The 57671-nt window shown below is 69.4% G+C and carries 51 protein-coding genes, 1 tRNA gene and 1 pseudogene; 17 read left to right on the forward strand and 36 right to left on the reverse strand.

Features of this window, described 5'->3' with window-relative positions:
• Positions 1-29 precede the first annotated feature (29 nt).
• The 4 genes from U5K29_13385 to U5K29_13400 form a co-directional block, all read right to left on the reverse strand.
• Positions 30-106: transfer RNA gene (locus U5K29_13385), tRNA-Met, on the reverse strand.
• Between the two features lie 110 nt (positions 107-216).
• Positions 217-3234, reverse strand: coding sequence for a UPF0182 family protein (locus U5K29_13390; protein MDZ7679529.1), 3018 nt, complete (start codon positions 3232-3234; stop codon positions 217-219).
• 29 nt (positions 3235-3263) lie between these two features.
• Positions 3264-5441 carry a DivIVA domain-containing protein gene (locus tag U5K29_13395; protein MDZ7679530.1) on the reverse strand — a complete coding sequence of 726 codons (2178 nt, stop codon included), beginning with the start codon at positions 5439-5441 and terminating at the stop codon, positions 3264-3266.
• A gap of 85 nt (positions 5442-5526) precedes the next feature.
• Positions 5527-6528 carry a PDZ domain-containing protein gene (locus U5K29_13400; GenBank protein MDZ7679531.1) on the reverse strand — a complete coding sequence of 334 codons (1002 nt, stop codon included), beginning with the start codon at positions 6526-6528 and terminating at the stop codon, positions 5527-5529.
• A gap of 283 nt (positions 6529-6811) precedes the next feature.
• Here U5K29_13400 and U5K29_13405 point away from each other — a divergent pair, with 283 nt between their 5' ends.
• Positions 6812-7036, forward strand: a complete 225-nt coding sequence (locus U5K29_13405; GenBank protein ID MDZ7679532.1) for a hypothetical protein — start codon at positions 6812-6814, stop codon at positions 7034-7036.
• 11 nt (positions 7037-7047) lie between these two features.
• Here U5K29_13405 and U5K29_13410 read toward each other — a convergent pair whose 3' ends face one another.
• The gene (locus tag U5K29_13410) at positions 7048-7596 is read right to left on the reverse strand and encodes a hypothetical protein (GenBank protein MDZ7679533.1); all 549 of its coding nucleotides are present in this window, start codon (positions 7594-7596) and stop codon (positions 7048-7050) included.
• Positions 7597-7701: 105 nt separating this feature from the next.
• Here U5K29_13410 and U5K29_13415 point away from each other — a divergent pair, with 105 nt between their 5' ends.
• On the forward strand, positions 7702-8352 hold the full coding sequence (locus U5K29_13415; protein ID MDZ7679534.1) for a HEAT repeat domain-containing protein: 651 nt from the start codon (positions 7702-7704) through the stop codon (positions 8350-8352).
• A 7-nt stretch (positions 8353-8359) separates the two neighbouring features.
• On the opposite strand, the gene U5K29_13420 is transcribed toward U5K29_13415, so the two are convergent.
• The 3 genes from U5K29_13420 to U5K29_13430 are packed head-to-tail and all read right to left on the reverse strand — an operon-like array spanning position 8360 to position 10125.
• A complete protein-coding gene (locus U5K29_13420) occupies positions 8360-9367 on the reverse strand; it encodes a rod shape-determining protein (protein ID MDZ7679535.1) in 1008 nt (335 codons plus the stop codon).
• 9 nt (positions 9368-9376) lie between these two features.
• Entirely contained in the window at positions 9377-9616 is a 240-nt protein-coding gene (locus U5K29_13425) for a hypothetical protein (protein MDZ7679536.1), read from the reverse strand.
• Positions 9613-10125, reverse strand: coding sequence for a molybdenum cofactor biosynthesis protein MoaE (locus U5K29_13430; GenBank protein MDZ7679537.1), 513 nt, complete (start codon positions 10123-10125; stop codon positions 9613-9615). Before U5K29_13430 ends, U5K29_13425 begins: the two co-directional genes overlap by 4 nt.
• 80 nt (positions 10126-10205) lie before the next feature.
• Here U5K29_13430 and U5K29_13435 point away from each other — a divergent pair, with 80 nt between their 5' ends.
• Positions 10206-11438, forward strand: a complete 1233-nt coding sequence (locus U5K29_13435) for a PDZ domain-containing protein (GenBank protein MDZ7679538.1) — start codon at positions 10206-10208, stop codon at positions 11436-11438.
• 3 nt (positions 11439-11441) lie between these two features.
• On the opposite strand, the gene U5K29_13440 is transcribed toward U5K29_13435, so the two are convergent.
• Entirely contained in the window at positions 11442-12497 is a 1056-nt protein-coding gene (locus tag U5K29_13440) for an NAD-dependent epimerase/dehydratase family protein (protein MDZ7679539.1), read from the reverse strand.
• A 17-nt stretch (positions 12498-12514) separates the two neighbouring features.
• On the opposite strand from U5K29_13440, the gene U5K29_13445 reads away from it, so the two are divergent.
• Entirely contained in the window at positions 12515-13747 is a 1233-nt protein-coding gene (locus tag U5K29_13445) for a zinc-dependent metalloprotease (GenBank protein MDZ7679540.1), read from the forward strand.
• Between the two features lie 21 nt (positions 13748-13768).
• Here U5K29_13445 and U5K29_13450 read toward each other — a convergent pair whose 3' ends face one another.
• The 10 genes from U5K29_13450 to U5K29_13495 all read right to left on the reverse strand — a co-directional run bounded on the left by U5K29_13450 (position 13769) and on the right by U5K29_13495 (position 23695).
• On the reverse strand, positions 13769-15265 hold the full coding sequence (locus U5K29_13450) for an MFS transporter (protein MDZ7679541.1): 1497 nt from the start codon (positions 15263-15265) through the stop codon (positions 13769-13771).
• A gap of 78 nt (positions 15266-15343) precedes the next feature.
• Entirely contained in the window at positions 15344-16051 is a 708-nt protein-coding gene (locus tag U5K29_13455) for a response regulator transcription factor (GenBank protein ID MDZ7679542.1), read from the reverse strand.
• A gap of 1 nt (position 16052) precedes the next feature.
• Positions 16053-17300, reverse strand: a complete 1248-nt coding sequence (locus tag U5K29_13460; GenBank protein MDZ7679543.1) for an ATP-binding protein — start codon at positions 17298-17300, stop codon at positions 16053-16055.
• Between the two features lie 28 nt (positions 17301-17328).
• The gene (gene phoU / locus U5K29_13465) at positions 17329-18039 is read right to left on the reverse strand and encodes a phosphate signaling complex protein PhoU (protein ID MDZ7679544.1); all 711 of its coding nucleotides are present in this window, start codon (positions 18037-18039) and stop codon (positions 17329-17331) included.
• A gap of 28 nt (positions 18040-18067) precedes the next feature.
• Complete coding sequence (pstB, locus tag U5K29_13470) at positions 18068-18970, reverse strand: phosphate ABC transporter ATP-binding protein PstB (GenBank protein MDZ7679545.1); 903 nt, start codon at positions 18968-18970, stop codon at positions 18068-18070.
• Positions 18971-18976: 6 nt separating this feature from the next.
• Positions 18977-19900, reverse strand: a complete 924-nt coding sequence (gene pstA / locus U5K29_13475; protein ID MDZ7679546.1) for a phosphate ABC transporter permease PstA — start codon at positions 19898-19900, stop codon at positions 18977-18979.
• Entirely contained in the window at positions 19897-20859 is a 963-nt protein-coding gene (gene pstC / locus U5K29_13480; GenBank protein MDZ7679547.1) for a phosphate ABC transporter permease subunit PstC, read from the reverse strand. Before pstC ends, pstA begins: the two co-directional genes overlap by 4 nt.
• Before the next feature lie 37 nt (positions 20860-20896).
• Positions 20897-21877: a PstS family phosphate ABC transporter substrate-binding protein gene (locus tag U5K29_13485; GenBank protein ID MDZ7679548.1), complete on the reverse strand. Its 981-nt coding sequence runs from the start codon at positions 21875-21877 to the stop codon at positions 20897-20899.
• A 299-nt stretch (positions 21878-22176) separates the two neighbouring features.
• Positions 22177-23340 carry a M48 family metallopeptidase gene (locus tag U5K29_13490; protein ID MDZ7679549.1) on the reverse strand — a complete coding sequence of 388 codons (1164 nt, stop codon included), beginning with the start codon at positions 23338-23340 and terminating at the stop codon, positions 22177-22179.
• A gap of 13 nt (positions 23341-23353) precedes the next feature.
• On the reverse strand, positions 23354-23695 hold the full coding sequence (locus tag U5K29_13495; protein MDZ7679550.1) for a metalloregulator ArsR/SmtB family transcription factor: 342 nt from the start codon (positions 23693-23695) through the stop codon (positions 23354-23356).
• Between the two features lie 111 nt (positions 23696-23806).
• Between U5K29_13495 and U5K29_13500 the strand changes: the two genes are divergently transcribed.
• Positions 23807-24217, forward strand: a complete 411-nt coding sequence (locus tag U5K29_13500; GenBank protein MDZ7679551.1) for an ArsI/CadI family heavy metal resistance metalloenzyme — start codon at positions 23807-23809, stop codon at positions 24215-24217.
• Here the strand turns inward: U5K29_13500 and U5K29_13505 are convergent.
• The 6 genes and pseudogenes from U5K29_13505 to U5K29_13530 all read right to left on the reverse strand — a co-directional run bounded on the left by U5K29_13505 (position 24151) and on the right by U5K29_13530 (position 33189).
• Entirely contained in the window at positions 24151-24606 is a 456-nt protein-coding gene (locus tag U5K29_13505) for an NUDIX hydrolase (GenBank protein MDZ7679552.1), read from the reverse strand. The two genes, U5K29_13500 and U5K29_13505, sit on opposite strands and share 67 nt — an antisense overlap.
• Positions 24603-26684 carry an RNA degradosome polyphosphate kinase gene (locus U5K29_13510; protein MDZ7679553.1) on the reverse strand — a complete coding sequence of 694 codons (2082 nt, stop codon included), beginning with the start codon at positions 26682-26684 and terminating at the stop codon, positions 24603-24605. Before U5K29_13510 ends, U5K29_13505 begins: the two co-directional genes overlap by 4 nt.
• A gap of 26 nt (positions 26685-26710) precedes the next feature.
• Positions 26711-27034 (reverse strand): carboxymuconolactone decarboxylase family protein, encoded by a 324-nt coding sequence (locus U5K29_13515; protein ID MDZ7679554.1) that lies wholly within the window; start codon positions 27032-27034, stop codon positions 26711-26713.
• Positions 27035-27103: 69 nt separating this feature from the next.
• Positions 27104-31327, reverse strand: coding sequence for an NrfD/PsrC family molybdoenzyme membrane anchor subunit (gene nrfD, locus U5K29_13520; GenBank protein ID MDZ7679555.1), 4224 nt, complete (start codon positions 31325-31327; stop codon positions 27104-27106).
• A complete protein-coding gene (locus U5K29_13525) occupies positions 31327-32238 on the reverse strand; it encodes a 4Fe-4S dicluster domain-containing protein (GenBank protein ID MDZ7679556.1) in 912 nt (303 codons plus the stop codon). The genes nrfD and U5K29_13525 overlap by 1 nt, the downstream gene beginning before the upstream one ends.
• A gap of 69 nt (positions 32239-32307) precedes the next feature.
• A pseudogene (locus U5K29_13530) lies at positions 32308-33189 on the reverse strand (4Fe-4S dicluster domain-containing protein).
• 157 nt (positions 33190-33346) lie between these two features.
• On the opposite strand from U5K29_13530, the gene arsA reads away from it, so the two are divergent.
• A complete protein-coding gene (arsA, locus tag U5K29_13535; protein ID MDZ7679557.1) occupies positions 33347-35131 on the forward strand; it encodes an arsenical pump-driving ATPase in 1785 nt (594 codons plus the stop codon).
• Positions 35132-35150: 19 nt separating this feature from the next.
• Here arsA and U5K29_13540 read toward each other — a convergent pair whose 3' ends face one another.
• Complete coding sequence (locus U5K29_13540) at positions 35151-35432, reverse strand: hypothetical protein (protein MDZ7679558.1); 282 nt, start codon at positions 35430-35432, stop codon at positions 35151-35153.
• A 147-nt stretch (positions 35433-35579) separates the two neighbouring features.
• Here U5K29_13540 and U5K29_13545 point away from each other — a divergent pair, with 147 nt between their 5' ends.
• Positions 35580-35831, forward strand: a complete 252-nt coding sequence (locus U5K29_13545) for a WhiB family transcriptional regulator (GenBank protein ID MDZ7679559.1) — start codon at positions 35580-35582, stop codon at positions 35829-35831.
• Positions 35832-35885: 54 nt separating this feature from the next.
• Here U5K29_13545 and U5K29_13550 read toward each other — a convergent pair whose 3' ends face one another.
• Positions 35886-36104 (reverse strand): twin-arginine translocase TatA/TatE family subunit, encoded by a 219-nt coding sequence (locus U5K29_13550; protein MDZ7679560.1) that lies wholly within the window; start codon positions 36102-36104, stop codon positions 35886-35888.
• Between the two features lie 60 nt (positions 36105-36164).
• Between U5K29_13550 and U5K29_13555 the strand changes: the two genes are divergently transcribed.
• A complete protein-coding gene (locus U5K29_13555; GenBank protein MDZ7679561.1) occupies positions 36165-36962 on the forward strand; it encodes a hypothetical protein in 798 nt (265 codons plus the stop codon).
• On the opposite strand, the gene U5K29_13560 is transcribed toward U5K29_13555, so the two are convergent.
• From U5K29_13560 to U5K29_13575, 4 genes are all read right to left on the reverse strand, one after another.
• Complete coding sequence (locus U5K29_13560) at positions 36963-37253, reverse strand: WhiB family transcriptional regulator (GenBank protein ID MDZ7679562.1); 291 nt, start codon at positions 37251-37253, stop codon at positions 36963-36965.
• Between the two features lie 184 nt (positions 37254-37437).
• Positions 37438-38313 (reverse strand): hypothetical protein, encoded by an 876-nt coding sequence (locus U5K29_13565; GenBank protein MDZ7679563.1) that lies wholly within the window; start codon positions 38311-38313, stop codon positions 37438-37440.
• Positions 38314-38385: 72 nt separating this feature from the next.
• Complete coding sequence (locus tag U5K29_13570; protein MDZ7679564.1) at positions 38386-40404, reverse strand: hypothetical protein; 2019 nt, start codon at positions 40402-40404, stop codon at positions 38386-38388.
• 3 nt (positions 40405-40407) lie between these two features.
• Positions 40408-41811, reverse strand: coding sequence for a magnesium chelatase (locus tag U5K29_13575; protein MDZ7679565.1), 1404 nt, complete (start codon positions 41809-41811; stop codon positions 40408-40410).
• Positions 41812-41912: 101 nt separating this feature from the next.
• On the opposite strand from U5K29_13575, the gene U5K29_13580 reads away from it, so the two are divergent.
• The 6 genes from U5K29_13580 (at position 41913) to U5K29_13605 (ending at position 49342) form a co-directional block, all read left to right on the forward strand.
• The gene (locus U5K29_13580) at positions 41913-44129 is read left to right on the forward strand and encodes a hypothetical protein (GenBank protein MDZ7679566.1); all 2217 of its coding nucleotides are present in this window, start codon (positions 41913-41915) and stop codon (positions 44127-44129) included.
• Positions 44130-44295: 166 nt separating this feature from the next.
• Complete coding sequence (locus U5K29_13585) at positions 44296-45156, forward strand: succinate dehydrogenase cytochrome b subunit (protein ID MDZ7679567.1); 861 nt, start codon at positions 44296-44298, stop codon at positions 45154-45156.
• The gene (locus tag U5K29_13590; GenBank protein MDZ7679568.1) at positions 45153-47081 is read left to right on the forward strand and encodes a fumarate reductase/succinate dehydrogenase flavoprotein subunit; all 1929 of its coding nucleotides are present in this window, start codon (positions 45153-45155) and stop codon (positions 47079-47081) included. Before U5K29_13585 ends, U5K29_13590 begins: the two co-directional genes overlap by 4 nt.
• A complete protein-coding gene (locus U5K29_13595) occupies positions 47082-47855 on the forward strand; it encodes a succinate dehydrogenase/fumarate reductase iron-sulfur subunit (GenBank protein MDZ7679569.1) in 774 nt (257 codons plus the stop codon).
• A 28-nt stretch (positions 47856-47883) separates the two neighbouring features.
• On the forward strand, positions 47884-48840 hold the full coding sequence (locus U5K29_13600) for a DUF368 domain-containing protein (GenBank protein ID MDZ7679570.1): 957 nt from the start codon (positions 47884-47886) through the stop codon (positions 48838-48840).
• Positions 48841-48883: 43 nt separating this feature from the next.
• Positions 48884-49342 carry a hypothetical protein gene (locus U5K29_13605; protein ID MDZ7679571.1) on the forward strand — a complete coding sequence of 153 codons (459 nt, stop codon included), beginning with the start codon at positions 48884-48886 and terminating at the stop codon, positions 49340-49342.
• A 46-nt stretch (positions 49343-49388) separates the two neighbouring features.
• Here the strand turns inward: U5K29_13605 and U5K29_13610 are convergent, their stop codons facing one another.
• Positions 49389-50129: a hypothetical protein gene (locus U5K29_13610; GenBank protein ID MDZ7679572.1), complete on the reverse strand. Its 741-nt coding sequence runs from the start codon at positions 50127-50129 to the stop codon at positions 49389-49391.
• Positions 50126-51004 carry an oxygenase MpaB family protein gene (locus U5K29_13615; protein ID MDZ7679573.1) on the reverse strand — a complete coding sequence of 293 codons (879 nt, stop codon included), beginning with the start codon at positions 51002-51004 and terminating at the stop codon, positions 50126-50128. The genes U5K29_13610 and U5K29_13615 overlap by 4 nt, the downstream gene beginning before the upstream one ends.
• A 100-nt stretch (positions 51005-51104) precedes the next feature.
• Between U5K29_13615 and U5K29_13620 the strand changes: the two genes are divergently transcribed.
• From U5K29_13620 to U5K29_13630, 3 genes are all read left to right on the forward strand, one after another.
• A complete protein-coding gene (locus U5K29_13620; protein MDZ7679574.1) occupies positions 51105-51494 on the forward strand; it encodes an SCP2 sterol-binding domain-containing protein in 390 nt (129 codons plus the stop codon).
• Positions 51495-51497: 3 nt separating this feature from the next.
• On the forward strand, positions 51498-52334 hold the full coding sequence (locus tag U5K29_13625; protein MDZ7679575.1) for a DNA-formamidopyrimidine glycosylase family protein: 837 nt from the start codon (positions 51498-51500) through the stop codon (positions 52332-52334).
• A gap of 106 nt (positions 52335-52440) precedes the next feature.
• Positions 52441-52806 (forward strand): CD225/dispanin family protein, encoded by a 366-nt coding sequence (locus tag U5K29_13630; GenBank protein MDZ7679576.1) that lies wholly within the window; start codon positions 52441-52443, stop codon positions 52804-52806.
• Between the two features lie 16 nt (positions 52807-52822).
• Here the strand turns inward: U5K29_13630 and U5K29_13635 are convergent, their stop codons facing one another.
• The 3 genes from U5K29_13635 to U5K29_13645 form a co-directional block, all read right to left on the reverse strand.
• Positions 52823-53809, reverse strand: coding sequence for a malate dehydrogenase (locus U5K29_13635; GenBank protein MDZ7679577.1), 987 nt, complete (start codon positions 53807-53809; stop codon positions 52823-52825).
• An 87-nt stretch (positions 53810-53896) separates the two neighbouring features.
• A complete protein-coding gene (locus tag U5K29_13640; protein MDZ7679578.1) occupies positions 53897-55786 on the reverse strand; it encodes an ABC transporter ATP-binding protein in 1890 nt (629 codons plus the stop codon).
• Positions 55783-57561, reverse strand: a complete 1779-nt coding sequence (locus U5K29_13645) for an ABC transporter ATP-binding protein (GenBank protein MDZ7679579.1) — start codon at positions 57559-57561, stop codon at positions 55783-55785. The genes U5K29_13640 and U5K29_13645 overlap by 4 nt, the downstream gene beginning before the upstream one ends.
• Between the last annotated feature and the right edge of the window lie 110 nt (positions 57562-57671).

A 57671-nucleotide genomic window follows, 5' to 3' on the forward strand; every position in this document is an offset into this window, starting at 1 on the left:
GAAAGGGCCTCTGACCTGGGCATTCAAGTTGGTGGCGGGGGTAGGATTTGAACCTACGACCTTCGGGTTATGAGCCCGACGAGCTACCAGACTGCTCCACCCCGCGGCGGACTGGTGACGATAGCGGCGACCCGCCCCCGACGCCAACTCGGATGCCGATTGCCACTTCGCTCCCGCCGCGCGGGGACGACGTTGGCACGGGCCCGAGGGTGACGGCTAGGTCGAATCGGTCGGCACGACATCGGAGTCGCCGTCGTCGGCGCCCCCGTTGCCGTTGGCGACCAGCTCCAGTGCTCGGGCGATCAGGTCGCGGGCCTCGCCGACCAGCCGTTGGTACTCGCCCAGGTCGCCGTCGCGCAGCGCCTGCTCGGCCTCCTCGAACAGCTCATCTGCCTCGGTGAGCAGCTCGGCAGCCGTGCCATCCTCGAACGACGGAGGCTCGGTCGTGGTGGTGGTGGAAGGCGGATCCTCGTCGTCAGGTCCGTCGTCGTCGCCCGGGTCGAGCGGGTCGGGATCAGGCGCGTCGGGATCGAGCGGGTCGGGGGGCTCCTCGATGAAACCGGGATCCTCGCCGGTCTCGGGCTGGATGCCGAACAGCTCCTCGAGTGCCAGCGCCAGCGACGGCTGCATCACGATGTCGTTGCCGAAGGCCACGATCACGTTGCGCAGCTCGGGCACCTGGGTGGCTCCCGACGCCTGCACGTACAGGGGACGTACGTAGAGGATCGACTCCTCGACCGGCACCAGGATGAGGTTGCCGAGTCGCACCCGCGAACCCTCGCGGTTCAACAGTGCGATGCGCGACGCGATGTCCTCCTCGGACAAGATGTTGGCGTTGACGATGGCCGGACCGTCGATCTGAGATCCCTGCGGCATCTCGTAGACCACGAGCCTCCCGTACTCTTCGATCTCGCTCTTGGCCACCATGAACGAGGTCAGCTCCTTGCGCTCGTCGGCCTGGGAGATCGGCACGAACGACCGCAACATCACGAACGACTCGTCCTCCTCCTCGGGAAGGCGCATCAACAGGTAGTACGGGTCGATCCGGCGTTCGCGGGTGCCGGTCTGCTCTCCTTCGACGTTGGTGACCGGAGTGACCTGACCGGAGCCGTCGACGGTGACGCCTGGATCCTGGGCCACCTGCCAGGCCTGGTCCTGGGCGTAGAACTCCTGGGGATCGTCCAGGAAGTAGCGGCCCCACATGTTGGTCTGGACGGTGAAGAGGTCCTCCGGGTAGCGCAGGTTGTTGATCAACCCTTCGGGCATCTCGTCGAGGGGAGCGAACAGCTCGGGGAACGCCTGGGCGTAGGCCCGCACCAGAGGATCGCCGGGGTCGATGACATAGAGCGTCACCGTGCCGTCGTAGGCGTCGACCACCGCCTTGACCGAGTTGCGGACGTAGTTGAAGTTGCTGTCGAGCCCGCTGCGAGGATCGACCTGCTCGGTGTTGGCCTGCTGGGAGTATGGGAAGCGGTCGGTGGTGGTGTAGCCGTCGACCACGTAGTGGATCCCGCCGTCGGCCGCCACCGGGTAGGGGTCGGCGTCGAACTCGATGAACGGCGCCACCGTGTGCACCCGGTCGCGGATGTCGCGGATGTAGAGGATCTGAGACTCGTCGGTGACGAACCCCGAGATCACCGGCTCGATGTCGCCGAAGCGCAGGGCGAAGGCCAGCCGCCGCACGAGCGAACCGACCGGCACCCCGCCCTTGCCCTGATAGGCGGTGGTGATGGTTTCGCCGTCGGCGCCGGCCTCCTCGATCGACACCTCGGCCCGCTCGGTGCCGACGATGGCATAGCCCGGCAGGTTCTCGCCGAAGTACAGCTCGGGCCGCTCGAGCTCGAGATCGAGCCCCGGATCGGTCCGCACCGGGAGATCGCCGACGATGAAGTTCGGGCGACCCGACGGGTCGATGGCGCTGGCAGGGGCCACGGCCAGACCGTAGCCGTGGGTGTAGATGAGCGATCGGGACTCCCAGGACGGGTTGGGCACGCCGTCAGGGTTCAGCTCGCGGGTGGCGATCACGACCTGGGTGATGTTGCCGTCGACCATGTAGCGGTCGACGTCGAGGTCGTTGAACTGGTAGTAGCCCCGGTCGGCCTGCAACCGCTGATAGGTGTCGTTGACGATGCCGGGGTCGAGCAGCCGGATGTTGCGGATGGTCTCCTGGTTGGCCATGACGTCGTCGGCATCGAGGTCGGTGTTGTAGTCGAACGGCTGGGTCTCGACCTCGTCGAGCCCCATGGCGAAACGGGTGGACTCGATGTTGCGTTCGATGTACTCGGCCTCTCGGCTGGACTCGGCCGGTTCGACCTGGAACCGCTGGATGAACGCCGGGTAGATGCCCGACACCACCACCGACACGAAGGCCCACAGGCCGACCGCGACCACCGGCAGCACCCACCCCCGGCGCCAGATGTTGACCAGGAACAACCCGGCGGCGAAGAGCGAGATGAGCAGCAGGAGGTGAAGGGCGGGGAGCTGGGCGTTGACGTCGGTGTAGAGCGCGCCGTCGACGTGGCCCCGGCTCGAGACCGTGAGCTCGTAGCGATCGAGCCAGTAGCCCGCCGTGCGCACCAGGGCCATGACCGCGAGCAGCACCGACAGGTGGGCCTTGACCTGGGGTGTTGCGCGCTCGCCGGCGGTGTTGACCCGGATGCCGCCGTTGACGTAGTGCGCAGCGGCGGTGATGAGAAAGACCGTGACCAGCGAGCCGAACAGCCAGCCGGTGACGAAGGACAGGAACGGGAGCTGGAAGACGTAGAACCCGATGTCGGTGCTGAACAGCGGGTCGGTCATCCCGAACTCCTGCTGGTTCGTGAACAGGATCCACGACTCCCACTGCCCGGACGTGCCGACCCCGGCGATGAGGGCGAACACCGCCGAGACACCGAGACGCACCCAGCCCTGACGGTTGCCGACGACCTCGTAGTACCGCTCGATGACCTCTTCTTCGGGTCCGCTCGGCCGGAATCTGGGGGCCACCCGATCGGCGAACCAGAGGTTCACATACATCAGCACGAAGAACAGGCCGACGAAGATCAGCGCGAGCGCGACCTGGGCGCCGAGGATTCCTGTCCAGACTCCGGTCAGGTCGAGTGCCTGGAACCACAAGAAGTCGGTGTAGAAGCCAGCGATCCCGCGCAGCGACGTGAAGAACACGAACAGCGCGACCACGGCGACGATGAGGATGATGCGCCCCCGGTTCGGCGAACGCGAGGGACGGCTGGGCATTTGTGTAGGCGGCCGCATGATGGACGAGCCTACAGATCCCCCGGAACCAACAGGCACCGGCACCCAGGATGGGCCGGTGGATGGAGGTGGCCGGTGGGGAACGGCGTGCCCTTGGCGATGGGACCCTCGAGGGCGTCGTCCTCGCCGTCGGGGCAGGGCCCGGCACCCGGATCGACGACCCAACGCACCATGGTGCCGTCGGGCAACGCCGCATAGATGCCCCGGTTGAACGCGGTGTGCACGTACTGCGCCGCAAGGTCGCCGATGGTGGCCTTCCACCGGCGGTAGCACGCACGGACACCGTCGAGCGCATCGTCGGGATCGGTGCCGCCGGCGAGGTCCTTCACCCGCTCACGGATGGGCACCAGTAGGGCGTCGACCATCTCGACCGCCAGATCGTCGACCTCGACGTCGAGGTCGATCACGGTCTCGGCCGCCGGATCGTCGTCGGCGACCAGGGTGGTGGCCAGCTCGCTCCCCGATGCCGCGGCCAGCAGCAGCGTGTCGGTGGCGGCCTCGACAACGGTGGCCCGGTGCTGGTCGAGCGCGGGCAGCACCTCGGTGGCCACCGCCTTGGCCGGGCGACGCCGGATGAGGTCGAGCTTGTCGTTCTCGTCGTCGGCGAGCTGACGTTTCAGGATCCGGGCCAGCTCACGTTCGAGGTCGAGCACGTAGCGGTCGCGCCGTTCGAGCGCCACCTCGTCGGGATCATCGGGCTCCGCGGGTTCGGCCGGCTCGTCACCATCGGCGGACTGGGAGTCCTCGACCGGCACCGCATCCTCGGCGCCCTCGCCAGGTTCGGCGCTCGCATGCGACACCACCGTGTCATCGCCGGCGGGTTCGGCATCGATGTCGGGGACCTCGGAGCGGAGGCGGGCGAACAGCTCGTCGACCCGTGGCCCCTCGTCCCCCGTCTGGTCGGTGGCCACATCTGCCTCGGCGGCCACATCCGCCTCGGCGGGACCCTCGGGCTCGGCGATCGGTGCCGCATCGTCGAGCTCGGGCACCAACGCCAGGAGCCGGCCCGGCTCCTCGCCAGCAGCAGCGCTGCCGTCGTCGTCCTCGTGACCGTCACCATCCGCACTGGCCAGAACCGGCGCCGGCGGTGGCTCTGGTCGTGGTTCGGCATCGGACAGTGGCTCGCGCTCGGCCTCGATGGCAGGCGCCGCGTCCGGTGCAGGCTCGACCTCGGCAGCAGGCTCGGCCTCGGTTGCAGGCTCGGCCTCGGCAGCAGGCTCGGCCTCGGTTGCAGGCTCAGACTCGGGCTCGGATGGCGGGGAGGGGCGGGCCGCTGGCACCTCGCCGGTGTCGAGCAGCGGCACCCCTGCCACCCGGCCGGCATCGAGCTCGGCCTCGATCGCCTCGACCGACAGCTCGCCGTCGTCGGACTCGACGCGACGACCGGCGGACTCGGCCGCCAGCTTCGCCTCGGGCACCGCGACGCTGAGCTCGGTGGTGGCCTCCTCGAGGGTCCGACGCACCAAGGCGTAGGCATCGAGGAGACGCTCACGAGCAGCGCGGAGCTGTTCGAGCTGGGCCTTGCCCGTGCGACGACGACGGGCCAGATCCTTCAGGATCCGTTCACGCACCACCTGGGCTTCCGACACCATCTCGCGACCCTGCTGGCGGGCCTCCTCGAGCGCCGCCGCGGCATCGGTCTCGGCTTGGTCGAGCACCCGCTGGGCGTCGGTGCGGATCTGTTCGACCTCGGCATCGACCTGGACCCGCAGGGCATCGGCCTCGGCCCGGGCGTCGGCCAGGATCCGGTCGCGCTCGGACTCGGCATCGGAGCGGATCGACGCTGCGGCCGTCTCGGCCTCGGCGGTGCGGAGGCGCATCACCTCGGCGGCTTCGCTGGTCATCCGGTTGGCATCGGCCTGGGCTTCGCGGACCAACTGGGCGGTCTTGGCCTCGGCCTTGGCCCGGATCTCGGTCGCTGCCTCGCGGGCCGCTTCGAAGATCCTGGCGGTCTCCTCGCCCAGCAGCTCGGTCAGGCGGTGCTCGTCGATCTGGTCGAGATCGACGGGGTGAGGCTGGGACTCGTCGATCCTGGTCAGCAGGTCACGTTCGCGGTCGAGCACCTCGCGGAGACGCAGCGAGACCGACGAGAGGAACGCCCTGACCTCGACCTGGTCGAAGCCGCGAAAGGTGGTGGTGAACTCGCGCCGGGCGATCCGTTCGGGTTCGAGCTCGCTGGGATCGACCATCCACCCGATGGTACCGACATGGACGTCCCCGGGGTGGGAACCCCGCGCGGACGCACACGCGACCCCCTTGACAAGCCGTTCCACATCAGTCCTCCGGCAGCGGGGCCCCACCCAACTCGACCAGGGCCTCGAGCGCCTCGTCGAGGGTGGCCACCTCGATGAGCTCGACCGCGTCGCCCGCCCGGCGGTGGGCGGCCCCCAACTCGTCCGGTGGGGTGGCCGCCGGCACCAGGAACACCTCGAACCCGTCGCGGCGAGCCCCGACCGCCTTGTACTCGAGCCCGCCGATGGGACCCACGTTGCCGTCCCGGTCGATGGTCCCCGTCGCCGCGACCCTGACGCCGCCGGTGAGATCACCCGGGGCCAACAGGTCGAGCAGGGCGAGGGTGTAGGCCAGGCCGGCCGACGGTCCGCCCACTCCCCCGGTGTCGAAGCGGACGTCGACCGGGAAGTCGAAGGCGAGGTCCCGTGTGGCCGGCGCCACCCCCAGGAAGGCCTGGGACGGGTCGTCCTCCCGTTCGGTGAGGGTGACTGTGCGTTCGTCGCGGTCGGATGCGTCGAGCTCCTCGACGGTGAGGGCGACGGTGGTGCCGGGAGCCTTGTTGCTGATCGCGTCGACGAGGTCCTCGGCCTGTTGAACCGGCTCGCCGTCGACGGCGACGATGGTGTCGCCCACCTCGAGCACGTCCTCGGCCGGCATGCCCTCCTCGACGTTCATGATCATGGCCCCGGTACCGATGGTGTTGACCTCGTAGCCGAGACGCCGGAGCGCGACGTAGCTGGCGTTCTGAGTGGAGAGGTCCATCAGCTGCAGGTTGATCTGACGGTTCTCCTCACGGTCGCTGCCGATCAGCACCTCTTCCTCGGCCACGATGTCGGAGTCGGGGTCGAGAAAGGCCAGCGCGAAGCCGAGCACCGACAAGCGGCCGTCGATCGAGACGGTGGTGAAGGCGATGGTGCCGTCGTAGGGGTGGACGTCGGTCCCCTGGACCGTGATGACGTCGGCGGTGTCGCGGATCGCTCCCGGGGAGAACGACCAGTAGGGCACCTCGACGACCGCGGCGGCGATCAGCGCCGAGGTGAGCATCGCCACTGCAGCTATGGAGATCCACAGGGTGCGCCGAGCGCGCCGCGACATCCGTCGGTAGGGACCGAGGGCCGAGGTCGGAGCAGGTGGAGATTCGTCGAGGAGTTCGGTGGGTGGCGGTATCATCAGGTTCCATCGAGTCGAGAACGGACGTGCCCCGACAACGATCATCGGCCCCGGCGGTGACCCGGAGCGCCAAGAGAGTCCCACTAGCCTGCCACTCCTGCCCAGCGACCACGACGCGGGGCAGGAACCGAGCCGGGACGGCGAGGAGCGACCACCGGTGAACCTGCTACGACGTCAGCCCCGACCGCTGCCCCCGTCCGAGCCGCTCTATGGCGACGTGCCGTGGGTCAGCCCGGCCGAGACCGCACCACCGGTGTGGCGCCGGGCGTTGTCGGGTGTTGGCCTGGTGGTCCTGACCGTCGTGCTCGGGGTGGCGCTCGCCATCGCCATCGGCGTGCTGCTGCTCAGCGGCTTCTTCCTGGTCGACTACATGCTCAGTTGAGCGCCGCCGGCTCAGCGGCCGAACAGACCCCGCCGCTGGCCACCGGCACCGCTGAACTCGTCGTCGTAGTCCTCGGCCGGGGCATCGCCGGCCTCGTCGCCGAAGCCGCCGACCTCGGCCGCGGGCGGTTCGACGACCGGTGCCGGGGGAGGTGGTGGCGGTGCGGCCCACGGGGGCGTCTCCGATTCGGGAGCGAACGTCTCGTCCGCGGGGGTCGATGCCTCGTCGTCACCGCCGGCGTCGACGGGCCCGCCGTCGTCCTCGGCTCCCGCCTCGTCGCCGGCCGCGCCGGCCTCGTCCACGTCGGTCGGACTCGACCTTCCGAGGATGGCGGTGGGCGCCGACCGCCCCCGGGATTCGTCGCCGCCACCGTCGGCCAGTTCGACCTTGTAGTAGGGCTTGTACTCGAACGCCACCTCTTCCAGACGGAAGATGCGGACGTTCTCGACACCATCTTCGTTCCGGAGGCGCTCGACCACAGCGACGGCCTCCTCCACGGTGTCGGCTGGCTGATACCCGGGCTTGCCCTCGGGCGTACGGAAGATGACCATGTGGGACACGGGCGACTCCTTTCGGCCTTAACCAATCGGAGCGGAGGGTGCAGAACTTGAGGATCCGCCGGGCTCGATGACCGGATCGACCCCACCCACAGTGCCGAGAACCCGATGACCGAGCACCCAGCAGGCCCCGGCGACGCCGCGACACGGAAGCGGACGGTCGTGTTGGCCGGGCATCGTGGGGACTCCGAGGTGGCCCGCGGCCATCTCGACGATCACGACCCGGGAGTGCGGGCCAGCGCGGTGGCGGCACTGGCCCGGACCGGATCGCTGACCCCGGCAGAGCTGGCGCGCACGCTGCACGACCCCGACCCCGATGTGCGGCGCCGCGGGGTCGAGGTCGCCGCCACCGCAGCGGTGGGGAGCCACGAGATCGACCTGGTGCGGCTCCTCGACGACAGCGACGACCGAGTGGTCGAGGTCGCCGCGTGGGGACTCGGCGAGCTCCAACCCGCCGACGCGGTCGAGCCGCTGTGCGCCCTGGTGTCGAGCCACCCGGACTCGCTGGTGCGCGAAGCGGCGGTAGCCGCCCTCGGTGCCATCGGCGACCCTGGCGGCCTGCAGACGATCCTGGCGGCCACGACCGACATCGCCACCGTTCGACGCCGGGCGGTGATCGCGCTGGCGCCCTTCGAGGGCCCCGAGGTCGACGCCGCGCTCGAACGTGCCCGCACCGACCGCGACTGGCAGGTCCGTCAGGCCGCCGAAGACCTGCTCGCTCCCCCACCGGCGAACAGCGAGGAACGCCCGGACCGTTGAGGCGGGGTCAGCGTCCCGGGGCCCCCATGAACATCGACTTGAGGGCGTCGTAGGCCTCGATGCAACGTCCCGCGCCGATGACGACACACTCGAGCGGAGCGTCGACGAGGTGCACCTTCACCTCGGTCTCGGCGGCCAGGCGCACGTCGAGCCCGGCCAGCATCCCACCACCGCCGACCAGGTGGATCCCCTGTTCGATGAGGTCCTGTGCCAGCTCGGGCGGCGCGGTGCCGAGACAGGAGACGACCGAGTCGACGATGGTTCCGATCGGTTCGCTGATGGCCTCGCGCACCTCGCCGGGGGTCAACAGCACCGTCTTGGGTAGACCCGAGACCAGGTCGCGTCCCCGGACCTCGGCGTTCACGTCCTCGCGGACCGGCCACGCGGAACCGATCGTGACCTTGATCTGTTCCGCCGTCTGCTCACCGATGGCGATGCCGTACTCGCGGCGGATGTAGACCTGGATCGCCGCGTCGACGTCGAAGCCGCCGAGACGGACCGCCTGGATGGACACGATCCCCCCGAGCGAGATCAGCGCCGTCTCCGAGGTGCCACCACCGATGTCGACGACCATCGACCCCATGGCCTCGTTGATGGGAAGGCCCGCACCAATGGCGGCGGCCATGGGCTGGGCGATCAACTGGGCGTCGGCGGCACCGGCGCGCCGCGCTGCCTCGGTGACCGCCCGCCGCTCGACGGCGGTGATGGCCGACGGCACGCAGATCACCACGCGTGGGCGGTTGAACCGACTGACACCCACCCGCTGCAGGACCAAGCGAATCATCCGCTGGGTCACGTCGAAGTCGGTGATGGCCCCCTGTCGCAACGGCCTGACGGCCACGATGTTCGACGGAGTGCGCCCGATCATCTGCCAGGCCTCGTGGCCGATGGCGAGCACATCGCCGGTCTGGTTGTTCAGCGCGATCACGGTGGGCTCGTTCAACACGATGCCCTCGCCGCGGGAGTACACCAGGGTGTTGGCGGTTCCCAGGTCGATCGCCAGATCTCGTGCCAGTGGGCGCTCCTAGTCCTCGTCCTCGGCCGGATCGGTCTGCACCCCGGTGCCGGAACGGCTCTGAGACACCCCCGTCGATGGCGTCGAACGCCCGCCGGGCTGATCGCGAGGAGCCAGTGCCCGCATCTCGCGACGGAACTCCTCCATGGCCGACTCGGGCCGAGCCGGCTTGCTGTGCCTGCCGACCGCGATGACGATGCCGAGCGCGGCCACGAGCAAGGCGATCAGCAGGAAGCCGACCGGGTTCACTGGTTTCCTCCTGTGCCCGCGGGGGGGATGGTTCCATCGGTTGGGGTCGAGGCGACGTCGACCAGGTGCTGGGCCTCGAGGCCCCAGCTCTGACCGCCGTCCCAGTGCTCACGCTTCCAGATCGGCACCGTGGACTTCAACGTGTCGATCCCGAAGCGTGCCGCGGCGAACGCCGCGTCGCGATGCGGTGCCGAGGCCACGACCACCACCGCCGACTCGCCCACCGGCACTGGTCCGACCCGGTGCAGCAAGGCCACGCGGCCGAGGTCGGGCCACTGGTCGCGGGCGCGTTCGACGATGGCCGCCAACCGGGGCTCGACCTGCTCGGTGTAGGCCTCGTACTCGAGCAGCAAGACACCGGGCCGCCCCTCGGCGTGGTCGCGGGCGGTCCCCGAGAACAGCACGACCGCGCCGCACCGAGGCATGACCGCCCAGTTGGCGGCGGCCTCGACCGGCAAGGGATCGGCGCTCAGACCGACCCAGGTGTCGCTGTCGCGTGGCGCGTGCACTCGGCCATGGTAGGAGATCGAACACGTGACGTTGCAGGGCCGCGGACAATCGGGCCGCATCGGTCGATAATCTCCGCTGCGTGCCCGATGACGACTCCTTCGACGACGAAGCAGCCAGATTCGGTGATCCGGTGCATCCCGACGACCGCCTGTGGCGTCACCCGTCGGAGATCCACAAGGTCCCCCCTCCCGGCGCTCGCTCGATTCCCGACACCGTGGACTTCGCCCCGGCCCCGCGGCGAAGGACGGTCGCGGCCGCGGTCGCGGTGTCGAGTCTGGTCGGGGCCGCGGTCGCCGTGTCGGTCATCATGATCACCGGCGTCGGCGAACGCGTGGTCGAACGCTGGGTCGAGGCGCCAGGGCCCGTCCAGCTCGCTGCACCGTCCACCACCGTCGTCACCAGCACCACAACCACCACCGAAGCCTCACCCCCACCGCCCACCATGAGCGAGCTCGCCGAAGCGACATCGCCCTCGCTGGCGTGGATCACCGTGGTCAACGGTGAGGACTCGACCGACTGCGCCGGGGTCGTCATCACCACCGACGGGCACCTGCTCACCGAGGCCCAGCCGTTCGAGGACTTCTCGTCGATCACAGTCCGTCTCCACGACGGTTCCACCGAGGAGGGTGCGCTGGTCGGTGTCGATCCGCTGACCGATCTGGCGGTGGTGAAGGTGGGGCGAGACGACCTCGCGCCCGCCGCGCTGGGCGATCCTCGCGATCTCACCCCCGGTGGGGTGGTGCTGGTGCTCGAGCCCGACGAGACCGGCAAGGTGGCAGCCAGCGCGGCGATGGTCAATGCCGTCGGAACGCCTGCCCGTCTCGAGAGCGAGCTCACGCTCTACGACATGATCCGGTTCGACGCCCAGGTGCCGGTCGAGCTCTCCGGTGGCCCCCTGCTCAACGCCGACGGTGAGGTCATCGGGGTGACGGTGCGCGCCGGAAACGGGGCGCCCTTCGGCCTGGCCACCCCGATCGACGCAGCACGCGTCGTCGCCACCGACATCATCGAGGTGGGTCGCGCGCGGCACCCGTGGTTGGGGATCGAGGGTCGCCAGGAACAGGCGCAACCGGTCGTGCTGCGGGTGGTCGAGGGCAGCCCCGCACACGATGCCGGCTTGCTCCCCCAAGACGTGATCGTCGCGGTCAACGACGAGCCGATCCCGTCGATGGCCGCGTTCGTCACCGCCGTGCGGGGGCACCGACCAGGCCAGACGATCACCATCACCTATCAGCGCGACGGGGTCGAGGAGCAGATCGCCGCCGAGCTCGAGGTCCGCGAGGAACCGGCTCCGACTCCCGTCGAGGGGTAGCGATCAGCGCCCGCGACGCACCCGGCGGAGGATCCCCACCCCGGCCGCGCACGAGGCCACGACCCCTGCCGCAGCTGCACCGATGGCCAGCTCCTGGCGCCGCTTCGGACTGAGGGTGTCGAGCGGGCCGGGTGATGTGCCTGCCACATAGGCCTCCTCGTTGGTGTGGGTGGGCACCCACCCCAGCGAACGGAGACGGTCGTTGGCCACCACCCACGGGTGCATGATCCACGGCAGGATCTGGGGAGGCGTGGACGACAGACCAAGGCGCCAGCGGGTCGCCACGAATCGGCCCGCGATCGCCACCGGGACCCGCGGCCGGGGAATACCCGCCAGCGCCCGCATCGCATCAGGTGGGATCCACCCGTCGGGGGCCACGTTGAACGCACCGTCGCACCCCTGCTCGGCCACGAGGACCGCGGCCGAAGCCAGATCGTCGAAGTGCAGGAACTGCACCGGGGGATCGAACTCCCCGGCTCGGAGTCCCGCGGCCGACAGCAGAGCCGACGCCACCCAGCTGGCCGACTCCTCGGCAAGGGTCGTCGTGGGTCGCAGCACCGCCACCCGGGCCCGTGGGTGCTCGTTGCGGTGCCGCTCGGCGAGACGTTCGACCCTGGCCTTGTCCTCGGCGAAGGCGAAGCCCGGATTGGGCCGCGCCGGCGAATCCTCGGTGAGGGGGATGGGATTGTCGGGCCAGGCCCCATAGACGGTGGCGCTCGACACGAGGACCACCTGGTGCACGCCGGCTGCGCCCGCCGCGGCCAGCACCCGCTCGGTCAGCTCGACATCGACGCCGGAATCGACGCCGGAATCGTCTCGCCCCGGCCCGGGGGCGAGCACCGAGGCGAGGTGGATCAGGGTGTCGGCCTGCGCCAGCTGCGGCGCCAGATCGTCGGTGGCGAGGTCGAAGCGACGCGCGTGGAACCGCTCGGAGGGCTCGCACGGCCCGGGGACCAGGTCGAGTCCGGTGACCGGAGCCGATGACGACGAGGCCAGCAGCCGCGTCGCTACCCGGCTGCCGAGTGCACCCGAGGACCCGGTGAGGACGACGCCACTCATGGGCCTACCATGCCCGTGTGAGCGGATTTGGTCCATTCGGTGCAGGAGATCCCTTCGAGGGCGTGCCGTTCTTCGCCGACCTGGCGAAGATGCTGTCCCAGCAGGGTCCGGTGTCGTGGGACGCCGCGCGCCAGCTCGCCCACTCCATCGCGCTCGGCGGCGAGTCCGAACCCAACGTCGATCCCGCCGAGCGCATGGAGCTCGAACAGCTCGCCCGGGTCGCCGACCTCCACGTGGGGTCCACCACCGGGCTCGCCACCTCGGTGTCAGGCACCGGCGCCAGCATCGTCCCGGTCACCCGAGCCCAGTGGCTGACCCGTTCGCTCGACGCCTACAAGCCGCTGTTCGAGGCGATCGCCTCGGCGCTGACACCTGCCGAGGGGCACACCGATCAGCCCGAGCCCGCCGACCCCGAGGCGTTCGAACAGGACCCCGAGGCCGCGATGGGGGCCTGGCTCGGCGGGATGATGCAGATGCTGTCACCGATGATGCTGGGCATGACCGCAGGCTCGATGATCGGCCATCTGGCCAGCCGTTCGCTCGGCCAGTACGACCTCCCGATACCTCGCCAGCGCGGCCAGGACGAGATCGTGGTGGTGGTGCGGAACCTCGACGAGTTCGGCTCGGAGTGGAGCCTCGACCGCTCCGAGCTGCGATTGTGGCTGTGCCTGCACGAGATCGCCCACCACTCGGTCCTGTCGGTCCCCCACGTCCGTGCCCGTCTGGTCGACCTCCTCGAGCGGTTCGCGTCGTCGTTCGACCCCGACAGCTCTGCGCTCGAGGAGCGGCTCGGCACCTTCGACCCGAGCGATCCCCAGGGTCTGGCGGCCATGCAGTCGATGTTCGCCGAGCCAGAGGTGCTGGTCGGGGCGATCCGCTCCCCCGCCCAGGAAGCGACCCTGCCCCAGCTCGAAGCCCTCGTCGCGGCCATCGTCGGCCATGTCGACTGGGTGATGGACACCGTCGGTGGGCGGATCATGTCCGGGTACGGTCAGATCACCGAGGCCATGCGCCGGCGCCGGGTCGAGGCTGCGCCGTCTGACCGGTTCGTCGGCCAGCTGCTCGGTCTGGACCTCACCCAAGCGCTCTATGACCGGGGTTCGTCGTTCATCGGCGGCGTGGTCGAACGGGCCGGGCCCGAGGGCCTCGACCGCCTGTGGCAGAGCGAGCGCGACCTGCCAACGCCCGCCGAGATCGACGCGCCGGGTCTCTGGCTGGCCCGCATCGACCTCCCCGACGACGACGGCTGACCAGCCCGCCACCCGTCCAGGTCAGCGGGCCTCGGGATCCGGTTCGTGCTCGACGACGTCGTAGTCCGGCGGCAGGGGCTCGCCCTTCGGGCCGGTGCCGCCGGTGCCGGGGCGCAACTTGAGAGTGGCGGTCCGGCGCACCCGCCGGGCCCGGATCTTGGCCTCGGTCTTGATGCGGTCGGTGACCTCGTCGGTCTTGCGACGCCGCATCCGGCCGTGGACCAGCAGAAACTTGCGGCTGAGAAGATAGCTTCCGGCGGCGAACGCGGCCCCGGCCGCCACCATCAGGTAGCCGACCCGCCCCGGGATGGGCACCACGACCGGGATCGCCGCGCCCACCACCCAGATCAGCTGGAACCGGGTCTCGAACCGGGCGAAGGAGCGACCGCGGTTGGCGTCGGGGGCGTCACGCTGCAGGATCGAGTCGAACGCGACCTTGCCGGTGGCCGCGGCGATGCTGACGCTGAACGCGGCGAGCGCCGCGCCGACGAGGTTCCCGTAGAGGGCGGCGACGACACCGCAGCTCACCACGACCACCAGCGCGGCGACGAGAATGCGCTCCTCGGGGACGGTGCGACGGAGGCGGGGAGCCACGATCGCCCCGAGGGGCGCTCCCAACCCGGCCATGGCGACGGCGACACCGAAGTGCCACGTGGGGGCACCGGTCGAGATCTCGGTGACGGTCGCACCGAGCAGGTCGCGGGTGGCCGAACCGAGCCGCGACCCGAACTCCTCGACGAAGGGGCGTTCCTGGGTGCCGCGCAGCGTGAAGGCGATGAGGAAGGTCATGAACCCCACCAAGCCACGCATGAGCCCCATGGCCGACGCCGCGAGCAGGATGCCGGCGCCACGCAGCTCGGCGCGCTCGGTCTCGTCGGGCGGTTCGGTGGCCACCACCACCGACGGGAGCTTCGTCCCCACCACCGCGGCCGCTCCGAAGGTGACCGCGGCGAGACCGCACACCCACGGCGAGCCGCCCAACCAGAGGAACAGGCCCGCGGGGACGACCGCAGCCGCACCCGCGAGCCCCGAGAGCAACGACAGCTTCGAGTTGGCCGCCACCAGCTCCTCGTCGGTGGTGACCGTCGCCGGCACCGCCGCGCTCTTCGCGACGTGGTAGCCCTTGCCGAGCACCAGTATCCCGAACGCCAGCGGGAAGAGCAGCAGCGAATCGAGGTTCCAGATCATCAGCAGGGCGATGAGCGCCCGCGCCGCTCCCGACAGGACGATCATCCAGCGCCGCCCGCCCATCATCCGGTCGACGGCCGGCCCGATGAGCGGTGCGACCACCGCGAACGGCGCCATGGTCAATGCCAGGTAGAGACCCACCCGCCACCGGGCGTCGTTGGGGTCGATCGAGAAGAACAGCGACCCGGCGAGGGCGAGGGCGATCATGGCGTCGCCGGCCAGCAGCAGCGAGTGGGTACGAGCCAGCCGAACGAAGGGCGACACCACGAACGCGCCGGGGTCGGAGCGTCGCCGCGGCGAGAGGGGCTGCCAACCGGGGGTGTCGCTCACACGGACCTCACCGTGGCCATCGTAGGAGCCGCCCAACCGCCAGGCGCGCCGCGCTCACGACCTCTCACGAAGGTCGGCTCAGGGCCGGGGGACGCTGTACTTGTAGCCGAGCCCGCGGATCGTGATGATCCTGGATGGATTGGCCGGATCGTCCTCGACCTTGGACCGGAGTCGCTTGATGTGCACGTCGAGGGTCTTGGTGTCGCCGACGTAGTCCATCCCCCAGATGCGATCGATGAGGGTCTCACGGGGCAGGACCCGGCCCGCGTTCTCCACCAGCAGGTTGAGCAGCTCGAACTCCTTCAGGGGCAACCCGACCCGCTCGCCCCGGATGGTGACCTCGTGAGCCTCGGGGTCGATGGACACGTCGCCCACCTCGAGCGCCTCGCCCGATGGCGCGGGGGCGGCGTCGCCCGGGGCTCGCCTCAGCACCGCCCGCATCCTGGCGACCAGCTCGCGGAGCCGGTACGGCTTGGTGACGTAGTCGTCGGCGCCCACCTCCAGGCCGACGACGGTGTCGATCTCGGCAGATTTGGCGGTGACCATGATGATCGGCACCTTCGACGTCTTGCGGATCTCGCGACACACGTCGACGCCGGAGACCTTGGGCAGCATCAGGTCGAGCAGCACCAGGTCGGGATCGACCGACTCGTACATGGTCAACGCCTCGGCTCCGTCTCGGGCCACGTGGACCCGGAAGCCCTCGCGTTCGAGCCCGACGGTGAGGGCTTCGACGAAGGCCTCCTCGTCCTCTACGACGAGGATCGTCGCCTCGGCCACTGCCATGTCAACCTGCCTCTGATGTCGTCACAGGTACGGGACCGTCGCCGGTCGGCAACCGGAGGGTGAAGGTGGAGCCCTCGCCTTCCACCGATTCGACCAGCACCTCGCCGTGGTGGTTGTTGACCACGTGGCGGACGATGGCCAATCCGAGACCGGTGCCACCAGTCTGGCGGCTCCGAGCCCGATCGATGCGGTAGAAGCGCTCGAACACCCGCTCGAGGTCGCGGCTGGGGATGCCCATGCCGTGATCCTGCACCGAGATGTCGACCGACAATCCGTCGCTCGTGGCCCTGAGCTGCACCTTGGAGCCCGCCTCGCTGTACTTCACCGCGTTCTCGAGCAGGTTGAACACCGCCGAGACGAGCTGGCGCTCGTCGCCCACCACGGTGAGGTGCGCGCTGGTGTCGGCCACGGTGATGGTGATGCCCTGCTGGTCTGCTGCCGGTCGCATGCGGGCCGCCGCGCTCTGCAGGACCTGGGCCACCGGGACGGCCTCGCGGTGGGGATGCTCCTCAGCTTCGATCCTGCTCAGCTCGAGGAGGTCCTCGATGGTGCGGCCCACCCGGTGCGCTTCGTTGAAGATCCGCTCGGACAACCGGCTGGTGACCGCAGGGTCCTCCTCTCCGACGAGGGTCTCGGCCAACAGCGCCAGGGCACCGACCGGGGTCTTGAGCTCGTGGCTGATGTTGGCCACGAAGTCTCGCCGCACCGCTTCGAGCCGGCGACGCTCGGTGACGTCGTCGATCACCGCGATCGCTCCAGGACCGACGGTGTCGGGGTCGAGCGGCACCGCGGTGATCACCAGCACCCGCCGTGGCGGGCTGTGCAGCTCGACGGTCTCGACCGCGGTCTCGCCGCCGATCGCCCGCTGCAAGAGGTTGCCGATGGCGGCCTCGACGAGCGCATCGCTGTGGCGTGCCTCCGAGTAGAGCGACCCGGGCTGGTTGCGGAACACGACCTCGCCGCTGCCGTCGGCCACCACCACGCCCTGTGGGATGGCATCGAGGCTGCGGGAGAGCCGTTGCTCGGCCTGCTCGCGGTCGGATCGCTCGGCGCCGGCCACCCGGGCCGAGCGCTCGAGGCGATCGACGGTGGCACCCAGGTCGTCGGTGCGGCGCCGGATGGTCGTCGGGTCGAGCGAGTCCGCCACCCGGTCGATTCGACGGGTCGCCTGCCGCACCGACACGAGGTGGATCCCATAGGCGATGGCGAGGGCGACGGCCACGGCAACGATGGTGATGGTCGCGGTCACCGGAGCTCGGACGGGACCAGGAGCAGCATCAGCCTCGATGCTCCTCGGCGTCGCGGCGGGCCTTGACCCGTGCGGCGCCGGTGTGCTCGGGCATCCACCCCGTGACCATGAACTGGGTCTGGTTGCCGATGTTGACCGCGTGGTCGCCGATCCGTTCGTAGTAGCGACCGACCAGCGCGAGCTGCACCGCCGCCTGCAGGTCGATGGCTTCGTCGGTGTGGGCCTCGAAGATCGCCTGGACGAACTCCTTGTTGAGCCCGTCGAGACGGTCGTCCATGTCATCGAGCGCGGCGGCAAGGCCCGCATCTCCGTCCGCGTAGGCATCGATGGCCAACCGCAGCAGCCGGGCAGCTTCGACGCTCATGGCCTCGATCAGGCCCCGGAGCTTGGGCGTGAACTCGACCCCATAGATTCTCCGTGACGCCTTGGTGATGTTCACGGCCAGGTCGCCGGATCGCTCGATCTCGCCGTTGAGCTTCAGCGCGGTCACGATGCGCCGCAGGTCCCCCGCCATCGGTTGCTGCAGGGCCATGAGCCTGATCGCCTGCTCCTCGTTCTCGAGGCTCGCCTCGTCGAGGTCGTCGTCGTGCTCGATGAGCGACTGGGCACCCTCGAGGTCGTTGCCGAGCAGCACTGAGGTGGCCCGCGGAATGGCCTCGGTGGCCATGGCGGCCGCGCGGATGACCGCCTGCGCCAGCTCGTCGAGCTCCTCGTGGAACTGCTTGCGTGTCTCGGTCATGGACTCCTCCATCATCGCACCTCTGCCGTCATCCGAACCGGCCGGTGACGTAGTTCTCGGTGCGCTCGTCAGCCGGGTTGGAGAAGATGCGTTCGGTGCGGTCGCACTCGACCAGCACCCCGGTGCGATCGGGCCCGTCGCCGGCCTCAACCGAGAAGAACGCGGTGCGATCGGCCACGCGAGCGGCCTGTTGCATGTTGTGGGTGACGATCACAATCGTGTAGCGGGCCTTGAGGTCGACCATCAGGTCCTCGATGCGGGCGGTGGAGACGGGGTCGAGCGCCGAGCAGGGCTCGTCCATCAGGATCACGTCTGGCTGCACCGCCAGACAGCGGGCGATGCACAGTCGCTGCTGCTGGCCACCGGACATGCCATAGGCGTTGTCCCCGAGCCGGTCCTTGACCTCGTCCCACAGGTAGGCGTCGCGAAGCGCCCCCTCGACGGTGTCGTCGAGATTCTTGCGCTGGCCCAGCACCCTCGGCCCGAAGGCGACGTTGTCGTAGATCGACTTGGGGAACGGGTTGGGCTTCTGGAACACCATGCCGATCAGCTTGCGGACCTGCACCGGGTCGACCTTGGGGCCGTACATGTCCTGGCCGTGGTAGCGGACAGTACCGCTGACCCGCGCCGTGGGGATGAGGTCGTTCATGCGGTTGAGGCACCGCAAGAGGGTGCTCTTGCCGCATCCCGACGGTCCGATGAGGGCGGTGATGTCGTTGTGGAAGAGGTCGAGCGAGACATCGCGCACCGCCAGGTGCGACCCGTAGTGGACGCTCACCCTGTCCAGCTCGAACGTGCGCTCGGTCGAACTCGAGACATCAGCGCTGCGGGCAGCGAGCGCGCCGAGCGAGAACTCGGCGGAGATCGGCGGGGCGGAGGTCGGCTCGGTCACGGAAAGCTCGGGCTCCTGGGTCATGGTGTTGTCGGGCATGGTGTCCTACCAGTCTTGTTCATAGCGGTTGCGGAGATAGACGGCGGTGGAGTTGATGAGCAGCAGCACGCCCAGCATCACGAGGATCCCGGCGATGGCCAGCACCCGGAACTCGTCCTGGGGGCGTCCCCAGTAGTTGAAGATCATCACCGGGAGCGCGGAGTAGCCGCCGGAGAAGAAGTTGGGGTCGAAGCGCACGAAGGTGACCGCCCCCACCAGCAGCAAGGGCGCCGCCTCGCCGATGGCTCGGGCCACGGCCAGGATCACACCGGTGAGGATCCCGGGGATGGCAGCCGGCAGCACCTGGCGACGGATCGTCTGCCAGGGCGTCGCCCCGAGCGCCAGCGAACCGTCGCGGATCGACGGCGGCACCGACCGGATCGCTTCGCGAGCAGCGAGGATGACGGTGGGAAGCACCAGCAGCGCCAGGGTGAGCGATCCGGCGGCGACCACGAAGCCGAGGCTGAGCGGTCCACGGACGATGAAGGCGAGGCCAAGGATGCCGAACACGATCGAAGGCACCCCGGCCAGGTTCTGGATGTTGAGCTCGATCAGGCGGTTCCACCACTTCGTCCCGTCGGCGTACTCTTCGAGGTAGATCGCCGATCCCACCCCGAGCGGGACGATCAGGGCGATGACCCCGCCGATCAGGTACACGGTGCCCAGGATGGCGGTGCGGAAGCCGGACTGTGTGGGATCGACCGTCGAGGGTCCGTTGGTGATGATGTCCAAGCTCAGGCGCTGTCCACCCTTGACCGCGGCCCAGGTGATCAGGGCGACGATCGTCAACAGGGCGAGCGAGAGCCCCAGGAAGAGGACGGCTTGGAAGACGGTGTTGCCCACCTTGTCGGCACGCGAGCGCGTCCCGAAGGTCCGCTCGGTGGCGGCCCGTGCGCCGGACACCGCGAGCTGGGTGCGAGCAGCGGTCATTCGTAGGCCTCCCGGAAGCGGCGCACCAGCCTGATGGCCAGCATGTTCATGGCGAAGGTCATGATGAACAGGAGGGCACCGACGGCAAAGATCGTGTCGTACACGATCGTTCCCGCCGCGATGTCGCCCGTCGCCCGTCCGGCGATGTAGGCGGTCATCGTCTGGGCGCCCTGGAACGGATCGAAGCTGAGGGTGGGATCACCGGCCCCGGCGACGATGACCACCACCATGGTCTCACCGATGGCGCGTGAGACCGCCAGCACGAAGGCAGCCACGATGCCCGAGATGGCGGCGGGGATGACGACGCGGACCGCGACCTTCATCCGGCTGGCGCCCAACGCGTAGGCGCCCTGACGCAGGTCGGCGGGCACCGCCCGCATGGCATCGTCGGACACCGACGCCACGAGGGGGACGATCAGGAGGCCGACGGTGATGCCGGCCACACCGATGCTGAACGGGCCCCGCCACGACATCCCGGGCAGCAGATCCTGGAAGGTGGGGGTGAGCAACGAGAAGGCGAAGATGCCGAAGGCCACCGTGGGTATGCCTTCGAGCACCTCGAGCACGGGTTTGACGAGCTTGCGGACCCTGCGGCTGGCGTACTCGGAAAGATAGATCGCCGAGGCGAGGCCGATGGGGACCGCCACCACCATGGCGAACACCACCACCATGAGCGTGCCGACGACGATGGGCAGCACGCCGAAGGTGGGGTTGGCAAACGCCGGCGCCCATTGGGTCCCAGTCAGGAACTCGCGGATGGAGACCTCGCGGAACAGGTTGACCGACGGCACCAGCAGCGACACGACGATGGCGGTGGTGACGAGCACCGAGACCGTCGCGCACATGCCGAGGATGATCTTGATCAGCTTCTCGCCATGGCGCGGGCTCGCCGCCTCCAGCGACCGGCGTGGACCGGGATCCACGCCGACGCTGGAGGCGGCGATGTGACTCATACTCATGCCGAGGGGCTTTCGTTACGAAGTGCCATGGTCAAGATCAGTTGCCGAGCAGCGCCTGGATCTTCGCGAGCTCCTCCGCCTTCTGATCCTCGGTCAGCGGGACGTAGCCGGCGGTGACGGCGATGTCCTCGGCCTCTTCGATGTGGAACTCCATGAACGCCAAGACCTCGGGGCGCTGGATGGCCTGATTGTTGGCGTAGGTGAAGAGGGGCCGGCCGAGCGGCGTGTAGGAACCGTTGGCCACGTTCTCGATGGTCGCCTCGACGCACCCCTCGCCACCGTCGATCTGCAGCGGCTTGACCGAATCGCCAGCCTCCTGGAAGTAGGAGTAGGGGACATAGCCCATGGCGTAGACATCGCCCTGAACCGCGGTCACTGCCGCGGCGTCATCCTCGCCAATGTCGACGTAGTCGTTGCGGATGCGCCCTGACTCACCATTGATCTCCTCGGTGAAGAAGTCGAAGGTGCCTGAGTCGGTGCCCGGTCCATAGAGGGTGAGGGCCTCGCCTGCCATGTCGGCAGGGATGTCGAGACCGTCGATGTCACCCCAGGTGTCGACGGTCGAGCCGTCGTCCCAGATCTGCGTGGCCTGCTCGACGGTGAGGCACTCGACGGGGTTCTCGTTGTTCACGAGAAGCGCCAGAGCGTCGTTCGACACCCGGATCCCTTCGACGGTGATGCCGTTCTCATCGCACAGTTCGACCTCTTCGTCCTTGATGGGTCGGGAAGCGTTGTTCATGTCGTTCTCACCGCTGCAGAACTTCTGGAAGCCGCCGCTGGTGCCTGAGATGGCGACGTCGACCCGGACACCCGGGGTCGCGTTCATGAACATCTCGGCCGCCACCTCGGAGAGCGGCCCGACGGTGCTGGAACCATCGACCCGGACGGTGCCAGACAGCTCCTCGTCTCCGTCGCCGCCGCTGGCATCGCCGCTGATCGGCTCGTCGTCGTTGCCGCAGGCGGCCACGATCAAGAGCATGGCCACCAGTGCTGACAGCCACTTCGTTCGTGTGTACAAGGGGGGTTTCCTCCACTGGTTTCGTTGATGTACGAGCACCATACGAAGTGAAGGTTTCGTGCCTACCGGTGCGAGACGAAGGCAGGCCGACGTTCAGGTGAACAGTTGGTGAACCCGGCCCCGGGGCCACCTCAGCGCGGGTCAGAACCCTCCCGGCAGGCGACCGTCCCGACGCGGTTGCGTTACATCGACCCACGCCATCGAGCGGGACCCGCGGCACGCGACCTGTCCCACCTTGCGCCGACAACTGCGGTGGTTGTCGGCGCTAGGTGGGACGGCCTGGCAACGACTCCGTGGGATCAGTTGCGGGCGCCCACCCAGGCATCGACGAGGGCCATGCGCTCTGCCGCCGGGGGATGGCTGGCCTGCAGCCGCTTGAACACCCCGGGGTCGAGGTCGGAGAGGTTCTTCACGTGCAACCGGCGGATCATGTCCTGCATGCGGTCGGGGTCGTCGAGCAGTTCGAGGGCCTGGACGTCGGCCTGGCGTTCGAAGGCACGGGACACGAGCGAGGAGACGACCCCCATGGCGCCGAATCCGAGCTGGATGGCGACGAGGAGGATCGGCAGCGACGCGGGGTCGCCGAGGCCGGTCATCCCCGCCCAGGACCACAGCCCGTCCCACTCCGACAACGCCCGCAGCGCCAACATCATGGCCAGCGCCAGGCCCGCGGCGAGGGGGATCTGACGGCGCAGGTGGTGCAGGCGCCAGTGGCCGACCTCATGGGCGACGACCTGGGCGACGACCTCGGGAGGGTGCTCGAGGATGGTGTCGAAGAGCACGACGCGACGGGTGGCGCCCAGCCCGGCGACATAGGCGTTGTCTCGGGTCGAGCGGCGGCTCTCGTCGGCGACGTAGGCACCTTCGATGCCGACCCCTGCCCGATCGGCGATGTCGGCGATGCGGGCCTCGAGGTCGTCATCGTCGAGCGGGGTGAAGGTGTTGAAGATCGGGGCGATGACGATGGGGTACACGAAGCCCAGGCCAACGCTGAAGCCGACCAGCAGCAGCCAGCCCCAGACCCACCACAGGTCGGTGCCCCGGATGAGGGCATAGAGGGGCACGAGCAGGATCAGGTACATGACGATGCCGAGCGCCAGGCTCTTCACCTGGTCGGCCACGAACCCCCTGGGGGTCTGGTTGGACAGACCCCACCGCTTGTCGTGCACGAGGTCGACCCACCAGTCGAGGATCGGGTTGTAGACCAGGGAGATGAGCTCGAGGGCGACGATGACCACCAGCAGCTGGACGACCCAGTTGGTGGCGCCCACCCAGTCGATCAGCCGCGGGCCGGCCTCGACGAGGATGAACAGGCCGATGGTGACCGCGGTGACCGCGCCCCGGATCACCTTCAGCCGGGTGAGCGGGCGCTGGTAGTCGCGCGAGCGGGTCAGCTCGTCGACGCTGAACCAGTCGTCGGGGCGGTTGGGGACGCGGCGCCAGGTGGAGAAGGGTGAGGTCACGGGACCCAGGTTGTCAGACGGCCAGAGCGGAGCCGAGCGCATCGGCCAGCACCGCGAGACGGTCGGCGTTGGCGCGGTACCACGCCCAGCGGCCCCGCTTCTCGCGGGTGACCAGGCCGGCGTCGGTGAGGACCGCCAGGTGGTGCGAGACCGTCGGCTGGCTCTTGCCCAACGGCTCGACCAGGTCGCAGGCACACGCTTCGCCCTGACCGGCACTGGCGATGAGCGAGAACAGCCGCAACCGGGCGGGGTCGGCGAGCACCTTGAACGCCGCCGCCAGATCCTCGGCCTCTGACTCCGAGAGCGGCGCGTCGAGGAGCGGTTCACAGCAGGCAGCGATCGGCTTCACGTCCATGGCGGCTCCAGGCTACTCCCACTCGGGCCCATCATGTATTGACAGGAATCGATGTGCGGGCCATGCTGACCTTTGCATCGACAACCATCAATGCATTGGAGAACCCCCGCCATGTCCCGAGTCCAGCTCGCCCTCAACGTCGCCGACGTCGACACCGCCGTCGACTTCTACTCGAAGCTCTTCGGCACCGAACCCCACAAGCGCCGCGACGGCTACGCCAACTTCGAGATCGCCGAACCCCCGCTCAAGCTGGTGCTCATCCAGAACGAGTCGGCCGACAGCGGCAGCCTCAACCACCTCGGGGTCGAGGTCGACTCCACCGACGACGTCACCGCCGCCACCCGCCGCCTCGCCGACCAGGGCATGGACACCGACGTCGAGGACCAGGTCGACTGCTGCTTCGCGGTGCAGGACAAGGTGTGGATCGACGGCGCCGACGGCACCAGGTGGGAGATCTACACGATCACCGACGACGGCGGGGCATCGGTGCCATCGGCGGTCTCGGCCTGCTGCGCCAGCTGAGCAGCAGCCGAGCCCAGCACCGCCCGATCGGTCGGGTACAGCACCAACGAACGGGCCTGGTCCACCGGAAGCCAACGGATCTCATCGACCTCGTCGTTGGGCGAGAACCGGCCACCGGCCACCCGCAGCAGCCAGTACCGGACCAGCTTCGGTCCGGCGGTGACCGCATACGCGGTGGCGCACAGCTGTGGACCGAGCTCGCCGACGAACCCGGTCTCCTCCTCGGTCTCGCGCACCGCGGCATCGGCCCAACCCTCGCCGGGGTCGAGCTTTCCCTTCGGGACCGTCCAGTCGCCGTAGTGGGGACGATGCACGACGAGCACTTCGGGGCCGGCATCGCCGATCCGCCACGGGACCGTGCCTGCCGCCCGAACCAGCGGGCGGCTCACCCCGCGCGGACCGGCCGGGCCGAGCGTTCGAGGGCCAGCTGCTGCAGCTCGAGGTGGGCGTTGCGGCCCAGGGGCCCCTTGGTGCGGGACCACTCGCCGTCGGGACCCAGCTCCCACGAATGCTGGTCATCGGCCAGGTTGATCTCGATCACCTCGGCCAGCCGACCCTGCAGGTCGGGGTCGTCGATCCCGACCAGGGCTTCGACCCGGCGGTCGAGGTTGCGGGGCATGAGATCGGCCGACCCGATGAAGTAGGCGTCCCGACCCGGCCCCGCGCCGTTGGCGAAGTGGAAGATGCGGGAGTGCTCCAGATAGCGCCCGACGATCGACCGCACCGAGATGTGCTCCGACAGGCCCGGCACGCCGGGTCGGAGACAACAGATGCCGCGGATGATCAAGTCGATGGGGATGCCGGCCGCGCCCGCCGCGTAGAGCTCCTCGATCATGGTGGCGTCGACGAGGCTGTTCATCTTCATGCGGATGCGACCACGCTCGGGGCCTGCCGCCACCTCACCGCGGATGAGCTCGACGATCCGGTCCCGCAACCGGTGCGGCGCCACGAGCAGCCGGCGGTAGCTGACCTCGCGCGCGTAGCCGGTCAGGAAGTTGAACAGTTGGGTGAGGTCGGCACCCAGGTCGTCGTCGGCCGACAGCAACCCCAGGTCCTCGTACAGCCGCGCGGTCTTGGGGTTGTAGTTGCCGGTGCCGATGTGGCAGTAGCGGCGGATCCGGTCGGACTCGTTGCGCACCACGAGCACGGTCTTGGTGTGGATCTTGAGGCCAGCAAAGCCATAGGCGACGTGCACCCCCGCCTGTTCGAGTCGTCTCGCCCACTCGATGTTGGCCTGCTCGTCGAAGCGGGCCTTGAGCTCGATGAGCACCGCCACCTGCTTGCCTCGCTCGGCCGCCCGGATGAGCGACCCGATGATCGGACTGTCGCCGGAGGTCCGATACAGGGTGAGCTTGATCGCCAGAACCTTCGGATCGATTGCGGCTTGGCGCACGAACTCCTCGACCGAGGCCGCGAACGACGAGTAGGGGTGGTGGACGAGGACGGGCCCCTTGCCGAGCTCGGCGAAGATGTCGAGCGGCTCGTCGTCGGTGTCGGTCAGACGAGGTTCGGTGACCGGTGCCCAGGCGGGATCCTTGAGGTCGGGCCGGGCCAGCTCGTGCAACGACCACAGGCCCCCGAGCCCGAGAGGCCCTGCGTGGGGGTAGACGTCATCGTCGGTGAGCTCGAGCTCGCGCACCAACAAGCTGCGGATGGACTCCGACATGGTGAGGTCGACCTCGAGCCGGACCGCAGCGCCGAAGCGCCGCCGGCGCAGCTCCACCTCGACCGCGGACAGCAGGTCCTCGGCCTCGTCCTCGTCGAGGGTCAGGTCGGCGTTGCGGGTGACCCGGAACGGGACGTGCTCGTCGACCACCATGCCGGGGAACAGCTGGCCCAGGTGAGCGGCGATGACCTGTTCGAGGGGCACGAATCGCTCACCATCGGGCAGGACCACGAACCGCGGCAACAGGCTCGGCACCTTCACCCGGGCGAACAGGACCTCGTCGGTGTCGGGGTTGCGCACCACCACCGCCAGGTTGAGCGACAGATCCGAGATGTAGGGGAACGGGTGGCCGGGGTCGACCGCCAGCGGTGTGAGCACCGGAAAGATGCGGTGCTCGAACTCCTCGTCGAGGAACTTGCGGTCGTCCTCGTCGAGGTCGTGGTACTCGGAGAACACGATCCCTGCCGCCGCCAGCTCGGGCACCATCTCCTCGATGAAGGTCCGCTCCTGGCGGACGATGAGCGCCTCGACCGACTCGCGGATCTCCAGCAGCTGCTGGGCGGGACTGCGTCCGTCGGGGGTGCGCTTGGTGATGCCTGCCGCCACCTGCTCCTTCAGGCCCGCGACGCGCACCTGGAAGAACTCGTCGAGGTTCTGACTGAAGATGGCCAGGTACTTGGCCCGTTCGAGCAGGGGCTGGTCGGCATCCTCTCCCAGTTCGAGCACACGGGTGTTGAACTGCAACCACGACAGCTCGCGGTTGAAGAACCGAGCTGTGTCCTCTGCCTCGACCAGTGCCACCGGGCCACTGTACCGAGGGGCCGACCTCACCCGCCCTCGGCCGCGATCACCTCGTCGATCCATCCCCAGGCCGCCACCGCAGCGGGAAAGCCCCGGGTGGTGATGGTGAGCAGGGCCACCTGGCGGAGCTCGTCGGGGCTGATCCCATCGGCCAGGGCTCTGCGGGCGTGGGACCGGACCGCTCCATCGGCCTGGGCTCCGGCAGCGATGCCGAGCTTCACCAGGCGCACGGTGCGATCGTCGAGCGGACCCGTGGCCGAGGTGAGCTCGCCCAGTCGGTCGAGCGCCTCGGCGATCTCGGGGTGGGCGCCACGCAGGTCGGTGTACACCTCGGGGATGTGGTCGGTCACGATGGCCTCCTGGATCAGCCGGGCTCGATCCCGACGCTAGTCAGGACCGAGCCCGCCCGCGAGCCGCGCTCACACGCGCTCCACCTTGACCCTCGTGTCGAGGAACACCGTGGCACCACCGGCGTTGTCGACCAACGGCGTGTTGTCGAGCTCGTCGTTGCGTCGCATCGCGTCGTTGACGTTGAACCCCGCAGAACCACGGCGCGGATCGCCGGTCACCTTGTCGCCACGTGCCGGCGAGGTCGACGTCCCGTGCATCACCGGGTTGATGTAGGAGCCGCCGTTCACCGCACTTGCCGCGTCGCGGATCTGCCAGTCGGTGGTGCCCTGCTGGGTGTGCCCGAAGTGGTGGGTGCCGGCGATGACTCCAGGCCGGACCCGCTCGGACGGGAACAGGACCCCTTCGGTGCTGTCACTCGCCGAACTGATCCGCACCTTGTCGCCCCGATGCAAGCCGAGCCGCTCGATGTCGATCGGATTCATCTCGACGAAGTTCCTCGGGTTGACCTCGAGGGCCCAGTAGTCGTAGGCCGTGCGGGACTTGGTCCGGGTCGAGAGGCGGAAGGTGACGACATGGAACGGGTACTCCTGGTCGATGTCCTCGAACCGCTGTCCGGTTCCGTCCTCGGCAGGCAGGTAGGTCGCGCATCCCGGAAGGGTGCGACCGAGCGCGGGGTTGACCGTGGTGGCGAGCACCTCGTGCCACACCTGCAGCGGCGCGGCCGGATCGATCTTGAGCCCCGTCGTGTGCACCTCGTCGTCGTCCCATGCCGCCTCGGGAGGTTCGAAGTAGCCACCTCGTGCCAGCAGGTAGGCCGATCGTGACCACTCGTCGGAGTCGAGGATCTCGCGATGTGCTGCCACCGGGTAGCCCGACTCGACGAAGCTCAACTCGTCCGCGTCCGCGAGGGGTGTTCCGGCGTTCGACGCCAGGTTGGCAACGCCACGGAGGTAGAAGTCCTCCGCACGCCGCAACGGGAACCTCTCGCCCTCGAGCGGTCCGGCGCCGGGGATGGCATCGTCGCCGAACCCTGGCAGACCGAGCTCGGCGGCCACGTCGATGAGGAAGGTCTCCATCGTCATGGGACGGCCATCGTCGGTACGACCGGTGAGCGGCTCGACCGCCGGCGTGCGGACCGCGACGTGGGGCTGCTGGACCGCGCCTGCTTGCTGGCCCATGAAGCCCCAGTGTTCGAGGTACATCGCGTCGGGAATGATGTAGTCGGAGTTGACGCTGGTCTCGCTGATGGTCGTGTCGACGGAGATGAACAGCGGAAGCTGATCCGGGTCCTTGACCGCCTCACGGAAGCGGCGGCCACCGGGGATCGAGTGAAGCTGGTTGATGTAGTAGTTGATGTAGATCTTCGGGCGGTACGGGTAGCCGGTGGCCACCGCGCCCAGCGCCTCGGTGGTGATCCCGGCGTGAGTGAACGGGTACCAGGGGCGATCCGACGGGTACGGATCCTGGCCTGCCTCGACCTTGCGCCGGTACTCGCTGGACTCCTCGTAGGCGATGTCGGTCTTGGTCCCGACCCGGGAGATGTGCACCCCGCCCTTGTCGGGGGCCCCGTCGATGGTCTCGAGGTCGTACCGACCTTCGCTCCAGGCGGGTCCTCCGGCGTTCTTGGTCATGCCGCCACGACGGTCGAAGTTGCCGACCAGGGCGTTGAGCATCTGGATCGCCAACCCGGCGTAGATGCCCATCGAGTGCATGGTCGCGCCGCGATAGCAGGAGGCGGTGGCCTTGCGACCGTGGCTGGTGAACTCGTCGGCGAGGCGCTCGACGGTCTCGACCGGCACGCCGGCGATCTCGGACCACTCCGCGACCGAGTTGCGCTCGGCCTCGTCCCGGAGCAGTTGCAGTGCCGTCTTCACCGCGAGGGATCGGCCGTCGGCATCGACCACCTCACGATCGACGAACAGCTCGCCGGTCGACACCGAGGTGTTCGCCGCGGGCTGGCCGGTCGCCGCATCGATCACCACGTACTCGTCGTCGCCCAACCCGAGGTCGCTCGCCCGAAGGAACCGGCCATACCGCTCGTCTCCTTCCTCGCGGACGACCAGATAGGGGGCGTTCAACCAGGTGGTCTCGCCCGCACCGCGCGCCGAGCTCTCGTTGGCGTGAGCGAGGTACGCCTCGTTGTAGCGGTCGTTGTCGAGGATCCACCGGATCATCCCGAGCACCATCGCTGCGTCGGTGCCGGGCTTCACCGGGACCCACTCGTCGGCGTACCCACGCCCCGGGGGCACGTACGGGTCGACGAGCACGAGGTGCCCGTCGCCGCGAGCGTGCCGGTTGGCGAGGATGGGTGCAGAGGTGTTGACGCCGGGCTTCCACCCGCCACCGAGGTTGACGCCGAAGAACAGCATGTACTCGCTGTTGTTGATGTCGGCGAAGAGCTGGCTGTGCCCGCTGACATCGGGGTTGTGTCGGCCGGTGAACAGGTAGTTGGTCACATACCAGTTCATCTGGCAGAGGTCTGTGTGGCTGACGTAGTTGATGCTGCCGTAGGCGGCGAGGAACCGCTCGATGAAGTCCTGGCGCCCCGACTGACCTCGCCCGGTGTTCCACACGACCTGGTTGGCGCGGGGTCCGAGCTCGGGCACATCGGGGTCGAGTGGCTCGGTGGAGTGCAGGGCGCGGAAGCCCTCGATCTCACGATCCTCACCGATGTGCTCGAACAGGCGCCCACCCTCGACCAACTCGGTGATCAACTGATCCCAACCGATGGGTTCGAACTGCGCGGACCCTCGGGGACCAGTGCGCTTCAGGGGCAGGTGGATCCGGTAGGGGTCATAGAGGTACTGGAGCCCGGAGACACCCTTGAGGCAGAGCGATCCGCTGGCGCGGAGGCCCTCGGCGATCGGGGTCTCGAAGTCGATCGGCTGGTTCATCGTCGATGCCGGGTGATACGGGTTCCCCAGCAGCGTTCGCACCTTGCCGTCCCGGATGATGGCGCGGCTCCCGCAACGAGCATCACAGGACAGACAGATCGTGTGCACCACCGCGTCGGCAGAGGGGGGCGTGGGCCCCGACACCTGAGCCTTGTACTCGGGCTGGATCAGCGCACGGATCGTCGACCAGCCCGCGGCAACCGCAGCGACCGCGCCCACGGCGACACCCAGCAGGGCCCGCCGCGTCCGCGACGCGGCCTCGCCGGGAGTCGTGGCAGCAACCGGCCCTTCGTCGTGGGGGAGCACGATCCACAGCAGCACGCCGACCACCAGCGCCCAGATCACCAGACCCGAGGCGGCGACCACACCCTCACGGCCGCCGATGTGCACCGCCTCGTCGACGAACCCCTCGCCGGTGCGCGAGATCGTCTGGCCGCCGATCACGATCATCCACCGGCTCGCGTAGAGGCCGACGAGACCGAGCAGGCCTCCGACCGCTGCCGCCCGGGGGTGGCTGCGCACCGCGGCCCAGGTGAGCAGGCCAACAGCCGCCGCGCCGCCGATCACCAGCTCGAGGCCGACGAAGGCGAACAGGTCGCGGCTGAAGTGCAGCTCGCGGATCGCCGGCCACAGCTCGTTCTCGCCGTAGGCGCTGTGGGCGAGACCCCAGAGGCGGACCCCGAGGTGCGCACCGAGGAGCACCGCCGCGCTGGCCGCCAGCAGCCGGACCAGGGCGTTGTCCCGAGCGAACTCCTTCGACAGGCCGGCGAGGATCGACAGCCACAGGAACCCCGCTGCGAGGGCGGCGAAGGCGAAGATGATCCCCAGCAGCGGTGTGTACCAGAGACCGAACGAGGTCATGCTCGACAGCAGGAACCCGGTGTAGGCGACGAAGGCGACCGCGGCGATCACCGATGCGATCGCGAGCCCCCGAGCGAACCGCTCGGCCGAAGGTGAGAGCGGAGCATCGGGCTCCTGCTGGCGACCGGCGAGGAGCCCGGCGAGCCGCCCGACGATGTCGTCGCGCTCCGACGCCACTCGGGCGAACCCGGGCCGGTGGATCAGCCAGAGGTTGACGGCGATGAGCGCGGTCAGGATGAGCAGCGACACCGATCCGTAGGGCATCGCCGAGGTCTCGTTCGGGGCGAACAGGACCCTCCACATCCGCCATGGCTGGGTGAGGTCGGCGATGACGGCGAGCGGGATGACGACGAAGCACGCCGCGGCGCTGATGATCGCGGCCCGGCGGAGGCGCAACAGCGTTGGCTGTTCGAACACCCCTGGCAGGCGGGGCAGCACCGCGACGATGAGGCTGCCGGCACCGATACCTGAGAGGAACAGGTAGGTGACGACGACCACACCCCAGCGGATGTGCTCGTTGACGAGACTCTGATCCATCACAACTCCCTGGTTCCGGTGGTGACTGCGGTGGTGGGTTCGCCCGGGTCCGACGGCAGTCCCACGTAGTGGACGTTGGGCCCGAGACCGAGCTCTGGGCGCAGCACGTCGGTCGGCTGGCTGGCGATCAACTGGCTGGGCGCACTGTTCGGGTCGTCGAGATCACCGAACACGCGGCACTGGGAAGGGCACACGTCGACACATGCCGGCCGGAGGCCCTCGTCGACGCGATGGGCGCACAGGTTGCACTTGTCGGCGGTGTGTCGCACCGGGTCGACGAACGTGGCGCCGTAGGGGCAGGCCTGGTTGCAGGCCCGGCACCCGATGCACATGCTGTGGTCGAGATCGACGATGCCGTCGGAGCGTCGGAAGATCGCCCCGGTGGGGCACGCACGCATGCAGCCCGGATCAGTGCAGTGGTTGCAGAGCTTCGGCACGAACACCGGGCGGGCATCGGGGTAGGTGCCCTGCACGTACTCCTCGACCCAATCGCGGTAGACGCCGAGGGGCACGTGGTTCTCGGCCTTGCACGCCGCCGTGCACGCATGGCAACCGATGCATCGTCCGATGTCGATCACCATCCCCAGCCGGCCGGCGGGCTCGACGGGCGCGGCTTGGGCGGCGGCCGGCTCCGCACCAGTGGCGATCATGCCCAGGACGCCGCCCACGGTCGCCGCGCTCCCCACGAGGAACGAACGACGATCGAGCTGGGGCAGGCCGACCGGCGTGGGCCGGCCGTCGTCGTCGGTGACGCGCAGCCCTTCGTCTGCCACCACCCGGCAGCTGGGGCAGAGATCGAGCTGCCGGCTCGACCGGGTCGGTGGACGGCCGCTGTCGCGAACCACCTGCTTGGCGTGTGCCAGCAGGCGGGCGGGCAGGTGCGGCTCGCCGCACCCCGCGCAGGGCACCATCTCATCGACCACCAGGGTCCTGCGCTCCACGAGCTGGCTCGCCACGGCCGGTCGGAGGGAGATCACCTGCTCGGGGCAGGCGGTGACGCACAGTCCGCACTCGACGCAATCGACGTCGCGTGCCGACAGCACACCGTCTGAGTCGGAGAGCTGGATGGACCCTGTCGGACAGGTCCGGGCGCAGGCGCCGCACATGGTGCAGCCCTCGTCCTCGACCGAGATGTGACCGAACCCGGCCACCAGGCTCGTCTCGGCGTCGTCGGTTGGGTCCATGTCGGCGAGCAACTGCGCGAGGACCGACCGCCGGGGAGCTTCGCTGGGACCGGGGAAGCCGATGGGCATCTCGCGAGGTTCAGGCTTCGCCTCACGGCCCATGGTGGCGAGGGCTTCGTCGAGCCCGGCCGCTCTCGAATCGGCCACCAGGATCGATCCGTGGCGACCGGAGAGCTGGGCTGCGACCTCCGCGTGATCCTGGACGAGGTGGAGCGCGTCGTGATGGCACTCGTCACAGCCCACGACCGCCAATGCGACGGCGCCGGCTCGCAGACCGGCGAGCAGGGCCACCTCGTCGATGACGAGCACCGAGGGGACCTCGACCGTGGCCCACCCGTCCTCGCTGGCTCTGGCCGCCAGGCCCTCGTGGCACGGACCGCTGACCAACACCGGTCGACCGCCGACGGCGGCGTCGACCACCATGGCCCGCAGCTCGGCATCGGGCAGGAACGACCGCTCCAACGACGAGGTCGGACACAGGGCGGTGCACGCGCCGCAGCGGTGGCACTGCCCCGCGTCGATGTGGATCTCGGTGCCGTTCGGCCCTTCGCGAGCGACGATCGCCTGATAGGGACAGCCTTGGACACAGGCTCGACATCCTGCGATGCCGTCACCGCCTGCGGCGCAACGGGACATGTCGAAGACGGGGGGCGGGAGCAAGCTGGGTGCGAGTGCCATCAACGGGACCAATCTGCCGGGGTTCCTGCCATGTCGTGTATGGGCACGATGGTGGCCTGGATCGCTCCACGATAGCTAGGGACCAAGGTCCTGGAGCTTCCCGCCGAATGGCAGCGAACTCCGGCGTGGCTCGTTGCTAGGTTGGCCCGAGGACCACATGGAACCTCAGACGACCGCCCCGCACCTGCCGGTCACCCCAGCGCTCGAACCGATCGACTGGCACGCTCCGGCGACCCGCCACCTGCTCTTCACCGGCAAGGGCGGGGTCGGCAAGACGACCGTCGCCGCGGCCACCGCGGTCGCGCTGGCCGACCAGGGCAGGCGGGTGCTCATCGTCAGCACCGACCCTGCGTCGAACCTCGACGACGTGCTCGGCACCCCGCTGGGCCAGACCCCCACGCCCGTGCATGGGGTCGTGGGACTCGACGGGGTGAACATCGACCCCGAAGCCGCTGCCCACGACTACCGAGAGCGCACCCTGGCGCCGTTCCGCGAGGTGGTGCCCGCGGCCGATCTGGCCTCGATGGAGGAGCAGCTGGCGGGGCAGTGCACCGTCGAGATCGCCGCCTTCGACGAGTTCAGTCTGCTGCTCGGCTCGGAGGCGAACGCGTCGGACTACGACCACATCGTCTTCGACACCGCCCCCACCGGACACACGTTGAGACTGCTCAGCCTTCCCGCCGCGTGGAGCGACTACCTCGTCGACTCCCCCGCGGGAGCGAGCTGTCTGGGACCGCTCGCCGCCCTCGAGGAGAAGCGCCAGCTCTACGAGGGCACCGTCGCCGCGCTGAGCGACTCCACCCGCACGACGGTGATGCTGGTGAGCAGACCCGAACGCTCGGCACTTCGCGAAGCGGCGAGAGCGGCGTCCGAGCTGGCAGCGCTCGGGGTCGAGAACCAGCGTCTGATCATCAACGGCGTGCTCGAACACCCGGCTCCCGACGACGCGATCGCCACGGCCTATGCCCACCGCCAGCGAGCCGCGCTCGACGCGTTGCCGGCACCACTCGACGGGCTTCCCGGGACACGGGTTCCGCTGAGCGGCATCGAGATCACCGGCGCCGAAGCTCTCCGCCACATCATCGGTGGGACCGGCGCTCCCGACCAGGCGCGGTTCGAACCACCCAGCCAGGTCGGGGGCGTGCACGCGCTCGTCGCCGAACTGCTCGAGGCGGGGCCCGGGGTCACGATGGTGATGGGCAAGGGCGGGGTCGGCAAGACGACCGTCGCCGCGGCAGTGGCGGTAGGACTCGCGCGCGCCGGCGCCGACGTGCACCTGGCCACCACCGACCCGGCCGGGCGGTTCAGCGACGTCCTCGACGACACCGACACCTCGGAGCTGGAGGTGACCAGCATCGACCCCGCGGCCGAGCTCCAACGCTATGTCGACACCAAGCTGCGGTCAGCCCGCGACCTGGATCCCCAACAGCGGGCCCTGCTCGAGGAAGATCTCCGCTCGCCCTGCACCGAGGAGATCGCGGTGTTCCAGGCCTTCGCCGGGGTACTGCGCGACGGCCGCCGACGACACGTGGTGGTCGACACGGCGCCGAGTGGACACACACTGATGCTCCTCGACCAGACCGGTGCCTATCACCGCGAGGTGATGCGGACCTCGACCGACGTCGGTGGCCGGATCACGACACCGTTGATGCGGATCCAGAACCCGAGCTTCACTCGGGTGGTGCTGGTCACCCTCGCCGAATCGACCCCGGTGCAGGAGGCGAGCGAACTCCAGGACGACCTCCGCCGGGCCGACATCGAGCCCTACGGCTGGGTCGTCAACGCCAGCCTGTCGGCCACCGGGACCACCGATGGCGTGCTGGCCCAGCGGGCCGCCAACGAGCGACACCACCTCGAACGGGTCCAGACCGAGCTGAGCTCGCGGACCTGGCTGGTGCCGTGGCTCGCCGAGCCCGACGTCGACACGGTGCTCGGTCCCTGACCACCGGCGGACCGGTGACTCAGCCCTGGGGCTCGTCCTCTTCGGGGATGCCGAGATCCCAGCGCAGCGTGAGGTTCTCGCGCTCGGCGTCGCGGGCGACGCGCTCGCGGTTGCGACGGAACTGAGGATCGTGCGGCGGCAGCAGCAGGAGACGGGACAGGACCCGGGTGCGGAACCCCTCGATGACCTTCGGGTCGCCGAACTCGCTGCGCACGTCCCAGTGCGGGGCCACCGGCCCGAGGTAGACCACCACCACGCTGCCCCGTGGCGGCTCGTACTCCTCGGCGATCTGTTCGGACATCTGGGCTCCTGGGAGTGGGATTGGCTGGCCCGACACCCTACCGTGGAGTGATCGGTCGAGCGTGGCCGGAACTTCGCCGGGCGGATTTTGGCTGGAATCGGGAACCAAGTGCCCTTCCGGTCCGTATATACATCGATCGGAGGCGACATGGACAACGAGTGGATGACCAAGGGTCTGTGCAACGACCGGCCCCCGGCCATGTTCTTCCCCAGCGATGGGGTGGGCGTCGAGATCGCCAAGAAGGTGTGCGTCGAGTGCCCGGTCAAGGACCCGTGCCGCGAGTACGCGCTCGCCCACCGGATCGACCACGGGGTGTGGGGCGGCACCTCAGAGCGCGAACGGCGCCGGATCCTGCGGCGCCGTCGGCTCGCGGCCGAAGGCGCCGAGTCGACCAGCTGACCCGCCCGCCGGCCACATGAGCCGTCGCTCGGAGTCAGGCGACCAGATCAGCGGTCAGGCTTCGTCGTTGTTCGACGTGCCCTTGGCCGAGGTGTCGTCCTCGGTTGAGTTGTCGGATGACTTGTTGCTGCCATCGCCGATCTCGTCTTGTCCCTTGCGGAACTCGCGCTGGGCTTCACCGAGCGAACGAGCGAGCTGGGGGAGCTTGGCGCCCCCGAAGAGCACCAAGACGATGACCAGGATGATGGCCAGCTGCCACGGTCCAGGATTCACACCGTCACCCTACCGCCACCGGGGTCAGATGTCAGAGCAGCGACGGGGGAATCGACTTCCGTGATCGAGTGCGTCGTCAACATCAGCGAAGGGCGGGACCCGACGGTGCTCGACGCGCTGGCCGATGCGGCGGGCAACGCGCTGCTGGACCTGCACCGCGACCCCGACCACCACCGCTCCGTGTTCACCCTCGCCGGCGACGAGGCGGTGCATGCCGTGGCGACCGAGGCGGTCGCCCGGATCGACCTCACCACCCACGAGGGGGTGCACCCGCGCATCGGGGTGGTCGATGTCGTCCCGTTCGTGGCCCTCGCTGGGTCAAGCACCGGCGACGCCCGTGCAGCCCGCGACGCCTACGCGGCCTGGTCGGCGGACACGCTCGGGGTCCCCTGCTTCCTGTACGGTCCCGAACGGACCCTGCCCGAGATCCGCCGCGGTGCCTTCAGCGAGCTCGCCCCCGACACGGGACCTGCGGCGCCGCACCCCACCGCAGGGGCGTCCGCGGTCGGCTGGCGCGACCTGCTCGTCGCCTACAACCTGTGGCTCGCCGACACCGACCTGGCGACGGCCCGTGGAATCGCCCGCTCGTTGCGGGGCCCGGCGGTGCGGGCCCTGGGGTTGCAGGTCCGAGACCAGGTGCAGGTGTCGATGAACCTGATCGATCCGATGTCGACCGGGCCGGCCGAGGTGTTCGACCAGGTGGCCCGGCAGGCCGAGATCGCCCGGGCAGAGCTGGTCGGGCTCGTCCCCGCCCGCGTCCTGGAACGCATCCCGAACCGCCGGTGGCGCGAGCTGGATCTCGACGCCGACCGCACGATCGAAGCCCGGGTCGAAGCCCAGGGTCTTGGCTGGGAGTGATCAGGCGCTGGCGGGCTTGACCGCCACCGCCGTGCCGCGCGCGATCGCACGCTGACGGCGGATGCGACGACGTTCACGCTCGCTCATGCCGCCCCAGATGCCGAACTTCTCGCCGTGGGCCAAGGCGTACTCGAGGCAGTCGACACGCACGACGCATCCGCGGCACACCTCCTTGGCCTCTCGAGTCGAGGCGCCCCGTTCGGGGAAGAACAGGTCGGGGTCGACCCCCAGGCAGTTGGCGTAGTCCTGCCAGCCCTTGTCATCAGGTCCGTCGACAGAGTGCTCTCGCATGTGTCGACCTCCTCCGGGTTCGTGTCGGCCATTCGGCCGGTCGGATGCTGCGTTAAGCCCGCTGGTGACTCGATCCCCTCAGTCTGAGCTGCTGCCCATACCACAGGCGTAATTACAACGGTGTGATCATCCCCCACATCTGCCGAAAACGCAACCCCGAACCCGGGGCGCAGGGCCGAACGGCCTACTCGACCCCGGTCGCCGACACCGGTTCGTCCACCGGTCCCAGCGTCTCGGAGATCAGTTCGGCGAGAGCCCGGCGTCCCTCGGGGGCCAGGTGCAACCCGTCCCAGGACCAGTCCGGGTTGGCGGCGATGAGCGATGCCCAGTCGGCCACCCGCATGTTCGGCCACCGCTCGGCGGCCTCGTGGATCTGCACGTTCATCTGAGCCCGGGTGGGCGACACCTCCGAGAGGGTGACCCACACCACCCGCGGCACCCACCACAGGCTGCCCATGACCTCGTCGATCTGGCTGGCGTAGTCGCCGCGCTCGCCCGCGATGTAGTTGTTGCCGAGGTGGATCACCACCGCTTCACCGATCTCGTCACGGCGCTGCTCGAAGAGATCGACCGCCTGGGCGAGACGGCGACTCCCCACGGCGTCGTAGGTGACCGACCACTCCGACAACTCGATCGGGATCACCGATGCGGTGCCGATCAGGACCGAGTCGCCCACGACCAGCACGCTGTTGCGCCCGGGCGGTCCAGGTGGATCGGCCACCGGTGCCGGCGGGTCGACGCTGCGGTCCACGACGGTGGTCGAGGTGGTGGGGACCAACGGCAGGGTCGATGAGGTGACCTCAGGGGTGGGGGTCGGCTCGGTCGTGTCCGGGGTCGGCTCGGTCGTGTCGGGAGCCGGCTTCGCCGGCTCGAGTTTGGGGTCGGGTGCCGGGGCCCCCAGATCGACGTCGGGCTCGGCACGCTCGGTGTCCGCGCCCTCGACGGCCTCACCGAAGGAGGTGTCGGCGCACGCGGTCGAGACGACCGCGACCACGAGGGCCACGGCCACCATCGCCGACCGGACCGCCTGCCCGCAGGTTGGGGGAAGTCGCTCGAACACCGTGTCCTCTCCGGGGACGCATCCCCGCGCGCGCCGCCCGCTGGTTCACAGTGTAGGGGGACGACCCCTCGTTCAGGCCCGCGCCCCGCGACCGCGCATCATCTGCTTCTTCTGCTCGATGAAGTCGACCAGCACGTAGTCGCCGAGGTTCTCGGGGGTGGTGAAGAACGCCCGCCCCTTGTTCATCTCGGTGAGCCGCTCGATGAAGGTCTGCAAGTAGCTGTTGGCGTCGAGCATGAAGGTGTTGATGCGGATGTCGTCGCGGGTGCAGCGCTGCACCTCTTGCAGGGTGGCGTCGACGGTCTCCTGCACCGGCGGGTAGCTGAAGAACGGCTCGCCGTTGGGGAGGATGTGGGCGGTGGGCTCACCGTCGGTGATCATGATGATCTGCTTGGTGCCGCTCTGGCGGGCCAGCATCCTGCGGGCCAGCGCGAACCCGTGCTGCATGTTGGTGCCGTAGACGAAGTCCCACGACACCTCGGGGAGTTGCTCGGCGGTGAGCTCGCGTGCCACCTCCGAGAAGCCGACCAACCCCAGGAAGTCGCGGGGGAACTGGCTCGAGATCAACGAGTGCAGCGCCATGGCGACCTTCTTGGCCGGAAGGAAGTTGTCGCGCATGGGCATCGACAGCGACAGGTCGAGCATCAGGACCGTGGAGGACCGGACCAGGTTCTCGGTGCGTTCGACCTCGAAGTCGTCGGGGACGAGCCGAACCGGGGTCCCACCACCGGTGCGCTGGATCGCGTTGCGGACGGTGCGCTCGATGTTCAGGTTGAACGCGTCGCCGAACTCGTAGGGCTTGGTGTCGAAGTCGCGCTCGTGGCCCGCCCCGACCTCTTCGAGCTGGTGACGACCCAGCTTGTCCTGGGCGAGCTTGCGGAACAGGTCGTTGAGGGCGTTCTGTCCGAGCCGGCGGATCGCCCGGGGCGTGAGCTCGAAGTGGCCTTCCTTGTTGTTGATCAGCCCGGCGTCTTCGAGCATCTTGGCCATCTCGGCCATGCGCTCGAGACTGCGGGCGGCGTCGTCTCCCAGCATCTCGCGAGCGCGCTCGGTGTCGACCTCGGACAACGCACCGGGGTTGGTGGCGCCCCGCAGAAGGTTCTCGAGCTGATCGATGTCGCCCAGCTCCTGCATCATCTCGGCCGCCTCGGCGAAGCCCAGCGGGTCCTGGCCCCGGAAGTCGAAGCTGCGATTCCACCCCATGTCGGGGAACGCCTGCTGCAGGTTGCGTGACAGCTGGTCGGCCTGGAAGGCGAGGTCCATGTCCTCGAGGAGCTGCTCGCTGAGCCCCTGCAGCTGGGCCCGCTGCTCGGGGGTCATCGAGTTGAGCATCGCCTGCATGTTGGCCATGCGCTCGGCCATGACCTCGAGCAGCTCGTCGAGGTTCTGGGGGTTCTCGGGGAAGAAGTCGCCGTAGCGATCCATGAACCCCTCGAAGTCGGGCTCCTGACCCTGCTCGCGCTGTTCGAGCATGTGGTTGAGCTCGGACATCATGTCCTTCATCCGAGCCATGTCCTCGGGCGTCATGTTCTGCACCGCGCCCGACATCTGGTCGACGTACTGCTGCATCAGCTGCTGTCGGAGCTGGTCGAGCAGCCCGTCGAAGCGCTCCTGGGCCTCGGCCGAGGTGAAGTCGTAGTCTTGGAGCTGCTTGACCTGACCGGCGAGGTCGGGCGGCAACATGTCGAGATCCATCTGCTTGCCGGCCACCGACTCCTCGACGACCTCCTGGCGGCGTTGGTCGCCGGAGTTGCGGGCGTCTTCGGCCAGCTGGTCGAGCGCCTCGCGCTCGGTGTCGACCACGTCTCGCAACTCTTGGGCGATGTCGTCGTAGACGCCACCCAGGTCGTACTGGTCGAGCTGGTCCTTGCGACGCCGGCGGAGCTTCTCGAGCATCTCCCGCACGCCCTGCATCCGCTCGCCGTTGCGGTCCTCGAACCCGGACTGCATCATCCGGCGCAGCGCGGCGTTCAGGTCACCGTGGTAGAGGAGGTCGTCGGTGATCTCCTCGAGGATGTCGTACGCGTCGAGCTCGAACCCGGTCTGGGTGCCGTCCCAGCGGGAGTAGGAGAACCGCGACGAGCCGGGCATGGCTCAGGTCCGTCCTCGGTAGGAGGACCTGGTTCCCGCGGCGTCCTTGTTCAGGCGCTTGGACAAGTGGAGCCCCTCGAGCACGAGCTCGACGGCGCTGGCGATGTGGGCCGGTGAGGTCTCGGCTCCGACCAGCGCCTCGACAGGACCGCCGAGCGCGGGGACCGACTCGAGCAGGTTGACGTAGTCGGCGGCGGCGACGTCCTCGCCGGCGTCGACCACGACACCCTCCTCGAACGCGTCGAGGATGGGGCGGAAGTGCTCGGCGTCGACTCGCTCCTTGAACACGGTGAGCACTGCGGCCCGCAGGAGGTGTTCGATGATCTGGCCGTCGCGGCCGTCGTCGAGGGTCTCGATCTCGACCTTGCCCGAGGTGGAGCTGGCCAGGGCATCGAGGTCGGACACCCGGGGCACGACCTCGGACTCGCCGGTTCGCAGCGCTCGGCGGGCGGCGTTGGCGACGAGGGTCTCGAGGTTGGCCACGGTGAGGCGCACCGACACACCCGAGCGCTGGTTGATGTGGGGGCTCTGGCGGGCCAGGTGGCTGAGGGTGGCCACGATCTCGGTCATGAAGTCCGGAACGTGCACCTCGACCCCGGGTGCCTCGAGGGGCCGGGCCTCCTGCTGGGCGATCTCGACCTCGATGGCGACGTCGAGCGGGTAGTGGGTGCGGATCTGGGCGCCGAAACGGTCCTTGAGCGGGGTGATGAGCCGCCCACGGTTGGTGTAGTCCTCGGGGTTGGCGGAGGCGAAGAGCATGACGTCGAGGGGGAGGCGGATCTTGTAGCCCCGGATCTGGACGTCGCGCTCCTCCAACACGTTGAGCAGGCCGACCTGGATGCGCTCGGCGAGGTCGGGAAGCTCGTTGATGGCGAAGATGCCCCGGTTGGTGCGGGGCACCAGGCCGTAGTGGAGCGTGAGCTCGTCGGAGAGGTAGCGGCCCTCGGCGACCTTGATCGGGTCGACCTCGCCGATGAGGTCGGCGATCGAGGTGTCGGGGGTGGCCAGCTTCTCGCCGTAGCGCTGGTCGCGGTGGACCCAGTCGATGGGGGTGTCGTCGCCCAGGTCGGCGAGGAGGTCCTTGGCGTGCTTGGACACCGGGTGGTAGGGATCGTCGTTGATCTCGGAACCCTCGACGATGGGCATCCACTCGTCGAGCAGACCGGTGAGGGCACGGATCATGCGGGTCTTGGCCTGGCCCCGCTCGCCGAGAAAGATCACGTCGTGTCCGGCGAGGAGCGCGTTCTCGAGCTGTGGGAGCACGGTGTTCTCGTAGCCGAGCACGGCCGGGAACAGTGGTTCTCCGGCAGCGATGCAGGTGACGGCGTTGCGCCGCACCTCCTCTTTGACGGGAAGGGACTCCCAGCCCGACTCGCGGAGCTGGCCGAGGGTTGCTGGTCGCGACATGCAATCGACGCTATCGGTTTCGATTCGAGTTGGCCGCGCGGCACCACCACCCGCCGGACGGCCCTGTTCGTTCCGGTCGAGCTGCCCGGTAGCGTCGTTGCGTGATCCCGATCGACCTGTCGGGCCGGTGGCGAGCGGCCCTGGCCGACCCGGAGCGGCGACGGCGGTTCAGCGCGCCCGAGCTCGACGACGGCGACGACCCCGACTGGCACGACCTGGACGTCCCCGGCCACTGGCGCTGTGCGCCCCCCTTCGCCGACACCGACGGGCCGATCCTGTATCGGCGTCGATTCGACGTCGATTCGACGACCGCCTCCGGGGAGCGAATCGGCAGCGATTCGCCGCCGAGCGGGCCGGAGCGGTGGTGGCTGGTGCTCGACGGGATCTTCTACCAGGGGGACGTGTGGCTCGACGGGCGGTACCTGGGCGACACCGAGGGCTACTTCTTCGCCCACCAGTTCGAGGCCACCGACGCCATCGCCGCACGCACCGAGCACCTGCTCGCGGTCGAGGTGGCCTGCCCACCCCAGACCGACCGCACCCACAAGCGCAGCCTCACCGGCTCGTTCCAGCACTCGAGCTGGCTCGACCCAGCCTGGAACCCGGGCGGCATCTGGCGCCCCGTCCGGCTCGTGCGTTCCGGCCCGCTGCGGATCCGCCACGCCCGGCTCCGCTGCATCGAGGCCACCGAACAGCAGGCGGTTCTGGCACTGCGGGCGGTGATCGACGCCACCTCACAGACCACCGCCACGCTGCGCACCACCGCCGTCCCGTCCGATGGAACCGGGGCAGGGATCGACCACGAGCTCGAGCACATCGTCGCCGCCGGCGAGAACCGCGTCGAGTGGACCATCACCATCGACCGACCGGCGCGCTGGTGGCCACACGCCCTGGGCGACCAGGTGCTGCACGACATCGACGTGGAGGTGTTCCACCCCGACGACGGGCCCGAGACACCACCGAGCGACCACGTCCGGTTCCGCACCGGGCTCCGGACCGTGCGCATGGACCGCTGGATCCTGTCGGTCAACGGCGAACGACTGTTCTGCAAGGGCACGAACCTCGGCCCAACCCGCCAAGCCCTCGGCGCCGCCTCCACCGAGGAGATCACCGCCGACGTGGCGGCAGCCAAGGACCTGGGCATGGACCTGATCCGGGTCCACAGCCACATCGCCCGACCCGAGCTCTACGACGCCGCCGACGAAGCGGGGATGCTCGTCTGGCAGGACCTACCGCTGCAGTGGGCCTACCAGCGCGGTGTCCGCCAGCAGGCGCTGCGCCAGGCTCGCGAGGCGGTCGACCTCCTCGCCCACCGACCGTCGGTCGCGGTGTGGTGCGGCCACAGCGAGCCCCTCCCCGGCGGGCTCGACGCCGTGGGCCACGATCTCGGGGCGACCCGACGCGACCAGCTCCGCCGCCAGGTCGGCCAGGCCCTGCCATCGTGGAACAAGAACCTGCTCGATCCCTCCATCCGACGGGCGCTGCGCACGACCGACGGCACCAGGCCGGTCATCTCCGGCTCGGGGCTGCTGCCGCAGCTGCCCATGCTCGACGGCACCGACACCCACCTGTTCTACGGCTGGGAGTACGGCGACATCGGCGACCTCGCCTCGGCCGCGGCCCGCTGGCCACGACTGGTGCGCTTCGTCAGCGAGTTCGGCGCCCAGGCGGTGCCCAGCAGCGCCGACTTCTGCGAACCCCACCGATGGCCCGATCTCGACTGGGACCGGCTCGGCTCCTGCCATGGGCTCCGCCGCGACCTGCTCGACTGCATCGCCGACCCCGCGGACCACGCCACGTTCGAGGGATGGCGAGCCGCGACCCAGGCCCACCAGGCCGCCCTCCTGCGGCGCCAGATCGAGGCGCTGCGCCTGCTGAAGTACCGACCCACCGGCGGGTTCGCCCAGTTCCTGCTGGCCGACGGGCACCCCGCGATCAGCCACTCCCTCCTCGACCACGACCGGCAGCCCAAGGCGGCCTACGACGCGGTGAAGGCAGCGTGCGCCCCGGTGGTCGTGGTCGCCCGCACCGGCCCGGCCAGCCGGCGCGACGCCCTGGCGCTCGACCTCTACCTGGTGAGCGACCGCCGCGACGGCATCGACCAGGTGAGCGTCGAAGCGACCCTGGACGGGCGGTCGCCACGCCGGTGGACCAGCGACGTCGGCCCCGACACCTGCTCGTTCGTCGGCACCGTCGAGGTCCCGAACACGACCGAACCGGAGGCGGTGGTGCTCGACCTGCGAGCCGACGCCCCCGGGGCCGGGCCGCTCACCACGAACCGGTACGTGATCGACCCCACCCGGGGCACCGTGACCTGAGCTGACATCGGTGCGGCGGAACGACCAGCGTGGCTGGCGGCCCGACGGTTCGCCCGCGCACTGGAGCCAGGAGTAGTTTCGGTCCGACAGCGAACGCGAGCGCCGCGCCGGTCGACCACCGGAGCTGCTCGCCCCCCCACCTCACCTGCCGGAGGCACGACCACCGATGCAGCAAGCGACCGAGCGGCCCGACACCGTTCGCCCGATCAGGCAACGGCCCACCCGCCAGCTGCCGTTCCCGCTGAACCTGTACCAGACCGCGGTCGGCAAGAAGTGGGTGATGGCCATCACCGGCATCATCCTGCTCGGCTACGTCCTGGTCCACATGATCGGCAACCTGAAGCTCTACTACGGGCCGGCCGACATGAACGCCTACGGCGAGTGGCTCCGCAGCCTGCTCTATCCCGCGTTGCAGGAGGAGCAGCTGCTGTGGATCATGCGCACCGGGCTGTTGCTCGCCTTCGTGCTCCACATCCACTCCGCGTACAGCCTCACGGTGATGAACCGGACCTCCCGACCGGTCGACTACCAGTCCCAGCGCGACTACATCGCGGCCAACTTCGCCAGCCGCACCATGCGCTGGACCGGCATCATCGTGCTGCTCTTCGTCATCTGGCACCTGATGGATCTCACCTTCGGCACCCCCGGCGTGAACGACGAGTTCATCGCCCACGACCCCTACAACAACGTGGTCGCCAGCTTCGAACGTCCGCTCGTCGCGGGCTTCTACGTCATCGCCAACCTCGCCCTCGGTGTACACATCTTCCACGGGGCATGGAGCATGTTCCAGAGCCTCGGTCTCAACAACCCGCGGCTCAACGCCGCCCGCCGCTGGTTCGCCACCATCTTCGCCGCGGTGATCGTCGTCGGAAACGTCTCGTTCCCGATCATGGTGCAGGCCGGGGTCATCAGCCAGGACAACCGCACCACCCCCTATGGCAACGAGCCCGACACCGCCACCGCAGACCCGGGAGCCGGACAGGCGCCCGACGCACCGGTCGTCGTCACCGAGGAGGCCGCCCGATGACCCCCAGCACCCCCCTGGAGTCCAAGGTCCCCGACGGACCGATGGCCGAGAAGTGGGAACGCCACAAGTTCGACTCGAAGCTGGTCAACCCGGCCAACAAGCGCAAGTACGAGATCATCGTCGTCGGCACCGGGCTGGCCGGTGCCAGCGCCGCCGCCACCCTCGGCGAGCTGGGCTACAACGTGAAGGCCTTCACCTTCCACGAGTCGCCCCGTCGGGCCCACAGCATCGCCGCCCAAGGCGGCATCAACGCGGCGAAGAACTACCAGAACGACGGCGACTCGGTGTACCGGCTCTTCTACGACACGGTCAAGGGCGGCGACTACCGCTCCCGTGAAGCCAACGTGCACCGCCTTGCCGAGGTCAGCAACAACATCATCGACCAGTGCGTCGCCCAGGGCGTGCCCTTCGCCCGCGACTACGGCGGCCTGCTCGACAACCGCTCCTTCGGCGGCGCCCAGGTGTCGCGCACCTTCTACGCCCGGGGCCAGACCGGCCAGCAGCTCCTCCTCGGCGCCTACCAGGCGATGATGCGCCAGGTCGCGGCCGGCAGCGTCGAGCTGCACACCCGGGCCGAGATGCTCGACGTCGTCGTCAAGGACGGCGTGGCTGCCGGCATCGTCACCCGCGACCTGTCCACCGGCGAGATCACCTCGCACTCGGCCCATGCCGTGCTGGTGTGCACCGGCGGCTACTCCAACGCCTACTACCTGTCGACCAACGCCATGGCCTCCAACGTCACCGCGGCGTGGCGGGCGCACCGAAAGGGGGCGTTCTTCGCCAACCCCTGCTTCACCCAGATCCACCCGACCTGCATCCCCGCCAGCGACGAGTTCCAGTCCAAGCTCACGCTCATGTCCGAGTCGCTGCGCAACGACGGCCGCATCTGGGTCCCCAGGAGCGCCGACGAGACCCGCCCGGCGGACCAGATCCCCGAGGACGAGCGCGACTACTACCTCGAGCGCAAGTATCCCGCATTCGGCAACCTGGTCCCCCGCGACGTCGCCTCGCGCAACGCCAAGACGGTGGTCGACGAGGGCCGCGGCGTCGGACCGCTCAAGAACGGCGTCTACCTCGACTTCTCCGACGCCATCGCCCGCCTGGGCCAGGACGTCATCGCCGAGCGGTACGGGAACCTGTTCGACATGTACCAGCGCATCACCGACGAGAACCCGTACCAGGTGCCCATGCGCATCTACCCCGCCACCCACTACACCATGGGCGGTTTGTGGGTCGACTACGACCTGATGACCACCGTCCCCGGGCTCTACGCCCTCGGCGAGGCCAACTTCTCCGACCACGGAGCCAACCGCCTCGGGGCGTCAGCGCTCATGCAGGGCCTGGCCGATGGCTACTTCGTGATCCCCTACACCATCGGCAACCACCTGTCGGGCCTGCTCGGCACCACCCCGGTCGACACCTCCGACCCGGCCTTCGTCGAGGCCGAGAACGAGGTGCGCGACCGCACCAAGCGGTGGCTGTCCATCAAGGGGACCCACTCGGTCGAGCACTTCCACCGCGAGCTCGGCAAGATCGTCTGGGAGAACATCGGCATGGAGCGCTCGACCGCGGGCCTCGAGAAGGCCCTGTCCGAGATCCCCGCCCTGCAGGCCGAGTTCGAAAAGGACGTGCGGGTGCTCGGCAGCGACGAGTCGCCGAACCAGTCCGTCGAGAAGGTCGGCCGCGTGGCCGACTTCTTCGAGCTCGCCCAGCTCCTGGCTCGCGATGCCCTGCACCGCGAGGAGTCCTGCGGCGGACACTTCCGGGTCGAGAGCCAGACCGAGGAGGGCGAGGCCAAGCGCGACGACGACAACTTCGCCTACGTCGGCGCGTGGGAGTGGCAGGGCCCCGACAGTCCCCCGACCCTCCACAAGGAGCCGTTGGTGTTCGAAGAAGTCGCGCTCACCCAGAGGAGCTACAAGTAAGTGGAGACGCTCAACCTCACCCTCAAGGTGTGGCGCCAGAACGGCGCCGACGACCCCGGCCGGTTCGAGACCTACCAGACGTCGGGTATCAGCACCGACATGTCGTTTCTCGAGATGCTCGACGCGGTCAACGAACAGCTCATCGCCGACAACAAGGAACCGATCGAGTTCGACCACGACTGCCGCGAGGGCATCTGTGGCTCGTGCGGCATCATGATCGACGGCAAGGCCCACGGCCCCGAGAAGGCCACCGCCACCTGCCAGCTGCACATGCGTCACTACTCCGACGGCGACACCATCGTGCTCGAGCCGTGGCGTGCCGCCGGCTTCCCGGTCATCCGCGACCTGATGGTCGACCGGCGCCCCCTCGACACCATCGTCGAGGCAGGCGGATACATCTCGGTCAACACCGGGAGCGCTCCCGACGCCAACCTCATCCTCGTTCCCAAGCCGGCCGCCGACTCGGCGATGGACGCCGCGTCCTGCATCGGCTGCGGCGCCTGTGTCGCCGCGTGTCCCAACAGCGCGGCCCAGCTGTTCACCGCGGCCAAGATCGAGCACCTCAACCAACTCCCGCAGGGCCAGACCGAGCGGTGGGCGCGCACCGAGGCCATGGTCGAGACCATGGAGGAGTTCTTCGGTTCCTGCACCAACCACGGTGAGTGCGAGGAAGCGTGCCCGAAGGAGATCTCGATCGACTTCATCGCCTACATGAACCGCGACTACGTGAAGTCGAAGGTCAAGAACCGTCGCCTGTCGGGCCAGCGGAACTGATCGACCGCCCCGACCCCGCCCGGACGACATGACCGGCCTCGGCTGGACGTTGGCGTCTCGCGCCCTGCGCCGGCCGATCCGACGAATCCTCACCCAGGTGGCCCGCGGGTTCCTCATGGGGGCGGCCGATGTCGTCCCCGGGGTGTCGGGCGGGACGGTGGCGCTGGTCCTCGGCATCTACGAACGCCTGGTCGCCAACATCCGCGGTGGGGCGGGGGCGCTGGGGGCACTGGCCACCGGACAGGTGTCGACCGCGCTCGGCCGGCTCCGCCACCTCGAGTGGGGATGGCTGCTGTCGCTCGGGGTCGGGATCGCCGTCGCCGTGGTGAGCTTGGCCCACACCATCGAGACGCTGCTCGAAGAGCAACCGGTGCGGACCGCGGCGTTGTTCTTCGGGCTCATCGCCGGGTCGGTGGTGCTGGCATGGCGCCTCGTGCGCCTCCGCGACCTGAAGCGGGTGTCGGTGGCCGGCGCCGCCGCGGTGGCAGCGTTCTTCGTGCTCGGGCTCGGCTCGGGCCCGGTCGACGATCCCAGCTGGTGGATGTTTCTCGGGGCCGGGGCAGTGGCGATCTGCGCCATGATCCTCCCCGGCGTGTCCGGCTCCTTCCTGCTGCTCATGCTCGGCATGTACGACTCGGTCCTCGGATTGGTCACCGACCGCGACCTGGCGGTGCTCGGAGTCTTCGCCGTCGGGGGCGTCGTCGGTCTCGCCCTGTTCTCCACGGCGCTGCACTGGGCGCTGGCTGCTCACCACGACACGGTCCTGGCCGCGATGGTGGGCCTGATGCTCGGATCGTTGCGGGTCCTGTGGCCCTGGCCCGACGGAACCGACAGCTCGACGCTGGCCACTCCCGCCGACGACGTCGTCGTGCCCGTGTTGATCGCCGTCGCCGCGACCGCAGTGGTGTTGGTGACCACCTTCGTCGCCGGCCGCAGCAGCGGGGAGCACCCCGCGTTCACCGGACGCTCCTCGAACGGGGCCTGAGAAACGAGGGTCGACATGCCGGACCGCAAGTGACCATCGGCCCTTGTCCCCCGAGGCCGACCTGCGGATACTCGCGGTGGAGGTGCAGATCATGGACGCGATCGAACCACAGGGGGGCACCGTCCTCCTCGATGTGATGAGCGGCGAGGGGGAGTTCGACAAGTCGTTCCTCGAACGTGTCGGTCACCCGGTGACCGTTTGCAATGGCCCCGACGTCGGGGCTGTGTGCCCGCTCCTGGGCGGCGAGGGATGCCCGAAGTACGAGGAAGCCCACGGGATCGTGTTCGAGCTGGATCTCGACCGCTCGCAGCACCGGGCCATCGTCGAGCGCTACCGCCAGCTCGGTCGCGAGGATCTGCCGATCCGTGTCGTCGTGCGGCCCGGGCAGCGCGAGGCGTACGCCGACCTGCTGGCTCAGGTCCAGGTCTGGGAGCACGAGCCCACAGTGGCGGACCTGGACGGGTTCGCCGCCCAGGTCGAGGCGTCGGACCGGTTCGCGTAGCCAGACCCAGGCATGCAACCCAGGCCCTCTGCCGTGAGGGCCCGCATCAGAGGCTGGGAGCAGCCCGGACCGATGAGGTCCACGCCGCGGCACCCGGCCCCTCGTGGTCGAGCAGATGACCGAGCCGCAGCTCGACCACCGCCCCGGTCGGGTCGGCCACGCTCACCTCGGCGACCTCGGCGACGGTCCACGGCGCAGTGCCGAACCCCGCCGTGTCACCCGCAGCCCACCACTCCGCGAAGCTTGGGCCGGTCCCCCAGCGGTGCAACCGTTGTCCGGGCCCCTCGATCTCGAGGACGGCGTCACCGACGAGCACCTCACCGTGACCCGACCCGACCGCGATGTAGCCGTCGTCGACCGGCGACTCAACTGCCGACGGAGCCGCCGACATCTCCCACTCGAGATCGAAGCCCAACGGCGTGGGCAGGCCCCGCCCGGTGGCGACCAGCTCGTCGGGCCCTTCGAGTGCGAGCCCGAAGGCCTCCAGCCCCACGCTCCAGCGGGCGTGGGGCGACTCGCACACGTGGTCGGCCCAGATCCCGCTGGCCCGCAGCTCGAGGCCTCGCCGGGGATGGCCGATGTCGTGTTCGAGCACCACGACCGTGGGACGGGCCCGACCGCACACCGTGGCCCAGTAGCTCACCTTCGACTCGGCGGGCCGTCGCACGACAGCCACCGCTGCGCCCAGGTCGAGCTCGGGCGACACCACCCGGAACTCCCACGTCTCGGTCCAGGCCGACGATCGGCCCGCCCGCTGCGAATGTTCGTGGTCGGCGGTGAAGGTCATGCGGCGGGCTGCTCGGTCGGGCGTCCGGGCGCCAAGGCCCAGTCGAGCCCGGCCAACAGCGCACGGGCGGCGGGGCGCACCAGCAACGGATCGACCATCGGCGCGACCGGCAACCAGAGCTTGCGGCGCGCCCACGGCGGGAGCAGCGCGATGGCGGCAGCACCGATGACCCCGTAGACGGGACGGGCGGCGAGGGCGACCGGCGGCGCGAGCAAGAACCGGACCGCGTCGCGGGCCTGGTGGCCCACGACCAGCTCGGGGCGGATCTGCTCGAGCCACTGCCGCAGTTCGTCGCGCGACTCCGGCACCGGCGCAGCGCCGAGCAGCTTGGCGACGACGGCCATCTCGGAGAGGTAGCGGTCCATCTCGTCGGCAGTGAGCGGCTCGCCGCGCCCGTAGCGCTGGTAGGCGGCGAGGAAGCTGTCGACCTCGGTGACGTGCACCCAGGCCAGCAGGTGCGGGTCGTTCGCCTCGTAGCGGCGACCGTCGGGGGCGGTGCCGTGGACCCGGCCGTGGATGCGCCGCACCCGGTCGATCATCGCCCGCGCCTCCTCCTCGGTGCCGTAGGTGGTGACGCCGATGAACCGGCCGGTGCGTCGCAGACGTCCCCACGGGTCGCTGCGGTAGTCGGAGTGATCGGCCACACCCGCCATCGCCAGGGGGTGCAGGGTCTGCAGGAGCAGGGCACGGAGCCCACCGACGAACATGGCCGGATCGCCGTGCACCACCCAGGTGACCGAGTCAGGGGCGAACAACCCTGGTGACGCCGGGGTGCTGCGCTCGGGCGCCGCCTCACCACCGCCCACCAGCAGCCGGATCGAGTCGGCCATCCGGGTGCGAACCGCGGCGAATGGGTCACCGACGGTCGCAGCCATGGGGACAGCCTACGGCCGCTCGGGTGGATGGGACCGGTCGGGTGGGTCGGGGACGTCGGTGCCGATCGATCGAGACTAGCGAGACCTCTACGATGAGCCGGTGCCCAGGTTCCTGTCCGACGAGTGGATCGCTGAGCTCGACGATCGGGCCCGTGCCCTGCCCGAGCTGGTGCTCGACGGTGACGACGAGCTGGTCGTTCAGCACACCGTCTCCGGGGTTCCCGGCCGCGGTGAGGTGACGTTCCACCTGCACCTGTCATCAGGCCCGGCCCGAGTGCGATCCGGGCCTGCCGAAGCACCCACGGTCACCTTCTCCCATGACCACGACACCGCCACTGCCCTCGCCGCGGGCGAAGGGAGCGCCCAGGCGGCGTTCATGGCCGGACGTCTTCGCGTCGGTGGCCAGATCGACCAGCTCATCGCCCGCCACGGGCAGTTCGCGGGAATCGACGACGTCTTCGCCGCACTGCGGGCCGTCACCGAGTTCTGAGCGATGCCCGAGCTCCCCGAGGTCCAGGCCCACGCCGAACGCCTCACCTCCGAGCTTGCCGGGGCCACGCTGTCGAGGTTCGAGCCGTTGTCGTTCACGGTGCTGCGCACCTACGCACCGGACCCGGCCTCCGCCGTCGGGTCGGCGCTGGACGAGATCGGTCGCCGCGGCAAGCTGTTGCTGCTGCGGTTCGCCCACCTCACCTTCGTCGTCCACCCCATGCAGGGCGGCCGGTTGCGGCCCGACCTCAAGCAGTCGGCCAAACCCCGCAACGGCATCGCTCGGTGGCGCTTCGACGACGGCCGCGCCCTGCTGCTGACCGAACCCGGCACCGAGCGCAAGGCCGGAGTGTGGGTGGTCGAAGGCGAGCCGCTCACCCAGGCTCCCCTCGACGACCTGGGTCCCGAGGCTGACGAGCTCGATCGCGCCGAGCTCGCCGCGCTGCTCACCGACACCTCCATGCGGGTGCACGGGTTCCTGCGCGACCAGCACCTGGTGGCCGGGGTCGGCCGGCGGCTCGCCAACGAGATCTGCCACCGAGCCCGGCTGTCGCCCTTCGCCACCACCTCCAAGCTGTCCGGCGACGAGGTCGACCGCCTGCACCGGGCCATCGGCGAGGTCATCGCCGAGTCCCTCGAGTTCGAGCGGGCCCGGGACGAGATGGTCGGTGCCGCCGATCGGCCCGGTACGGTCCACAACCAGGTGGGCGAGCCCTGTCCGGTCTGCGGCGACGAGGTCCGTGCGGTCGAGTACCGCGCCTACACGATCGCCTACTGCCCAACCTGCCAGACCGGGGGCAAGGTGCTGGCGGACAACACCACCAGCAAGTTCCTCAAGTAGCGCGGGTGCGGCCCGCCCGCCGGTGGGGCCGGCCGGTGGACGCGGGACCACCTTCGAGGTATTGTCATGCTGTTTCAGCAACTCTCAAGCCGGAAGGCGGATTCCGATGTCACATGACCCTCCACCACCTCCACCGCCACCTCCTCCGATCCCCGGCTGGGGTGCCCACCAGCAACACCAGTCGCCGCCGCCACCACCACCACCACCAGCAGCAGCAGCAGCCGGCGATCGCCCTCCGAGCTACATGGGCCTGGCGGTGGGCGCCCTACTCGTGTTCTGGCCAACGGGCATCGCCGCCATGGTGCACGCGGCCCAGGTCGATTCGGCGTGGGAGAACGGCCGGGGCGACGAGGCGCGCAGGCGGTCGCACGAAGCTCGGAGGTGGTCGATGATCTCGTTCGTCATCATGGGGCTCAGCTGGGCCTTCGTCGGCCTGGTCCTGATGGCGTACGCCGCGTCCAGCCCCGGGTGACCCCTGGGTCGAGGCGCTACAGCAGGCCGAGGTCGGCGACGGTGTCGCGCTCGTCGCCCAGCTCGGCGACGGTGGCATCGATGCGGCCCCGCGAGAAGTCGTCGATGTCGAGGCCCTGGACGATCTCGTAGGTGCCTCCCGAACAGGTCACGGGGAACGACGAGATCAGCCCCTCGGAGACGCCGTAGGAGCCGTCGGAGGGGATGGCCATCGAGACCCAGTCGCCGTCGGGGGTGCCCGCCACCCAGTCGCGCACGTGGTCGATGGCGGCGTTGGCCGCCGATGCCGCACTGGAGAGGCCCCGCGCCTCGATGATGGCGGCACCGCGCTGCTGGACGGTGGGGATGAACTCGTTCTCGAGCCAGTTCTGGTCGTCGACCAGCTCGGCGGCGTTCTTGGCGTTGACCTCGGCATGGAAGATGTCGGGGTACTGGGTGGCCGAGTGGTTGCCCCAGATGGTCATGTTGGTGACCGCGGTGACCGGGGCACCGACCTTGGCGGCGAGCTGGGCCTTGGCCCGGTTGTGGTCGAGGCGGGTCATGGCGGTGAACTGCGCACCGGCGATGTTGGGCGCGTTGTTCATGGCGATGAGGCAGTTGGTGTTGGCCGGGTTGCCGACCACCAGGACCTTCACCCCGTCGGCGGCGTTGTCCGACAGCGCCTTGCCCTGGCCGGTGAAGATGGCACCGTTGGCCTCGAGCAGGTCCTTGCGCTCCATGCCCTTCGAACGGGGACGGGAACCGACGAGGAGCGCGTACTCGACCCCGTCGAAGGCCTGGTTGGCGTCATCGGTCTGGACGATGCCGGCCAGCAGCGGGAAGGCGCAGTCGTCGAGCTCCATGGCCACGCCCTTCAAGGCGTCGAGCGCCGGCGTGATCTCGAGGAGCTGGAGGATGACGGGCTGATCCTCGCCGAGCATCTGACCGCTGGCGATGCGAAAGAGGAGGCTGTAGCCGATCTGGCCGGCACCTCCGGTCACTGCGACGCGTACGGGATCCTTCATCGTCTGGCGCTCCTCGGAAGATTTCGTGGGGGGTACCCGCCGAATCTAGTGCGCGACCCCTCCGCGCTGTAACTGGCCAGAGGCGGCTCAGGCCGCCGAACCGCGGCGGGTGTTGCCGATCCAGCTGGTGTAGAGGCCGGCGTAGATGCCGCCGGCGGCGACCAGCTCGTCGTGGGAGCCCACCTCGACGACCTGGCCCTGGTCGAACACCAGCACCAGGTCGGCGGCTTCGGCGGTGGAGAGCCGGTGGGCGATGCTGACCATGGTGCGGTCCTCGGCCAGGGTGTGAAGCGCCGAGGACAGGGCCCGTTCGGTCTCGGGGTCGACCGAGCTGGTGGCCTCGTCGAGGACCAGCAGCCCGGGGTCGGCGAGCTGGGCCCGGGCCAGGGCCACCAGCTGGCGTTCCCCGACCGAGAGGTTCTCTCCCCGTTCTCCCACCCCGGTGTCGAGCCCGTTCGGCAAGCGGTCGACCCACCAATCGAGTCCCAGGTGCTCGAAGGCGAGGTCGATGTCGGCGTCGGTGGCGCCCTCGTGGCCGAACCGGACGTTCTCGCGCACGGTCGTGTCGAACAAGAACCCGTCCTGGGGCACCATGCGCACCGCCCGACGGCGGGCCGAGGGGCGGATGTCGCGCAGGTCGATGCCATCGAGGTAGATCGCCCCCGCGGTGGGGTCCGCGAGGCGGGCGAGCAGCTTGGCGAAGGTGGTCTTGCCCGAACCGGTCTCGCCGACGATGGCCACGTTGGTGCCGGCGGGGATGGTGACGTCGACGCCGTGCAACACCCGGCCGCCGGTGCGGTAGGCGAACTCGAGGCCTTCGGTCCGCACCTCGATGGCGTCGAACCCGAGATCGGGACCGTCGTGGCGCTCGGGGATCTCGACGGGGGTGTCCAACAGATCGAGCACCTTGCGCCACCCGGCCAGCGCGGTCTGGGTCTGGTCGAGCACCTCGCCCAGCTCCGAGATCGGGTTCTGCAACAGGCTCACGAGGAACACGCAGGCGACGAGGGCACCGGTGTCGAGCTCCCAGGCCCCGCTGTACCAGGCGCCGATGCCGGCCACGAGGCCGATGGCCACGGCACCGAACAGGTCGCCGGTGGGGAAGATGAGCGCGAAGTAGCGGGCGGCGAGCATGCGGGCCCGGTAGGCGGCGTCGATGGCGACGTGGAGTCGGCCGCGGGTGCGCTCCTCGATGCCATAGGCCCGCACCACATCGGCGCCCATGATCGCCTCGGAGATCTCGGTGAGCAGGTCGGCGACCCGGGTGCGGAGCTGGTCGTAGGCAGCGAGCTGGCGGCGTTGGAGGTTGCGGAGGATGGCGACCAACGGCACGAAGGCGACGAGCACCACGACCGCGAGCTGCCAGGCGTACACCGCGAGCACCACCAGGGTGGCGATGATGACGGTGGTGTTGACCACCCAGGCGACCGCGCCCCACTGGGCGAAACGGGCGATCGTCTCGATGTCGCTGGTGACCCGGGAGACAAGGATCCCCCGTTTGGTGTCGTTGTGGTCGGCGACCGACAGGGCGTGGATGTGGGCGAAGGCGCGCACACGGAGCCCTCTCAGCGTGGCCTCGGCCGCCGTGAGGAGCCGAAGGTAGGTGTAGCGGCTCGACCACCACACCGCCACGATGACCACCAGGGCGATGGCCGAGGCCCGCAGGACGAACTCGGGTCGGTACCCGTCGGGGCCCATCACCCCTCGGTCGAGGATCTGCTGGATCAGCACGGGGATGGCCAGGCGGCCGACGGCGGTGGCGATGGCCATGGCGATGGTGAAGGCGATGCCGACCTTCAGCTCGGGGCTCGCCGCCAGCCCGCGCCGCAGCACCCCGATGGCACCGTCGGCTCCGAGATCGGTGTCGCCGTCGTCGGCGACGAAGGGGTCCGGACCCAGCGGGTCGGGTGCCTCCTCGTGTGGAAGGTGGTGCTCCAGCGCCAGGTGCTGAGGGTGGTGGTGGCCGTCGGCGGTCATCGCATGGCCTCGTCCTCGTAGGCGCTCACCAGCCGTTCGTAGCCGGGATGGTCGAGCAGCTGGGCGTGAGTGCCGGTGGCCACGACCCGTCCGCCGTCGAGGTAGATGACCCGATCGGCCAGCTCGATGGTGGAGATGCGGTGGGCCACCACGACCGTGGTGGTTCCGAGCGCGTCACGCAGACCGTCGAGGATGCGGGCCTCGACCACCGGATCGACCGCCGAGGTGGCGTCGTCGAGCACGAGGAGCCGGGGGCGGCGCACCAGGGCACGGGCCAGGGCGACCCGCTGGCGCTGGCCGCCCGACAGGCTCACCCCACGTTCGCCCACCACCGTGTCGAAGCCCTGGGGCATCTCGGCGACGAACCCGTCGGCCTGGGCGATGCGTGCGGCCTCGAGCACCTCGTCGTCGCCGGCGTCGGTCGACATGGCGATGTTGGCGGTGATCGACTCGGCGAACAGGAACGACTCCTGGAACACGATGGCCACCGCGTCGCGGAGCGCGCCGGGGTCGGCATCGGCGAGGTCGATCCCGCCGAGCCGGATCGTCCCACGGTCGGGTTCGACGAGATGGACCAGCAGCTGACAGAAGGTGCTCTTGCCACCACCCGTCGCTCCGACGAGGGCCACGATCTCGCCCGGGTCGACGTGCACGCTGACATCGTCGAGGGCGGGCTGGTCGGCGACGCCGGGGTAGGTGAAGGTGAGGTGCTCGACGTCGACCGCGAGTGGGGTGTCGGGGAGTGGGGCGGTGCCCCCCGGGTGTTCGTCGAGGTCGGCGCGGGCGGCCAGCACCCCGTCGATCCGCTCGAGCGACACCACCGACCGGGGCAGCTCCTCGAGGAAGAAGCCCATGACTCGCATGGGGAAGGCCAGCACTCCGAACAACGCCATGGCCGCGACGAGGTCGCCGGGGCTGATCGCCCCGTCGGCGAGGCGCCACGCCCCGGCGACGAGCAGGGCCACGGTGCCCACCGCGGGGATGGCGTCGATGCTCGGCTCGAACACCGCCCGCAGCCGCCCGACGTCGATGCGCGCCTCGCGCAGGCGGTCGGAGGCCTCGGCCATGCGTTCGATCTCGGCGTCCTCGCGGCCGAGGGTCTTGACCACCAGTGCGCCGTCGAAGCTCTCGTGGGCGACGTTGGAGACCTCGCCGATGCGGTGCTGGACCATGGCCGAGGGCTGCTCGACCCGCGCGGTGTACACGCGGTTGAGGATGGTCAGCATGGGGAACACGAGCAGGCCGATGCCCATGATCAACGGATCGATCAGCGCCAGGGACGCGACCGAGAAGGCGATGAGCACCAGGACCCCGGTGGTGAAGGGCAGCGGCACCAACACCTCGGTGGCGGCCTCGACGTCGGCGTCGGCGTGGGCCAGCAACTCGCCGGTCGGATGATCGAGGTGGTAGGCCAGCGGGACGTCGAGGTAGGTGTCGGTCACCTGCCGACGTAGCGATGCCTGGGTCCGGTAGGTGGTCATCGCCGCGAAGTAGCGGCGGATCACCACACCGAGGGACCGCAGCATCGCCATGGCGACCACCGCGCCCACCGCGGCCATCACCGTCGAGAAGCCGACCTCCCCGTCGCGGACGGCGGGGACGATGAGGTCGTCGGTGACCCATCCCAGCACCCTGGTGCCACCGACGAGCGCCCCCGAGAAGATCACGGCGCCGATGAGAGCGACGCCGAACGGGCGCGGGTGCATGCGGACGTAGCGGGCGAGCAGACGCGCTCCACGCCGCAGCACCGAGGTGGGTTCGTGATCGACGTTCATGGCTCCCCAGGGACTCTGTTCGCCCCGCAGGCAGCAAGGCTACGAAGGTTCGTCACCTGCGCCCATCGAGATTCGGTACCCGGCGCGCGACGGGCCGCCCACGAGGGCGG

Source organism: Acidimicrobiales bacterium, from assembly GCA_034521975.1.
GTDB lineage: Bacteria > Actinomycetota > Acidimicrobiia > Acidimicrobiales > SKKL01 > SKKL01.

What these genes read in the sequence shown, in the direction of transcription:
- U5K29_13590 (MDZ7679568.1), top strand. Translation starts at nt 45,153, where the DNA reads ATGACCCCCAGCACCCCCCTGGAGTCCAAGGTCCCCGACGGACCGATG.
- U5K29_13500 (MDZ7679551.1), top strand. Translation starts at nt 23,807, where the DNA reads ATGTCCCGAGTCCAGCTCGCCCTCAACGTCGCCGACGTCGACACCGCC.
- U5K29_13615 (MDZ7679573.1), bottom strand. Translation starts at nt 51,004, where the DNA reads ATGGCTGCGACCGTCGGTGACCCATTCGCCGCGGTTCGCACCCGGATG.
- pstA (MDZ7679546.1), bottom strand. Translation starts at nt 19,900, where the DNA reads ATGACCGCTGCTCGCACCCAGCTCGCGGTGTCCGGCGCACGGGCCGCC.
- U5K29_13640 (MDZ7679578.1), bottom strand. Translation starts at nt 55,786, where the DNA reads ATGACCGCCGACGGCCACCACCACCCTCAGCACCTGGCGCTGGAGCAC.
- U5K29_13645 (MDZ7679579.1), bottom strand. Translation starts at nt 57,561, where the DNA reads ATGAACGTCGATCACGAACCCACCTCGGTGCTGCGGCGTGGAGCGCGT.
- nrfD (MDZ7679555.1), bottom strand. Translation starts at nt 31,327, where the DNA reads ATGGATCAGAGTCTCGTCAACGAGCACATCCGCTGGGGTGTGGTCGTC.
- U5K29_13575 (MDZ7679565.1), bottom strand. Translation starts at nt 41,811, where the DNA reads ATGTCGCGACCAGCAACCCTCGGCCAGCTCCGCGAGTCGGGCTGGGAG.
- U5K29_13495 (MDZ7679550.1), bottom strand. Translation starts at nt 23,695, where the DNA reads ATGGACGTGAAGCCGATCGCTGCCTGCTGTGAACCGCTCCTCGACGCG.
- U5K29_13570 (MDZ7679564.1), bottom strand. Translation starts at nt 40,404, where the DNA reads ATGCCCGGCTCGTCGCGGTTCTCCTACTCCCGCTGGGACGGCACCCAG.
- arsA (MDZ7679557.1), top strand. Translation starts at nt 33,347, where the DNA reads ATGGAACCTCAGACGACCGCCCCGCACCTGCCGGTCACCCCAGCGCTC.
- U5K29_13540 (MDZ7679558.1), bottom strand. Translation starts at nt 35,432, where the DNA reads ATGTCCGAACAGATCGCCGAGGAGTACGAGCCGCCACGGGGCAGCGTG.
- pstC (MDZ7679547.1), bottom strand. Translation starts at nt 20,859, where the DNA reads ATGAGTATGAGTCACATCGCCGCCTCCAGCGTCGGCGTGGATCCCGGT.
- U5K29_13390 (MDZ7679529.1), bottom strand. Translation starts at nt 3,234, where the DNA reads ATGCCCAGCCGTCCCTCGCGTTCGCCGAACCGGGGGCGCATCATCCTC.
- U5K29_13395 (MDZ7679530.1), bottom strand. Translation starts at nt 5,441, where the DNA reads ATGGTCGATCCCAGCGAGCTCGAACCCGAACGGATCGCCCGGCGCGAG.
- U5K29_13600 (MDZ7679570.1), top strand. Translation starts at nt 47,884, where the DNA reads ATGACCGGCCTCGGCTGGACGTTGGCGTCTCGCGCCCTGCGCCGGCCG.
- U5K29_13440 (MDZ7679539.1), bottom strand. Translation starts at nt 12,497, where the DNA reads ATGAGTGGCGTCGTCCTCACCGGGTCCTCGGGTGCACTCGGCAGCCGG.
- U5K29_13635 (MDZ7679577.1), bottom strand. Translation starts at nt 53,809, where the DNA reads ATGAAGGATCCCGTACGCGTCGCAGTGACCGGAGGTGCCGGCCAGATC.
- U5K29_13625 (MDZ7679575.1), top strand. Translation starts at nt 51,498, where the DNA reads ATGCCCGAGCTCCCCGAGGTCCAGGCCCACGCCGAACGCCTCACCTCC.
- U5K29_13455 (MDZ7679542.1), bottom strand. Translation starts at nt 16,051, where the DNA reads ATGGCAGTGGCCGAGGCGACGATCCTCGTCGTAGAGGACGAGGAGGCC.
- phoU (MDZ7679544.1), bottom strand. Translation starts at nt 18,039, where the DNA reads ATGACCGAGACACGCAAGCAGTTCCACGAGGAGCTCGACGAGCTGGCG.
- pstB (MDZ7679545.1), bottom strand. Translation starts at nt 18,970, where the DNA reads ATGCCCGACAACACCATGACCCAGGAGCCCGAGCTTTCCGTGACCGAG.
- U5K29_13400 (MDZ7679531.1), bottom strand. Translation starts at nt 6,528, where the DNA reads ATGCTCACCTCGGCGCTGATCGCCGCCGCGGTCGTCGAGGTGCCCTAC.
- U5K29_13630 (MDZ7679576.1), top strand. Translation starts at nt 52,441, where the DNA reads ATGTCACATGACCCTCCACCACCTCCACCGCCACCTCCTCCGATCCCC.
- U5K29_13560 (MDZ7679562.1), bottom strand. Translation starts at nt 37,253, where the DNA reads ATGCGAGAGCACTCTGTCGACGGACCTGATGACAAGGGCTGGCAGGAC.
- U5K29_13525 (MDZ7679556.1), bottom strand. Translation starts at nt 32,238, where the DNA reads ATGGTGCCCTGCGCGGGGTGCGGCGAGCCGCACCTGCCCGCCCGCCTG.
- U5K29_13415 (MDZ7679534.1), top strand. Translation starts at nt 7,702, where the DNA reads ATGACCGAGCACCCAGCAGGCCCCGGCGACGCCGCGACACGGAAGCGG.
- U5K29_13585 (MDZ7679567.1), top strand. Translation starts at nt 44,296, where the DNA reads ATGCAGCAAGCGACCGAGCGGCCCGACACCGTTCGCCCGATCAGGCAA.
- U5K29_13610 (MDZ7679572.1), bottom strand. Translation starts at nt 50,129, where the DNA reads ATGACCTTCACCGCCGACCACGAACATTCGCAGCGGGCGGGCCGATCG.
- U5K29_13545 (MDZ7679559.1), top strand. Translation starts at nt 35,580, where the DNA reads ATGGACAACGAGTGGATGACCAAGGGTCTGTGCAACGACCGGCCCCCG.